We start from the raw sequence: 57,671 nt of genomic DNA, 5'->3' as shown, positions 1-57,671 counted from the left end.
CGGTGCATTGAATGCCAATGCCGGCCGGCGTCAGATCGAAGACGCTCCCCAGAGCGAGCGGTATGACGATCAGTTCATCGCCCCTCAGCCGATGAAGGCGCCCCCGCGTCAGGCGGGACCGGTTACCGGCGGGGATCACGACGAACAGCACGCGCCCTCCCCGCGCCGCCCTCAGCCCACGCCGCGCCCAACGGGAACACCAGCCGGTGCGACGACCGGAGCCGGATCGACGGCCGCCGGTTCGGTAGCGGGACGCAAGAACATCTTTCAGAAGATGACCGGCCTGTTGCGACGCGAGGACGAAGACCACGCTTATGGCGGTGAGCCGCGTCCGGCACCAAGGGCCCCCAGGGCGCCGCAGCCCGGTCGCAGCCACGGTGCCGGGCCATCGCAAGGCGAGACCGGATACGAAACCGCAGGTCCGTCCGGACGTGCTGCGCCAGGTCGTGACGAACGGCACGACCATCGTCAGCCGGACAGCCAACAGGGCGGTCACACTTCCAGCCCATCGGGCCGGACGACCGCCGAGCATGGCGATCAGGGTGCTCCGGCACCGAGGGCGTCGGGATCCGCCGGACAGCGCCAATCCGGTTTCGAAAGCGCGGGACGCGGACCGTTGCCGTCGGCGGAGGACGAACAGCTCGACATACCGGCCTTTCTGCGGCGTCAGGCCAACTGATCCGTCGATCTGACTTTCGGTCTTTCGCCCTCTCGACCGACCCGGCCGCAATGCATCCCACGGCATTGCGGCCCAGGGTCGGGCCTATCCGTTGCGACCCGACCCGGAGGTCTGTTTTTCGTCGCATTCCCAGCGACGGAACGACCCGAAAGAGGTTGACAGACGTCGCTGGGGATCAGCCCGGAAAGGCGGAATTCATATAAAATTGCTGACGTCCTGTCACACCCGTGATATAGGGCTGGCGCCCGGATACTTGATCCAACCGGCCCGGATATTCATCTTCGGGACGTGGTTATTTGCGGTCATGCTGCGGGTCCCGACTGACCGGCCCACGGTATCGGCAAGGTCCTTCCCACCGACTCGGCGGCGGGGTTCAAAAAAATTCGTTGCATTTTCGCCAAGTAAATACTACTTATAGATGAGGGTCGACCGAGTCCTTGATCCTTTTCACTATCGCGCTCGAACGCCCACCCTCATCTCCCTGGGGGTGGGCGATTTCGTTCGAGGTCAATGTAGTGCCAGGTCAGTTTGACTTTGAGGTCCGTCCCGTACCTCCCATCGGCACCGACCGCTCCTGCGAATGGACGCGGTAACAATGCGTAACAAAGAGTGATTTGGCCTTTTGCGCCGGCTTTGCTAGCCATAACGCCGTTCACGTGGTGATGCGGATATTCACCGGCACCGAATTATTTGTTACCGACATCGCGACGACAAGCAGGATCGTAACTTGGCATTCGACGGACCCCTTCCCGGCATGACCGGCCAGAAAACGCTACGCTCGCCGGTCCCGGTGTCGGGCATCGGTCTCCATTCGGGTCTGCCGATCCGCATGGTCGTCAAACCCGCCGACGGTCATACCGGCATTGTTTTCGTGCGTACCGATCTTGCCGCCGGCACCAGCCGGACGGGAATCGACGAACGGATTATTCACGCCCGCTGGGATGCCGTGACGGACACCCGGCTCTGCACCGTGATTTCAAATGAGTACGGCGCGTCGATCGCCACCGTCGAGCATCTGATGGCGGCGCTGCGCGGCTGCGGTATCGACAACGCCCTGATCGAGATCGAAGGCCCGGAAGTGCCGGTCATGGACGGATCGGCCGCCCCATTCGTCCGGCTGTTCGACGCCGTCGGAAGGCGCACGCTGCCGGCAAGCCGCAATGTCATCCGCGTCCTGAAAACGGTGTCCGTGGCTGACGGCAATCGCTCGGTAGCCATATCGCCTTCAGCAACCTGCCAGTTCACGATGGAAATCGACTTCCAGGCGATTTCGGTCGGGCGCCAACGCGGCAGCATCCATCTGACGACGGACCTTTTTGCCGAGTCCATCGCACCGGCCCGGACATTCGGTTTCCTCCGCGATGTCGCAGCGCTGCAGGCCAGTGGTCTCGCCAAGGGCGGCAGTCTGGAGAACGCGATCGTCGTCGATGATGACGCGGGTATCATGAACCCTGGCGGCCTGCGGTTCGCCGACGAATTCGTCCGCCACAAGATCCTCGACAGCATCGGCGATCTTTATCTGGCTGGCGCGCCAATTGTCGGACATTTCCACGGCGTCCGGTCGGGTCACGCGCTGAACAATCTGCTGCTTCGGACGCTGTTCGCGGACGACTCCGCCTGGTGCTACGACACGGCGGACGTGCCGTTCGAGGCACCGGTGACACACGAATACAGGAGCCTGGCCGCTATCGCATGAGCGGCTGCGCGTTCCGGACCGGTCCCCTTCCCTCACCACATCTGCGGCCCGATGATCGGTCCACACTCCGGACGGCGAGACGAACGGGGCTTGTGCGGGGATGCCTACTCCGTGCTATACAGGCGCCGTGTCCGGCGGGACTCACCTTCGAGTATGCAGGGTTTCGACGATGAATAGACCGGTTTCAAGGCGCTCGACATCAGCCACGGCACGCTTAGCGATCGCGATCGCCCTAAGCGTCGGCCTGGCGGCCTGCGCGTCATCCGACGAAGAAGCAGCCTATGTCGAAAGGCCGCCGGAAAACATCTATGCCGAGGCCCAGGATACGCTGGAATCGGGCTCGTATCGCACGGCCGCTCAGCTCTTCGACGAGGTCGAGCGCCAGCATCCCTATTCCGAATGGTCGACGCGCTCGCAGATCATGGCCGGCTTCGCGCGATACGAGAATCGCGATTACGACGAGGCGATCGAGACGCTCGACCGCTTCATTCAGCTTCATCCCGGTCATCCCAATGTCGATTATGCCTATTATCTCAAGGCCCTGAGCTACTATGAGCAAATCGTTGACGTGGACCGCGATCAGGCCATGACGCAACGGGCGATGGATGCCCTGGAAGACCTGATCAACAGGTTCCCGGAATCCGAATACGCGCGGGACGCGGAGCTCAAATACGATCTGACGCTTGATCAACTCGCCGGCAAGGAAATGACCGTCGGCCGATATTATCTTGAGCAAGGGCATTATAACGGCGCCATAGGCCGATTCCGCACCGTGATCGAGGATTACGATACCACGACCCACGTGCCCGAAGCGCTTCACCGACTGGTAGAGGCCTTCCTGGCTCTGGGGCTGCGCGAGCAGGCGCGTGTCTCCGCCTCTGTGCTGGGCTACAACTATCCCGGCAGCGACTGGTATATCGACAGCTATGCACTTCTGGTCGATGAAGGCGTGCGCCCACCGGACGAACGCGGATTCGTTGAGCGGACGCTGGACGCGATATTCTGATGATCCGTCTCCAATGATCCGCTGATTACAACCGGGACCGGCCGATGCTCACCGCCCTGACGATCCAGAACATCGTTCTGATCGAACGGTTGACGGTTTCCTTTTCCACCGGACTGACCGCCTTGACCGGAGAAACGGGTGCCGGAAAATCGATCCTGCTGGATGCCCTGGGTCTGGCGCTTGGCGGCCGGGCCGATAGCGGACTGGTTCGTCAGGGCGCCGAGCGGGCATCGGTGACGGCCGAATTCGATATTCACAACACCCATCGCGTTCACGACGTTCTGGCCGACCAGGGTCTGCGGACCGATGACGGCGATCGCCTTGTCCTGCGGCGCACCGTCGGACAGGACGGCCGCAGCCGGGCCCATATAAACGACCAGCCCGTCAGTATCGGCATGCTTCGAACCGTCGGCGATCTGCTGGTCGAAGTGCATGGGCAGTTCGAAACCCACGGCCTGTTGGATGCGCGCACCCATATCGATGTGCTCGATGCTTTTGCCGGACTGGATGCCGCGCTGCAGACCACGGCCGGCGCCTGGACCGCGTGGCGTTCGGCAGCAAAGGCCAGGGCCGACGCCGAACGCCAAGCCGAAGAAGCCCGACGGGAAGAAGAATATCTACGCCTGACGCTGGAAGAATTCGACGCCCTGACGCCGGAGGAAGGCGAAGAGGATCGGCTGGTCGAACAGCGCACCTTCCTGATGAATCGCGAGAAGATCGCAACCGCCATCAACGCGGCGCTCGAAGGCATCAGCGGCCACAAGGGTGCCGTATCGGGTGTCGTCACCGCCCAGAAGGCGCTTGATCGGGTCGGCGGACAGGCCGGCAACCGGTTCGATGCCGTCATCGAGGGGATCGACCGCGCACTGGCAGAGCTGGAAGAGGTGCGCACGGAACTGGAATCGGTCGGCGCGGACATGGATCTGGACAGCCGCGAACTCGAACGCATCGATGACCGGCTTCACGCATTACGGGATCTGGGCCGCAAGCACCGCGTTCCGGTTACCGAACTCGCCGCGTTGCACAAGGCCGTCGCTGATCGGCTGGCCCTGATCGATTCCCAGGACGACCGGCTTGGCGGCCTCGCCGCCACCGAAGCCGAAACCAGAAAGACTTACGAAGATGCCGCCGCCGTCGTGGCGGAATACCGCCGCCAGGCTGCCGAACGTCTGGACCGGGCGATGGCGGCTGAATTGCCGCCGCTGAAGCTCGACAAGGCCCGCTTCGAGACCTCCGTCGAAGCGGTGTCCGAACGTGAATGGGGGCCATCCGGCACCGATCGGGTCACCTTTCTGGTTGCAACCAATCCCGGAACGACACCCGGGCCGATTAACCGGATCGCCTCCGGCGGCGAACTGGCGCGGTTCATGCTGGCGCTCAAGGTCGTTCTGGCCGAGGGCCAGCGACAGGCCGGCGCCGCGCCCACACTGGTGTTCGACGAGGTCGATACCGGCATCGGCGGCGCCGTCGCCGACGCGGTGGGCGAGCGTCTCGGCCGGTTGGCCACCGGATCGCAGATACTGGTCGTCACCCATAGTCCACAGGTTGCCGCGCGGGCCGAAAGCCATGCCAAGGTCGAGAAGACGGCGCCAACCACGGGCGGTGTGGCCGAGGATTCACAGGAAAGTCTGGCGACGGTGGTGCGCCCGCTTGACCTGGTCGAGCGGCGGGAGGAAATTGCCCGTATGCTGTCCGGCGCAGCCGTGACCGATGCCGCCCGCGCCGCCGCCGACAGCCTCATGGCCCATCACCCCGCCCCGCCCGGCAAGAGAAAAGGCGGGCGCGGCACCACCGGAAAATCGGCATGACCGGCACACTCCCCGATACCTATGCCGACAAGGATGTCAGCGATCTGACCGCCGACGAGGCAGCGGCGGAGCATGCCGTTTTGGCGGCAGCGATCGCCCATCATGACCGGGCCTACTATCAGCAGGACGCGCCGGAAATCGACGACGCCGAGTACGACGCCCTTCGCCGCCGGATCGAGGCGGTGGAGGCGTGGTTTCCCGAGCTTCGAACGGCCGACAGCCCGACCCAGCGGGTCGGCGCCGCCCCGGCGGCCGGGTTCGCCAAGGTGCGCCACCGCGTGGCCATGCTGTCGCTCGGCAATGCGTTCGAAGAGAGTGACGTCGTCGATTTCATCGCCCGCATCCGGCGCTTTCTTTCGCTGGCGGATGACGCCGGGCTGGCCATGATCGCCGAACCCAAAGTGGACGGGCTTTCGTGCTCGCTGCGCTATGAAGACGGCGTTCTGGTACGGGCCGCAACGCGCGGCGACGGCCAGGAGGGCGAGGACATCACCCGCAATGTCCAGACCATCGACGACCACAATCTGCCCAAGACGTTGAAGGACGCCCCCGCCGTCGTCGAAATCCGCGGCGAGATCTACATGACGCGAAACGACTTCAGGGAATTGAACGAGCGTCAGGCGGCCGCCGGCCGGACCGTGTTCGCCAACCCCCGCAACGCCGCCGCCGGATCGGTGCGTCAGCTCGACGTCGCGATCACGCGCGACCGGCCGTTGCGGTTCTTTGCCTATACCTGGGGAGAGATCAGCGCGCCGCTGGGCGAAACGCAGTCGGGTGTGCGCGCGCGATTTGCCGACTGGGGTTTCGCGCTGAACGAGCCCGCCGCGCTCTGCCATTCGGCTGAGGAACTTCTGGCCCACTATCACCGCATCGCGGAGGAACGGGCAACCTATGCCTATGAAATCGACGGCGTCGTCTACAAGGTAGACCGGCTCGACTGGCAGGAGCGGCTGGGCTATGTCTCGCGCGCGCCGCGCTGGGCGATCGCGCATAAATTCCCCGCCGAGCAGGCCCACACCATCCTGAACAACATTTCCATTCAGGTCGGCCGCACCGGAGCGCTGACGCCGGTCGCCGAACTGGAACCGGTCACGGTCGGCGGCGTGGTGGTCAGCAGGGCGACCCTGCACAACGAAGACGAAATGGCCCGCAAGGACGTGCGCAAGGGCGATACCGTCATCGTCCAGCGTGCCGGCGACGTGATTCCGCAGATCGTCGGCGTCGTTCTGGAGCGCCGCCCCGTCGGCGCCGAACGGTTCGAAATGCCCGACCATTGCCCCGATTGCGGATCGGAAGCGGTTCGGCCCGTGGGCGAGGTCGTCCGCCGATGCACCGGTGGTCTGATCTGCCCCGCCCAGGCCAAGGAACGCCTGAAACACTTCGTCAGCCGCGATGCCTTCGATATCGAAGGGCTTGGCGGGCGGACCATGGAGCAGTTCCACAATCGCGGCATCGTCACAACGCCGGTCGATATCTTCACGCTGCAGGACCGCAACGAGCGGGGCTTCAAGGATCATCCGCCGCTGGGCAACTGGCAGGGCTGGGGTCCGAAATCGGTGAAGAAACTGTTCGCGGCCATAGACGAACGTCGCCGCATTCCACTGGACCGGTTCATCTATGCGCTGGGGATACGCCATGTCGGACAGGCGACCGCCCGGCTTCTGGCGCGCGTCTATGGCACCTGGCCCGCGTTCCGCGCCGCGATGGAAGCCGCCGCCGATCCCGACGGCGCCGCCTTTCGCGAATTGACGGATATCGACCAGATCGGCCGGGTCATGGCCGAGGAAATCGTGGCCTTCTTCCACGAACCCCATAACCGCGAGCTTCTCGACACGCTTGCCGGTGCGGCCGGTGACGGTGAGCCGACTGCCGGCATCGTCACGGTGGAACCGTTCGAAGCACCGGATTCCGGCGCTGGCGACACGCCGATCCGCGGCAAAACCATCGTCTTTACCGGTAGCATGGAAACCATGAGTCGCCCGGAGGCCAAGGCCCGCGCGGAAATGCTGGGCGCGAAGGTCGCCGGCTCGGTCTCGAAAAAAACCGACTTCGTCGTCGTCGGCGCCGATGCCGGGTCAAAAGAGGCCAAGGCGCGAGAACTGGGCGTTACCGTGCTGTCGGAAGAAGAGTGGCGCACCATGATCGACGAACAGGCCTGAAGCCGTCACGTGTCCGGTGCCAGCCACCATTGCCCCGCGGACCCGCCATCTGATGCCCAGTCAGCCCCCCTTCGCGCTACCGGCTTTCATCGCGGTCCTGCTGTTGACCGCCGTGATTATCGCCAGACGAGGACGGGGCAAACGCTGGTTCGGGCTTTTCACGCCGATTACGATCATGTTGGCGGTCTCGGCAATCCTGATCGTCATCGGCGGGTTGCGCTGGCGGTATGACGGGGCGCTGCTCGGCATCGCGCAGACCTTGCTGGCCGCCTCGATGCCGCCCCTGGTCTGGCGGGTCTTCACCCGCTTGACCGAGCCCGGAACACGCGCAGTCGCAAGGCCATGGCTGCATAGCCTGCCCCCACTTACCGTTGCGGCCATGCTGGTCATCCATCCCATCTGGCCGCTGCCAATCGATGCCGCCATCGGCATCATCTTTCTCGGCTACGGGGTTCAACTGGTGCGGCTCGTCGCGCCCGGGGCCGACACCCTCGTTTGTTCACGGCTCGAAGCGACGGCCACTTCGCGGCTGTCGTTCCTGATCGCCGGCCTCGCCATGGCTGGATCGGGGGTCGTCGACATCGCCATCGCCATTGATTTCGCCGTGGCAGAAGGCCGGCATGCCCGCCTCATTGTCGGATATGCACATTTTGTTGTGCTGGGGTGTCTGGCCGTCGCGGCCGCACTAATGGAAGAACCCGCGCCGCGGCCGGCGGAGACCCCGGACGACCGCCCACAATCCGGGGATGCCGGGGAAGACGACGCGGTAATCCTGGCGTTCGATACGCTGATGACCGATCTTCAACTGTACCGCGACCCCGATCTGACGCTCGACCGGATCGCGCGGCGCCTGAAGATACCTGCGCGTCGGATCTCGGGCGCCGTCAATCGCCGCGGCAACCGGAATGTTTCCCAACTGGTCAACGGCTTCCGGATTGACCGGGCGGCGCGGCAGCTCCGTGAAACCGACATGTCGGTTACAGAGATCATGTTCGATTGCGGGTTCCAGACGAAATCGAACTTCAACCGTGAATTCCGACGAACATTCGGCCAAAGCCCAACCGAATTCCGCAGCAAGGCGGCGCCGGAAACACAGCCCGGGCTGCCCTATTCCAAGCCTGGCGCATCGGAAAGAAAGTCCGCCAGCAATCCGCCGACCATGCGATGAATTTCCGCGCGATCGGTGTCGGCATCCGGCGCATCGCGGCAAACGACGCCATCGCCCGGCGCCTCGGCTTCCAGCATGTCGATCGCACCGGGCTTGCAACGGCGCCGAAAGGAAAAATGCGCAGCCCCCTCGGCACGATGATACAGGCCCATTCGAAGATGACGGGTCAGATATTCCGATTCCAGTTCGGCCGGTATGGCGGGCGTGTCCGCCGCCGCACTGACGACCAGAACCGGCACATCGACCACGGCCAGACTGTCTGGCGTCAGCCCCCGCGCCATGCCGATATCCAGCACGGCAGCAGCCCCGACGCGGTCGTCATGCCGGCTTTCGGCCAAAGCCGCGCGATCGGCATGTAATCGCCCGGCGCCGATGGCATCGAACAGGTCGCAGGCTTCCAGTTCCGGCCGGTCAACGCAATCGGTTTCGAAACGATCGACATCGAAACGAGCCCCGGCCACCTGCATCGCCGTCAACCCGCCCAGCGAATGCCCGATCACGGCGACCCGGTCGTCGGAAACACGCCCGTCAAATCCGTCGAAGGTCGAAACGGCGTCGATGGTTCGGCTGATGTCGGTTGCGCGCGCCCAAAGGCGGGCAGCCTGGCTGGAGTCCCGATCGCGGGTGGTGGTGCCGGGATGGTTCGGCGCCGCCACGACGAATCCCCGTTCGACCAGCAGGTCGGCCAGCCAGACCTGATTGGTCCAGTTACCGCCATAGCCGTGCGAGAGCACCGCCAACGGCCACGGACGATCCCGCGCGCCCGGACGTACAGGCGCGTCGGGAAGTACAGAGACCCCGAAGAATGCCGGGTTCTCACCCAGCTGTATCGGTTCCGGGCCCGCTTCTGCCGGATACCAGACAGCGACTTCAAGCGGCCGATCGCCATGCGGATCGGCAACCGCAATTTCAGTAAACCCGACAGCGGCAGCAGCCGGAAACGAGGCACCAAAAAGGCCCAGAACGACAAGGGCAGGCGAAAGGGATGGTTTCATGGCACGGACTCCGAAGCGGAAATGGTGACGCTGCCGGAATGAATGACGCGTCACGCTGACCGCTGGCGACCTGAATCACGATTCAGTACCTCCGGAGCCCGGCTTTCTACTTCTCAGTCGGCACATGCAGAAACGCCGGAAACTTCTCCACCCAGGCCATCATGTCGGCGAAGGCCAGCTCTGGTGTGTACGACGGCTGAAATCCAGTGTCCGCGACAAGGCGCGTCGTCGACATCGGCGCGCGGTCTGCCAGCTCGTGCAGATTTATGGTCGCAGCACCCGGTTCGTCGACCAGACCATGCACGAAACTCGGATACCGCCCGGCCAGCAGAACGCACCAGTCCTCGACCGACCATACGGCATCCGGACCCGGGCCCACGTGATAGATCGGGTGCTTCAGGGTTTCAGCCGACAACAGGCGTACAAGCGCATCGGCGACATCGCGGTTGTAAATCCAGTCCCGGCGGCAGGGCCGGGTAAAGCGGGCGGGCCGGTCCGAAAGCGCGGCAACGGTCGCCTGAAAGATCGGGTTCAGGGTGTCGCGGACACCGGTGGCATGCTCCCATGGGCCGAACACGGAGCTGAGCCGCGCGATCGTGACATTCATGCTCCACAGGTCGCCAAGCCGGCGGATAAGCCCCTCACCGGCGAGCTTCGTCACTCCATAAAGGGCCGCCGGCCGCGGTACGGTCTTGTCCTCGTCTATCAGATCGGTCTCGTAGACGACCGGGCCATAGACGGCATTGGAGGAAACGTGAACCAGCCGTTGGATGCCGTTGGCGCGCATGGCCCGCGCGACGGCAAGCGTACCACCGACATTGATATCGACGATGCTTTCCGGGTCGTGGCTCTCGCGTTCGGGCCCGGCCGTGACAGCAGCCATATGGATGACGCCGCCGACTTTCGTGTCGCCAAAGATCTGCGTCAGGGCGCTCGCGTCGCGTATGTCTGCCTCGATCGGCGTCACCAATGCGCCACCTTCGGACTGGACCTCCTGCCACCACGACGCCAGAGCTTGGGGCGGCGCGCGGTGATCGATCGCCGCCACGCGGTGACCGGCCCGCGACAGGTGTTCCACGAGGACCGATCCGACGACGCCCGCAGCACCGGTTACGGCAATGGTGTTCATTGTCGGCTCCTGCATCACCGATATACCAGCGTCGGCAGCCAAAGGCTGACGGCCGGAATGAATGTGACCAGTATCAGTACGATGCCCAACGGAATGAAGAATGGAAGAACCGCCCTCACGCAGTGTTCGAACGGCATGTCTCCGACTTTGGACAGCACGTGAAGGATAAGGCCGACCGGCGGCGTCAACAGGCCCAGCATCAGGTTCAGAACCACGATAATGCCGAACTGAACGGGATCGAGGCCGATGGCGGCAACGATCGGTAACAGGATCGGAACGATGATCGTCATCGCCGCGATCGGCTCCATGAACAGCCCCAGCACCAGCAGGATCAGATTGATGCCGATCAGTATCAGTATCCTGTTCTCGGTAATGCCCGTCACCCATTCCGTGACATGGACGGCAATCCGCTCGGTCGTCAGTATCCAGCCGAAGACAGACGCCGCGCCGACGATAAGCAATATGACCGCCGTGGTCTCCACCGTGTCCATCGTGATTTCGACCAGATCGCGGGCGCCGACGGTTCGATAGACCACGATCGACAGGAACAGCGCATACGCCACGGCGGCGGTCGCGGCTTCCGTCGGTGTAAAGACGCCGAACATGATGCCGCCGATGATGATCACGGGCGTCAACAGGGACAGGAAGGCCCGCCGGAACGACGACCACAGAACGGAGACCGAGAAGGCCTGATCGCGCGGATACCCGCGCCGTCTGGCGAACCACCAGACCATGACCATCAGCGATACCGCCATCAGCAGGCCCGGAACGACGCCGGCCAGAAACAGCTGGCCGATCGAGGTCGAGGCCAGCACCCCGAAGACGACCAGCGTCAGGCTGGGCGGAATGATGGGGCCGATCACGGACGAAGCGCCGGTTATCGCCGCCGCGAAATCCCGGTCATAGCCGGCGTCGCGCATCGCCTTGATTTCGATCGCCCCGAGACCCCCGACATCGGCAACCGCCGTGCCCGACATGCCGGAGAAAATGACGGAAACGCCGACATTCACATGGCCAAGTCCGCCCCGCATCCATCCGACAGAAGCGCGGGCGAATGCAAAGATCCGGTCGGTGATCCTGGCGGCATTCATGAGATAGCCGACAAAGACAAAAAGCGGAATTGCCACCAGCGGGAAACTGTTGAGGCCATTCACGAACCGGTGCATGGCCACCGGCGCCGGTATCGGATTCAGGGAAAAGACCAGGAACGACGACAGGCCGAGCGAAATGGCGACGGGAACGCCAACCAGGATCAGGCCGAACAGCGCGGCGAACAGGATGATGGCCATATCTAGCTCCCCGACCGCACGGTTGTTTTTCTGAAATCCGAAGCGACCTGAATCGCGGCCCGGGCAGTGAGCAATGCCAGAAACAGGGCAATGGTCCAGTAAACATATCTCAAGGGGAAATCGAGAGACGCCATCCGCTGCACGCCCTGTGTTACGCCGACCTGCCAGGCCAGCCAGGCAGCCAGACCATAGAACGCGACGTTGGCGAGTCCGATCAGGATTTCCACCTTGGCTCTGACGCCGGGCGGCAGCCATGAATGCATGAGCGTCATGGCCACATGGCTCCGCCGCCGGACCGCCAGGGCGCCCCCGGAAAACGCAAGCATGATCAGAAGATAGCGCGCGCCCTCCTCCGTCCACGACGCGGACCCAAGTCCCAGATAGCGTGAACTGAACTGCATGAAGACGACGAGGGTCAGCGCCCAGAAGACGCAGAAGGCGACCCAGTCTTCGATCGTATACCGGCGCAGAAGCCTGTCGCCGCCCGCATCGTTTTGCATCTGGCACCCGTCGTCGTTATCGGGCATGTCATCGATCCGGAAAATGCGGATGATGAGCCGCCGCGCAATTGACAGGGCCAGCCGGATGCACGGGGCATTCCGACTGGCCTTGGTGGGGGTTCAGGTTAGCGGAGTTCCTGAAGGCGCGCGTACTGATCTTCGGTCCAACCGACATCATTCTCGGCGAAATACTCTTCGACGGCTTCGACGAACAATTCACGCTGAACTTCCACCAGCGTGACGCCGAGGGCTTCGAATTCCTCAAGCAGTGCGGCCTCGTCCTCGTAGACAAGATTGCTGCACTCGGCCGCGGTTTCCTGTGCTGCTTCGATGAAGATTTCCTGGTCTTCTTCGCTGAGTCGATTCCACAAGGGTGCGCCGATCACTGTATGCGCGGCGATCGCCAAATGCCCGGTCATATTGATCACCGGCCGGACTTCGTGGAACTGCATGGTCATCGCACCGGCCAGCCCTTGGTCGATGATATCGACAACACCCTGCTGCAAGGCCAGATAGGCTTCGGCATAGGCGATGGGCGCTGCCTCCGCGCCGACGGCGCGAGGGAAGACCAGCCACGGCTCGGCATCGGGAACGCGCATGCGCAATCCGGCCATATCGTCAGGTGTCTCGATCGGCTCTTCACTCAGTACGTGCCACGCACCCTGATAATGGACCGAGGCGATCTTGTTGCCGACGGCTTCGAAATAGCCGTCAGCCAGTTCTTCGCGCAGATCGCTTTCGGCGTAGCGCATCCAGTGGTCGTAATCCTCGAACGCAAAGGCGGCGGATTCCAGCGAGATCGGGGCGTAAGCCGCCGCCATGAACGGCGCCGACACAATCGCCAGATCAACGGACCCCAGCGCCAGGCCCTCGTGAAGCTCGCCTTCGCCGCCCAACTGGCTGCTGGGATAGACGTCGATCTGGTAGCGCTCTTCGGTTCGATCGAAAATACGGGAGGCGAATGTCTCCGCACATTGATGATCGCGGCGATCGGTCGTGTAGACATGGCCGAACCGCAGTGTCTCCGTCGCGACCGCCGTGCCGGTGACGGCGAATGCCGCGACGCCGACACCGATTGCCAATCCAAGTTTCATCGAATCCGCCTCCTGAGAATGCCATTTTCGGTAAGATTGGATAGATGTATCCAATTTCCATTATGTTCGCCTGCAATCGTATTATCAAGGTGGATCAGGAGTGAAATCAGATCAGTTCGAACCGGTCGACGTCGAACAGGCCCATGTCGGTGATCTTCAGATGCGGGATAACCGGCAGTGGCAGGAACGCCAGTTGCAGGAACGGTTCCGACAACGCGCAGCCCATGTCGCGGACGGCATCACGCAGCCGTCGAAGCGCAGCCTCGACTTCCTCGAACGGCCGGTCCGACATCAGGCCGGCGATCGGCAATGGCAGGTCGGCCACCACCTGCCCGTCCCGGACGGCCGCAAAGCCGCCGCCCAGATCGATCAGTCGATTGACGGCAACCGCCATGTCGCCGTCGTCGGCGCCCACGACGCAAATATTGTGGCTGTCATGCCCGACCGACGACGCCAACGCCCCGCCCGACAATCCGAACCCGCGCACGAAGCCACGACCGACATTCCCGTTGCGGCCATGGCGCTCGAACACGCAGATCTTCAGCAGGTCCTGACCGGTATCGGCATGCCGGCATCCATCGCGGAAAGGCAGTGTTGCGGTCAGATGCTCGGTGATGATGCGGCCGGGAACGATGCCGATGACCGATCCCGTCGGGCCGTCGGCCGGCGTGGACATGGCCGGGGCATCGACCTTGTCCAGACGCACGGACTGCATGCCGACCGGCGCCGGTCCCGCGTCGCGCTGAAAGCTTTCCGGCATTACCGGCTGGCCGGCGGCGATGACGTGCCGGACGCTGCATGTTTCCAGATCCGACACCAGGACGATGTCCGCGCGTTTGCCCGGCGCAATCAGACCGCGATCGCGCAGGCCGAATGCCTGGGCCGCCGACCACGACGCCGTGCGATAGGCATCGCGCACCGGCGCGCCCAGTTCGATGGCGGTACGGATCAGATGATCGATATGGCCTTCTTCGGCAATGTCGAGCGGGTTGCGATCGTCGGTGCAAAAACCCAGAAGTGGCGACGTGTCGGCGGAAATCAGCGGCGCCAGCGCGTGGACGTCCTTGGAAACGCTGCCGTCGCGGATCAGGACATGCATGCCCTTGCGCAGTTTCTCCCGCGCCTCGTCGATACCGGTGGTTTCGTGACAGGTGCGCACACCGCACGCCAGATAGGCGTTCAGGTCCTTTCCGCGAAGAAGCGGACTGTGACCGTCGATATGGCCGTCCTGAAACGCCGCCAGCTTCTCCATCACCCCGTCGTCGCCGTTCAGCAGGCCGGGGAAGTTCATGAACTCCGCCAGGCCGAGGGCCTTGTCGTGTCCCCGACGCGACACCAGTGCGGCAGCATCCAGTTCGGCGCCGGCGGTTTCGAAGGCGGTCGCCGGAACGCAGGACGACAGTTGAACCCGAAGATCCATCAGTGTGTGACGGGCGGCTTCCAGGAAATAATCGATGCCCTCGATTCCCAGCACGTTGGCGATCTCGTGCGGATCGCAGATCGCCGTCGTCGTGCCCCGTTGCAGGATGCAGCGGTCGAACTCCATCGGCGTGACCAGCGAGCTTTCGCAATGGACGTGGGTATCGATGAAGCCGGGAACGGCGATCAGGTCGCGACCGTCCAGTTCGCGCCGTCCCTTGTACTGGTCGCAGGTGCCGACGATTCGATCTTCGACGACTGCAATATCACCCTCGACCAGATCGCCGGATATGACGTCAAGAAACCGGGTGTTGCGGATTACCAGATCGGCCGGTTCGTAGCCGCGAGCGACCCGCACGACCCGTTTCAGCGACTCTTTGTCCATAACGTCGGTCTCCTGCGCGCTCCGCCGGTCAGGGTCTGAATTGCCTGTCGGTAACGAAGGTAACGGGCCGGCGTTCCGCCAGGCAAGCTTCGTCGGTCGTCCCGCGTTCCAGAAAGGCCGCGGCGGTTCTGAGTGCACAGGGATTGCTGGTCATGACCGAATGACTGGCATCGGGAAATTCCAGCAACATCGACTGCGGCAGGCCGCGCGCGAGATCCCGCGCCCAGCGTACCGGCGTCACCGGGTCGAAGCGGCCGGTCAGAAGCAGCGTGGGAACATCCACGGAAACGGGCGCAGGGCGGGGCGCAGGCGCGGCATTCCACGCCCCGCAGACCGCACGCATCTGCTCCCAATGCGCCCGGGCCGCCCGTTCGTAGGGACCGTCGCCGGCAAGAGCCGCATTGACCCGTTCTTCGTCCGCCGCCAGGACCGATTCAGCACATTCGATCGCCAGATACTGACCTTCGGCCGACGAGCGGGAGCCGAGATGGGGATAGTCAATGTATTCTGCCAGGATCGCCGGTTCGCCCGCATTTTCGTCAACGGCATTTGCGTCTGCTGGCGCGACCCCGTCGAGCAACGACGGCAAACCCGCGATCACATCGCTGTCATACAATAGGAGGAACAGCCCCTCGACCGTGCCGACGTCGTCAAGCAGGACCGCCGCGCGCTCTTCGCCGCCCTCTTCATCCACGATGGTGACGGAAACCGGATCACGACGAACGGCCTCCAGCATTGCATGGAACCGGTCAGCGATATCGGGAAACACATCATCACAGGTTCGATCCGCCGCGCAGGCGTCGAATACGGCATCGAATGCGGCACGATAGAGATCGGCGCCCTGCTCGAACCAGTTCACGCTGGGCGGATAAACGGAATCGAGCACCGCCGCCTCGACCCGATCCGGCGCCTGCCGCATCACTTCCAACGCCAGCCGCGAACCATAGGACACGCCCATCAGCGCGAAACGGCCGGCATCCAGCGCATCGGCAACGGCCAGCACATCGGCCGCCGATTCCTGTGTCGTTATCGCCACCTCATCCAGGGTTTCTGCCAGCCGGACCCGGCACTCAGCGACCGCCGCCACTTCGGCCTCTATGATGGCACCGGTATCGATCACGCCGCCTTCGGCCACCGCCTCCAGTTCCGGGCAATCGAGGTCGGGACCGCTGAAGCCGACGCCGCGCTGTTCGAGCAGCACGAAATCACGGTCCGTCCCGACCGCGTCGGCGATATGCAGCCAGTCGTCCAACGGGTCATAGCCGTCCACCGCCTCGAAGAAGGCGATCTCACCCGGGCCACCGTCCAGAAAGATAACCGGCGGCCGGGCGCCAGTCCCGTCCACGGCAGGAAAGATTGTTACCGCCAGATCGATAAAGGCCGGATCGGCAACGTCCCGTCGGGCCGGCACGCTGACCAGCCCGCATCGAATATCCAGGTCGGCGGCGATCGCGAACCGGCAATCCGCCGGTTCGAACGTCGGAACGTGCCGGAGGGCCTGGCCATTTTCGGACAAGGCAACATCACCGGGCGCATCGCTGCCGCCGGACTCGCATCCAACCATCCCTATTGCCAGCGCCCCTATGGCCGCACCCGACAGCCTGCGCCAGCCTGCCGGACCAGGAAAGGCTCCTGTCATCCCCAGAGTATGGCCGATGGCGGATGAACCCCGGACTCATCATAGGTAAGTGCCGGATCGCGATCCTGAGCCAACAGCAGCGGTCCGTCCAGATCGACGACGTCAACGCCCTGCCCGACCAGAACCGCCGGCGCCATGGCCAGCGACGACCCCAGCATGCAGCCCACCATGATGCGGAAGCCCCGATCGCGGGCCGCCTGCTTGAGCGCCAGCGCCTCGGTCAGACCGCCGGTCTTGTCGAGCTTGATGTTGATCATCTGGTACTTGCCGACCAGGGCGTCCAGCGATGCGCTGTCATGGCAGCTTTCATCGGCGCAAAGCGGGACGACCGGATCGATGTCCGCAAGCGCCTCATCCTTGCCGGCCGGCAGCGGCTGCTCGATCATCTCCACGCCCAGCGCCTTCATCGGCGCCAGATAGTCCGCGAGGTGGCGCGGCGTCCAGGCCTCGTTCGCATCGACGATAATGCGGCTGTCGGGCGCATTGTCCCGCACCGCCGCCACACGATCGATATCGCCATCGCCCGTCAACTTCAGCTTGAGCAGCGGCCGGTGCGCCGCCGCCCTGGCCGCTTCGCCCATGGATTCGACGGTACCAAGGCTAAGCGTATAGGCTGTGATGACCGGTGCTGGCGTCGACAACCCGGCGAGTTCGTACGCCCGGCGGCCCGAGAGCTTGCATTCCAGATCCCAGAGCGCGCAATCGACAGCGTTGCGCGCCGCACCGGCCGGCAGGGCCGACAGCAGCGCGGCACGGTCCATACCACCGCCCACCGCATCGGCAACAGAGCCGATCTGTTCGGCGACAGAGTCCAGAGTTTCGCCATACCGTCCATAGGGCACGCATTCGCCGCGCCCGACGGTACCGGCCTCCGAGATGCTCACCTCGATGACTTCGGCCGTCGTCCGGCTCCCGCGGGAGATCGCAAACGAGCCCCGAATCGGCCACGATACCTGTCGGCAATCCATGCTGCGTCGGTTGTCCGCCGAGGCCGTCATGCGGTTTCTCCTGCATCGGCGAGCATCGCATCAACAATCGATGCCACGCCGGTGCGCACGGGATCGACCGCCGGCATGCCGAATTCCTTTGCCAGCGCCGCCAGCGTGCTCTCTGCCTCACTCTCGGACATTGCCGACGTATTGCAGGCGATGCCGACGACTTTCGCCCTTGGATTGGTCAGCCGGGCGCAGCGTTCGTTCAGCGCGATGGCCTCGGCGATGTCGGGCAGGCCGTAATGCGGAAGTCCGCGCATGTGCGGGCGGCCGGGTTCATGGCACATGACCAGATAGTCGGCCTGGGCCCCGTGGATAAGCCCCATCGAAACGCCGGCAAACGATGCGTGGAAGAGTGACCCCTGCCCCTCGATCAGATCCCAGTGATTGGGGTCGTTTTCCGGCGCGATGGCCTCGACCGCGCCGGAAATGAAGTCCGAGATCACGGCGTCGACGGAAACACCCGATCCGGCGATGAAAATACCCGTCTGGCCGGTAGCGCGGAAATCAGCGTTCGCGCCCCTTTTCTTCAGTTCGTCCTCAAGCGCCAGCGAGGCAAACATCTTGCCGACAGAACAATCGGTGCCGACGGTCAGGACCCGGCGCCCGGTGCGCGGGGCGCCGGTTCCAAGTTCGAAATCATTGGTCGGGTGACGGACATCGAACAGCGAGCGTCCCAGCTTCGCCGCCTTTTCCCGGACAGACGGGATATCGGCGACCTTCTTGTGGAGGCCGCTGGCGATATCCATGCCGAGATCGAGCGCCTTGAGCATGGTCTGTTCCCAGGTCGGCGCGATGCGGCCGCCCCGGTTGGCCACGCCGATGACGAGGGTCTTCACCCCCTTCTCGGCCGCTTCCTCGACGCTCATATCCGGCAGGCCGAGATCCGCCTTGCAGCCTTCGAGGCGGAGTTGCCCGATGCACGCATCAGGGCGCCAATATGCGACGCCCTTGGCCGTCTTGGCGGCGAGTTGGTCCGGCGCATCGCCGAGAAACATCAGATAAGGTTGCCGGATCTCCACCATCGAACTCCTTGGTTTTCTTCTTAACGGGACGGCCGGCCCAGGCGGAGCCCGAGCGCCTTCTTGCGCCGCAATACCATACAGCCGCGCAGTTTAGCGACAACGATGTCTGCTAAGCAAATGCATCGGCGCGGCCCCGTGACCGGCCCCCGTCACTGGCCCCCGTCACTGGCCCCCGTCACTGGCCCCCATCATTTGCCGGGTGCCGGGCCAGGATAGCAATGACCGCATTATCGGTCACCTGATCAAAGCTGTCATAATAATAGCCAATCGCGCCAAGATCCGGCGGCGTCGCCAGACATACGATCGTATCTGTCTCGTTGCGCAGATCTTCGATGACATCCGGGGCACCCACCGGCACCGCGAGCACGAGCTCCCTCGGCCCCTGCTTCCGGATCGCCCGCAAAGCAGCCCGGACGGTCGCGCCGGTTGCCACCCCGTCATCGACAACGATGGCTATGCGGCCCGCCACCGGCGCGCGCGGCCGATCGCCGATATACCGGTGCCGCCGGCTTTCGTTCTCGCGGCATTCACGGTCCCGGACCTGGGCAAACACCGCCTCGGTCGTGCCGGTCGCCCTGATCAGCGACTCGTTACGTACCGTCTGCGGATCATCGCCGTCGACGACCGCGCCGATGGCAAGTTCCGGCTGTGCCGGCAAGCCGATCTTGCGGACGAGAACCAGATCCAGTGGCGCTGCCAGCGCCTCGGCCACTCTCGCGGCTACGGGAACGCCGCCTCTCGGCAGCGCAAGGATCACCGCATCCTGTCCGGAATACCGGGCAAGCGCCTCTGCCAGCTGCCGGCCCGCATCATCTCGATCTCGAAACTGCGCCATGGAAACCCCTTTGGGAAATTCCCCCGCCGGATCAGTAGATTGGCGGTGTCGTAATCCACAACACGCGCACGGTTTCCTGCCCGGGATTGCGAAAACCGTGAGGCCGCATGCTTTCGAAGGCGAAGCTGTCACCCGGTTCAAGGTAATAGCATTTATCGTCCACGGTCAGTTCCATCGTGCCTTCGAGAATCAGGCCGCATTCTTCGCCGTCGTGATTGTAGAGCTGCTCGCCCGATCCGCCGCCGGGCCGCATGACGACTTCCAGAAACTGGAGCTTCCGATCGAGATCGGGCACCAGCATCGTCTTGCTCATGCCCTTTGTGCCGAAATCGAAAAATCTCCGGTCCCGGCGGCGCACGATCAGCCCGGTCTCGTCGGGATCCGCCGGGCCATCGCCATCGAACAATGTGGAAATCGGAATGCTCAGCGCGGCGCAAATCGCCCGAAGATCGCGGATCGAGGGCGATGACAGCCCCCGCTCGATCTGGCTCAGTCCGCCGACGGAAATTTTCGACGCTTCGGAAACCTGCTGCAGCGACATCGCCTGCGCCTTGCGCCGTGCGCGCAGCTTCTGCCCCAACGTCCAGTCACGCGGATCGATCTCATTTTCCCGAAAAACGCTCATCCGGCGCTCCACCCCAATCGAATCTTTCAAATCAGATCATGGCATTCATGATCGCTTGACGTAGAGACCATACCTTCATACCGTTAAAAAATTCATCGATAAATTCATGCAGGTGAAAGTTCGATCCGGGCTTTGCCGCATGCTCGCGGCTCGACCTATCCGCTGCACAGGGAGATACAATCAATGGCAAACCGCAAATTCTGGACGCCCGATCTATCGCGCCGTCAGGTACTGAAATCGACCGCCGGACTGGCGGCAGCGCCGGTCTTAATGGGTGGCTTCTCCGGCCTGGCCGCCGCCCAGCAGGGAAATCTGGTGTTCGGCTCGGCCAGCCTCGGTTCAACCGGCTACGTTATTGTCGAATCAATTTCGGCCGTCGTAAACCGGCATACTGACATGCGCACGTCGTCGATGTCGACGTCGGGTGGCGCGGAGAACCTTCAGCTTATCGGCGAAGGCATGATCGATATGGGCCAGAGCGCCTCGACCGACTGGCCGGCGGCGACCGCCGGTGAAGGCCGGTTCGGCAGCCCGATCGAAATGAGCCAGATGTTCGCCTATACCCTGTGGGCAACGATCCCGATCGTCCGCGCCGACAGCGACATCCAGACGGCCCGCGATCTGGCCGGTTATCGCGTCAGCCCCAGCACCGCCGGCGGTTCTACCCGGCGCACCTGGGAAATGATGACCGAATTCCTCGGCGTCAAAGACGACATCGACTGGACCTACGGCTCGTGGCGCGAAACCTATGACGCGTTCCTGTCAGGCGCCATCGACTGCTGTCCGGGTCTGCTGGCCGGTGGCAGTCCGTCGCCGCTGATGCAGGAACTGCAGGCATCGGTCGATGTCCGCGGTCTCGGCTGGCCACAGGATGCCATCACCCACGCGAACGAAGTCAATGCCGGCATCATGGCCTATGAAGTCGTGCCCGAGCGCTGGACAGGCGTGTCCGAACCGACCGCCTGCACGGCGTCGGTCGGCCTGCTGGCGGCCCATCCGCGCGTGACCGCCGAACAGGGCTACGAGATCACCAAGGCGGTGTTCGACAACGCTGAAGAGGTGCGCAACATCTCCATGGAGCTGGAGAATATCGATCTGGACTTCGCCGTCCGCTATCTCATGGACAGCATGCCGGTGCATCCCGGATCGGCGCAATACTTCAAGGAACAGGGCGTCTGGCGCGACGAACTGACCATCGCCGAGGGCTGATAAGCCCCGGACTCGAACCACGATCGATATCGGAGCGCGGCCGGCACCATCGCCGGCCGCGCCCGCCGCCAGTCAAGCGGCATAGCCATTGCGGGACAGCAGACCATCATGTCACCTCCGGGCGATTCCACGATCAGCCGCCTCGCCGGCATCTTTCATCCACCGGCGCACGCGTCTCCTGTTGTAACGCTGATCCTCGGCGTCGTCGCCGCGGCCACCGCGATCTTCCACATGATCCAGCTGGACGCCCGGATCGTGGCGGGCGGGCAGTTCACCAGTCTCCACTTGAATCTGGCGATCCTGATCTGCCTGCTGGGCCTGCTTGAGAGTATCCCGCCCGAGAGAAAACGCGACCGGCGCCTGCTATCGGGCCTGTCGCTTCTCGCGCTCGTCCCGCTGTTCTACATCCATTTCGCCTATCCCAGCCTGGTCAACGAGCGGACATTTCTGCCCAATACGCCGGATATGATCGTCGCCGTGCTGATGATGGCACTGGCGATCTTCGTTTCGATCCGGGAATGGGGCTGGATCATCCCGGCAATCGCCGTGCTCGGATTGCTCTACGGCTATTTCGGAAACATCTTCCCCGGCTACCTGTTCTACCACAACGGCATCAGCCTCGAACGGCTGATCGGCTATACCTCCATCCCCTATTTCCGCGGGTTGCTGGGGTCGCTGACCAGCGTCTCCGCGAATACGATCTTCATTTTCATGATATTCGCCGGCCTGCTGAAAGGCACCGGCGGGCTGGACCTGCTCATGAAGGTCGCCTTCACTCTGGCCGGACGATCGCGCGCCGGACCGGCGCAGGCTTCCGTCATTGGCAGCGGCTTCATGGGCATGCTGTCCGGCAGTACCATGGCCAATGTCGCGTCGACCGGGGCCTTCACGATCCCGCTGATGAAGCGGTTCGGCTTCAAATCGACTTTTGCCGGCGCAGTCGAGGCCGTCGCATCGGCCGGCGGCCAGATCACGCCGCCGAAAATGGGGCTGGCGGCCTTCCTGATCGTCGGCATTACCGGCATTCCCTATGTCGAGGTCATGGCGGCGGCGGTCTTCCCGGCCATCATCTATTTCGCCTATCTGATGGCGGCGGTCCATATCCAGGCCGTGCGCAGCAACATCAACGCCGCCGGCAACGCGGTCGACGATATGTCGGCCGACCTGCCGCTCGCGGATATTTCACTCGGCCGGGCCTTTCTCCTCTATGCGCACCCCGTCGTCGGACTGGTGCTGCTGATCTGGCTTCTGATGGCGGGCCTGCCGGCCAGTTCCGCCGCGCTGTATGCCGTGCTGGCCGTCATTGCACTGGAACTGATCAAGCGGCTGGTCCTGAACCTGAGCAATCCTGTCGCCGGCCTCGGCACTTTCGCAGCGAACATTCTGAACGGCCTTGCATCAGGGGCACGAAGCGGCGCGCAAGTGGCAGTGGTCGTTGCGGTCATCTCGATCATGGTGGAAATGCTGGTGGCCACCGGCTTCGCCCAGAAGCTGTCGTACATGATGCTTGAGATCGCCGGCGGCAATCTGGTTCCGCTGATGCTGATCGCCGGTCTGTCCTGTCTGGTGTTCGGCGTCGGCATGCCGACATCGGCGGCTTATATCCTGGTCGCGCTGCTGGGCGCTCCGGCGCTGGTCGAACTGGGCGTACCGCTGCTGGCGGCGCATCTCTTCGTCTTCTATCTCGCCAACATGTCGGCGATCACGCCGCCGGTTGCGGTCGGCTGCCTGATCGCGGCGAATATCGCGCAGGCGCCGTTCTTCCGGACGGCGTTCATCGCCATGCGGCTGGCGGTTCCGGGCTTCGTGCTGCCGTTCATGTTCGTGCTGCGCCCGGAAATCCTGGGCATCGACGCCACGCTGGTAACGCAGATCCTGACGACCGTTCTGGTGCTGCTGGGTCTGGTCGCGATCAACATGGCGGTCGAGGGCTATATGCTGACCCGCCTGTCGATCCCGGAACGCATTCTGCTGGTGCCCGTCACCGTCGGGCTGCTGGCGCCCTCGAACTGGACGACCATAGCGGCGGTCGCGATATTCGCCGGCGTGCTGGTCCTTCAGGTCCTGCGCACCCGCAATGAACGCGCGGGTCCGGGCCTGGGGCGGCCAAGCGAGCAATTGCATTAAGGGGTATCGTGCCGTGGAAACCATGAAGCCGCCCGTAGTCGGGTACAGCCATATGGCCGTTGCGGGTCACTATCTGGCATCGACCGCCGCACACGATGTCCTGGCCGGCGGGGGCAATGCCGCAGATGCCGGGGTCGCCGCCGGTCTGGTGCTGGGCGTCGTCCAAAGCGACTACGTCAATATCGCCGGCGTGGCGCCGATCATGTTTCGAGAGGCGGCAACGGGCAAGATCACGACGATCGACGGTGTCGGCCGCTGGCCGCGCGGGCTGGACCCGCAACTGTTCATGCGCGAACACGGCGGCCATGTGCCCAGCGGCATATTGCGGACTGTCATTCCCGCCGCCCCCGCCGCCTGGATCGAGGCGCTGATCCGGTTCGGCACGATGACCTTCGCCGACGTCGCGGCGGCGGCAATCCGCCACGCCCGCGACGGCTTCGCCATGCATCCGTTCATGCACCGCATCATCACCGAACACCAGGACGAGTACGCCCGTTGGGAGGCCAATCGGTCCATCTATCTTCCCGACGGCGCACCGCCCCCGGTCGGGTCGCGCTTCGTCCAGAGCGATCTGGCCCGCACGCTGCAGTATATGGCCGACGAAGAGCGATCCGCCGCGAACAAGGGGCGCGATGCCGGACTTTCCGCAGCGTGGCGCGCGTTCTACCAGGGCGACATTGCCGCTGCCATCGTCCGCTATCACGCCGAGAACGGTGGGCTGCTGACAGCCGCCGATCTCGCGGAACACAGCGTTGCCGTCGAGACCGGCGTCCAGACCGCCTTTGCTGGCGGCACGCTGTCGGTCTGCGGCGCCTGGTGTCAGGGACCCAGCCTGGCCCAGACCATGGCGCTGATCGACACCGCCGCCCTACAAGGAACGCGCCACAACGGCGTTGAGCACCTGCATATCGTTGCCGAGGCGATCAAGCTCGCCTTCGCCGATCGCGATCGCTATTTCGGCGACCCGGATTTCGTTGACGTGCCGCTCGACCGATTACTCAGCGTGGACTATGCCGCCGAACGCCGCCGCCAGATCGGTGATCGCGCCGCCCCGGACATGCCCGCGCCCGGCGATTTTGGCGACGATGGGTTCGGCACCCGGCGCACATCCACAACCGATCCGTCGGCGGGGGCGGAAAGGTGGAGCCATCACGGCGACACATCCTATTGCTGCGCGGTTGATGCCTGGGGCAACGCCTTTTCCGCCACGCCCAGCGACGTGTCCTATAACAGTCCGGTCATTCCGGGTACGGGACTGTGCCCCTCGGCCCGCGGATCGGCAAGCTGGGCGGACCCGCAGCATCCCTCCGGCGTATGGCCGGGGAAACGGCCGCGACTGACCCCCAATCCCGCGATATTCGTCGACGACGCCGGACGTGCCATGCCGTTCGGCACACCCGGCGGCGATGTCCAGGTGCAGGCGATGGCGCAGTTCCTGCTGAATTTGAAGGTGTTCGGTATGGCGCCGCAGGAGGCCGCCGAAGCACCGCGCATCGCCAGCTACAGTTTCCCCGGCACGTTCGAACCGCACAACAGCTTCCCCGGCCGTCTTTGCGTCGAAGGCCGCATCGACGTCGCGGTGCGCGATGCCCTTGCCGCGCGCGGCCACGACGTCAAGGCATGGCCCGATCACACGCATCTGGCCGGGGCGATCTGCGCGATTGTCCCGACGGCGGATGGCGGTCTGCATGCCGCCGCGGATCATCGCCGCCCCTCCGGCGCGGTCGGGTGGTAGTTCGCCCAATGCCAGAAACACAGCGCAGCCTGTTCATCGACTGTTCACCGGATATGCGGGCGCTGATCGATGATGGCGCGGCTTCTGCGGTTCCGAACCTGGAAATCCACGACGGCGACCCGAAGACCGACGACCTGCCCCGGCTGCTCGACGGTGTAGCCGTCGCCCTGAACGGGCATACGCCGATGCCGGCCGGCGTCCTGGAACGATGCGCCGATCTGCGCCGGATCATCTTTCTCGGCACCGGCGCGTCCAGCTATATCGACATGGCCGCGGCCGAGCGTTTGGGCATCGATGTCGACACCATCCGCGACTATGGCAGCCGCAGCGTCGCTGAACACGCCATTGCGCTGGCATTCGCGGGCGCGCGCCGGATCACCGAAATGGATGCCGGAATTCGCGCGGGCCGCTGGCAGCCGATGCGCGGCATGGCGCTGTCCGGGCGGGTCCTCGGCGTGCTCGGCGCCGGTGCGATCGGACGCGAGGCAATCACACTGGGGGCCGCGCTGGGCATGGATGTCCGGGCCTGGTCGCGAAGCGCGGTTCCCGGCTCGCTTCCCTGCCGCGCCGTGTCGCTGGACGAGGCCATCGGTAGCGCCGACGTGCTGTCGCTGCATCTGGCGCTGACAGCGCAGACGCGTCACATGTTGGGCGCGGCGGAATTCTCGCGGATGAAGGCGGGGTCAATTCTGGTCAACACTGCCCGCGGCGGACTGATCGACGAGCAGGCCCTGATCGCTGCCCTGCAGCAGGGACGTCCCGGCCATGCCGCGCTCGATGTGTTCGAGACCGAACCCCTTCCCGCCGGGCACCCGCTGACGGCACTGCCCAACGTGACGCTCACCGCCCATGCCGGGTTCAACACCGCCGATGCGGCACGCAATCTTCTGCAATTGGCCGTCGACCGCCTGGCCGAGCACTTGCGAGCGTGAAGTCAAGGGCGGACAGACGGCGGGCAGGATGTTTGACCCCGGGCCGAGGTCTCAGTATGATAATGTCATACTTTACGAAAGGTGCCGAATGCCCGGAATATCGAAACGCACTGTCAGTCTACCCGACGATTACGCCGCCTATATAGACCGCATGGTCGCCTCGGGTGCATTCGCTTCGGCAAGCGAGGTTGTGCGGGCAGGTCTGCGTGCGCTTCAGGAGCGCGAGGCGGCCGTGGATCGCTGGCTGCGAGAGGAAGTCGCCCCCACCTACGATGCAATGTACGAGGATCCTGATCGCGGGATTCCGGCGTCACGGGTCTTTGACGAACTCCGCGCGCATCACACCGGATCGCGTTCTCAGCGCTCTTGAAATCGCGCCAGGTCACCTTTGCGCCCGAAGCCAGGGACGACATCTTCTCGCTCTACGAATGGATCGCCACCGCCGCGACGCCCTCGACTGCCCTGTCTTACATTGAGCGGATTGAAACTTTCTGCCAAGGCTTTGCACATGCTGCCGAGCGAGGTAGTCGCCGCGACGACGTGAGGCCGGGCCTTCGTGTTGTGGGGTTCGAGCGCCGGGTGACGATCGCGTTCTCCGTGGATGCCGACCGCGTCACGATTCTCCGGGTATTCTATGGTGGGCGCAACTGGAGAGCGCAAGACCGGGATGGTACCATCGAATAAGTTTCGGCTGTACCTGCATCAGGTTTCGCGCAAGCCAAACGCTGCCCTTGTCGGCTATCGCCCCATACCGTCGCGCAGGCGGTACCAGGCGGCCAGGGCGCTGACCAGCGGCTTGCGAAAGCCGTAGAACGGGATCGGCGAGACACCTGTCACCGGAAAATCGAGGTCGCGGTCCTCGACGCCCAATGCCCGGTCGGCCAGTACGCGCCCCATCGCTGTCGCCATGGCAACACCCCGTCCGTTATAGCCGAGTGCCGCCGTCACGCCGGGCCTGATTTCGTGCAGATGCGGCAGGTGATCGCGTGTCATGGCGACGAAACCGCCCCAGAAATAATCCCATTCCACATCGCCGATCTGCGGGAACATCGCTTTCGTCGCCCGGCGAAGGTTTTCCTGTTGCTTGCGCGTCCCATTCTCGGAATAGGCGCCGCGCCCGCCCATCAACAGCCGGCCGTCGCGGTCGAGGCGGAAATACATCAGAAGCCGGCGCGTGTCCGACGCGACATGTCCCTCGGGCAGGATTGAAGCCCGGACATTCTCTGAAAGCGGTCTGGTCGCAACCTGCACCGAGCGCACCGGTACGACACTGCGCGCCAGCGGTCCCGCCAAACCATCTGTATAGGCGTTGGTGCAGACGAGCACATGGCCGGCGGCGATCTGGCCGCCCGGCGTTCTGACGATCATGCCCTCCGACGACTTTTCGATCGAGGTGGCTTTGCTGCGGCCATAGATCGACACTCCGGCCCGCCGGGCCGCTGCCGCCATACCCAGCGCAAAGTTGAGCGGATGAATTCCGCCGCCGCGCCGGTCGATCAGGCCGCCGACATAAGCGTCGGTGCCGACCAGGGACGCCACATCCGCCGCTGACAGCACATCGACGTCGGCATCCCACTGCCGCCATTCCTCGGCCCGGCGCTTGGCTGTTTCCAGGCCACTGGCCGAATGAGCCGGCTGAATCCAGCCGGCGCGGCTGGCATCGCAGTCGATTGCGTATCGGTGGACCAGATCGAAGACAACATCGGGCGCCCCGCCAACGAAGCGGACCAGACGCGGGCCGAGTTCGGGGCCCCAGCGCTTGACGATCGTTTCGGGATCGTCCTTCAGGCCGGGTATCACCTGCCCGCCATTCCGCCCCGATGCGCCCCAGCCGGGGTGTTCCGCCTCGACCAGTGCAACCTTGACGCCGCGCTCGACCAGATGAAGCGCCGCCGACAACCCGGTAAAGCCGCCGCCGATGATCGCGACATCGGCACGGGCACGTTCTTCCAGGCGCAGGAATTCCAGCGACGCATTGGCTGTTGCGTGCCAGAGGGAATTGGCCGAAGCCGCAAGCTCGTTTCGAATCATAACGGGACCTTAGGGACTAGCACGGACGCGGGCAACACAGCAGCGCGCAAAGCGGAACGAATTTCGTGGCGACAGGCTTTCGGCAGCCCGCTACCTTCTTCGCGTATCCTAGCACGGCATCGCCAGCGGGGGCCGGGTTCGTTTTCAGGATCGGCGCACCGACGGCAACGGGAAGGCCATCATGACGAATGCCAGCGTGTCGAATGCCAGCGTCACGGATAACGCTGTGGCGGTTCTGCCCCATTATCAGCGGATAAAACAGTCGATTCTCCAGCGCATACACAGTGGCGAATTGAAGGCCAACGACCGGCTGCCGTCGGAACACGAATTCGTGGCCGAATGGGGTGTCTCACGCATGACGGTCAACCGCGCTCTGCGAGAGCTGACCGCCGAGGGCGTTCTGACAAGGGTTCAGGGCGCCGGCACCTATGTGGCGCCGGAACGCCCCGAATCCACCGTTCTGGAAATCCGCGACATCAGGGACGACATCGCCGCCGCCGGACAGTCGCATTCCGCTCGCGTCGTCACCCTGGAGACGGCAGAGGCAGGCGCAGATATCGCCGCAGATCTCGGACTGTCGACGGCTTCGCCCGTCTATCACTCGGTCATCGTGCACTCTGCCGACGGCCGCCCGGTCCAACTCGAAGACCGCTTCGTGAACCCCGTCGCGGCGCCGGGCTATATGGAACAGGATTTTACGCGGATCACACCGACGGAATACCTGATGCGTTCCTGTCCGGTGACCGCCTTCGACCATGTGATCCAGGCGGTCGTGCCGACCACGGCTGAGCGGCGTCTGCTGAAGATGTCAAAGGGCGAGCCGTGCCTCGCACTTCTGCGCACGACCTGGTCAGGCGGCACATGCGCCACGAGAACGCGGATGCTTCACCCCGGATCCCGGCACGTTCTGCGGTCCGGCCAGGGGCCGATCCACGGCATCTAGCGACCCCTGCATTGCGTCCATTGCGCCGACAACCGGCGCGCCTCACATGTGTTGAAGCCTGTCACTTTTTAACGACACCCCGGGATACCTCATGATACCCCTCTCCGTACTGGATCTTTGCCCCGTTCCCGAAGGCGCGACCCCGCGCGAGGCGTTGGCCAACACGCTGGACCTGGCCCGTCACGCCGAAGACTGGGGCTATGGCCGCTATTGGCTGGCCGAACACCACAACATGGTCGGGATCGCCAGCGCCGCGACATCAGTGGTGATCGGCCATGTCGCAGCCGGCACATCGCGCATCCGCGTCGGGGCCGGCGGCGTCATGCTGCCCAATCACTCCCCGCTGGTCATTGCCGAACAATTCGGAACGCTGGCATCGCTGTTTCCCGGCCGCATCGATCTCGGCCTCGGCCGGGCACCCGGCGGCGACCGGGCAACGGCGCGTGCGCTGCGCCGCGATCTTGAAAGCAGCGCCGATCAGTTCCCCCAGGATGTGGTCGAACTTCAGGGTTATCTGGCCGACCCGGAACCCGGCCAACGGATTCTTGCGGTACCCGGCGCCGGCACCAACGTCCCGCTGTGGATCCTGGGGTCGAGCCTGTTCGGTGCCCAACTGGCGGCGATGCTGGGCCTGCCCTATGCCTTTGCGTCGCATTTCGCCCCGGACGCCCTGATGCCCGCCATCGAAACCTATCGCGCCCGCTTCCGGCCGTCGGCACAACTGGATCGGCCCCATGTCATGCTCGGCGTCAACGTCATCGCCGCCGACACCGACGAAGAGGCGCGGCGGCAGTTCACCACGCTGCAGCAGGCATTCGTCAGACTGCGGCGGGGCGACCGCGGCAAGCTGCAGCCGCCGATCGACCGGATCGAGGATTTCTGCTCGCCGGACGAACTGGCCGGCACCGCTCACGCCTTGAAGTATTCATTCGTCGGCGGACCGGAAACCGTGCACGCCGGGATGGCGGCATTTGTCAAGCAAACGGGCGCCGACGAGTTGATGGTCACCGGCCAGATCTACGATCATCAGGCCCGGCTCAACTCCTACCGGATCACCGCCGGCAAGCATTGAACCCCGCAGAATCGGGCCGAATCGGCGCACCTCGGTCGCAAAGGAGGATTCATCCGATGTTAAGGTCGAGCAGGTACGACCGAAATCAATGTCGTCATTCGAATCCCCTTTGCCGAGGCCGATCCCGCGATGCACCTTGCCGCTACGCTCACTAATATTATCCAATCCCTTCGCGGACGGATTGTCCTGTCGGCCTTCGCCATTTTCCTCGTGGCCCTGACAGTATTGGTTGCCGTCGCCACGATCCGTCAAACACAGTTGGCCGAGACACAGGCTGACGATCGGCTCCAGGCGGCGGCTCGAACAGAGGTCGCCAACATCCGGGCCGATCTCGATCGCGCCATCGGCATGGCCGAAACCCTTGGGCAAAGCCTGTCTTCGACCCTTGCCGCCGGTGAGACGGATCACGCTATCCTGACCGCAATGGTGCAGGATTTCATGGACGGACGGCCGCAGTTTCTGGGCTCGGGACTTGCATTCATCGACGAGGAGAGCGGCGCCCCGGCCGAACTGATCGCCGAGGGCCCCTTCGCCGATGCCTCCGGCCGGTTGTCGACCTATGTCTATCGCGGATCCGACGGCACCCTGTCGACCGCGCTGCTCGATTTCGGTCCGGAATCGGGGGCCGAAGCGTGGTTCGACAATCCGGTGAACGAGAACCGTACCGTGTTGACCACTCCGTTTACCTATTCGGTCGACGGGGAAGACGTCCTGATGACCACGATCGCCACGCCCATCCGGGATACCGGAGGCGATGCGATCGGCATCGTCGCGGTGGATATTGCGCTGGAGACGCTTCACGAGCAAATCAGCGCTACCCGTCCCATGGGCACCGGCTATTCGATCCTGGCGAGTGATACGTACGAATGGGTTTCGCACCCCGACCCCGGCATGATCGGCACATTGAGTGAAGACCCCATCATCCGGACGATCATCGATCAGGCGCTGGAAAGCGGCGGCTGGACCGGACATCGGCAGTTCAGCGGCAGCGACATGCTGGTGGCGGCACAGCCGGTGGATTTCGACGGCGTGGAAGCGCGCTGGGTCGCCGCCGTCATGGTCCCGCACGCCACGGTCGTCGGCTCGGCGCTGGATATCCGCAATACCCTGATCGGGCTGGCCATCATCCTGATCCTGATCGGGCTGGGGCTGTTCTGGTTCCTCGGCTGGACGATCGGCAAGCCGATCAGCCGGCTGACCTCGACCATGACCGCCCTGGCCGACGGCGATCTGTCCGTGACGGTGCCCGAGATCGGCCGCAAGGACGAGATCGGATCCATGGCCCGCGCCGTCGGCGTCTTCAAATCCCACGCCGAAGACCGGCTGGCCCTGACCCAACGCGAAGAGCAGGCGCGCGAAGATGCCAAACGCGTCCAGTCAGAGACCATCGAGCGGCTGGCCGACGACATCGACGCGTCGGTGCGCGGCGCCATCACTCATGTGAACGACGCCTCCAGGCATCTGTCGGGCTCGGCCTCGTCCCTCGGCAGCCTCAGCCAGGCCGTTGCCGGCGAAGCCCAGACGGCCGTTCAGGCGTCGGATGCGGCGTCATCGGCCATCGCGACGGTCTCCGGCGCCGTAACCGAGTTGGAAGCCTCGATCCGCGATATCGGCGGTCAGATGGGTGAGTCCGTCACTATAGCGCAAGATGCAGTCAAGCAGGCCGATGAAGCTGTCGGCCGGGTGCGCGGCCTTCAGGAAGCTTCCGAGCGGATTGGCAACGTCGTCGGCCTGATTCAGGACATCGCCGAACAGACCAATCTCCTCGCCCTCAATGCCACGATCGAGGCGGCCCGCGCGGGCGACGCCGGCAAGGGCTTCGCCATCGTCGCCGCAGAGGTCAAGAATCTCGCGTCCCAGACCGCCAAGGCAACCGAAGAGATTTCAGGCGAGATCGAGGCCATTCGGTCGGCCACCGGCCGCACGGTTTCCGATGTCGGCGAGATCGCGGAAGTGATCCGTCGCATCGACACGATCGCATCGGCCGTTTCCGCCGCCGTCACCCAGCAGGGCAGCGCCACCGGCGAAATCGGCCGCAGCATGGACGAGGCCAACACGAGCGCGGATCGGGGCTCGACCGCCACCCGCAGCGTCGCGGAACAATCGGAGACAATGAACGGCGTCGCCGGCGAGCTTTCGACCCTGGCCAACACATTGGAAACCGAAGCGTCGACACTTTCCCAGACCGTCGACTCCGTCGTACAGCGCCTGAAATCCTCCGCCGGCGCTGCAGCCTGAAGCGATCACGCTGTCGGCGTGTCGGAACAAAGCCACGCCGCGACGGCATCCGCAGGCATCGGCCGGGCAAAGTAATACCCCTGGCCGGTGCGGCAGCCCACTTCCGCGAGGCGCTGTGATGTAACAGCGTCCTCGATGCCCTCGGCCACAGTGGCAAAGCCGAAACTGCCGGACAGATCCATCACGGCCTTAACCAGCGCATACGACCGGCTGTCACCATTGAGATGTCTGATCAGCGAACGATCCAGTTTGACGACGTCAACGGCCATATCCTTCAGGTAGGCCAGTGAGCTCTGCCCGGTTCCGAAATCGTCAAGCGCCATCTTGATACCCATGCAACGCAAGTCGGCCAGAGTGCGTAGCGCCCCGTCCGGATTCCACATCACCGCGCTTTCCGTCACTTCGACTTCAAGCCCATCCGGGGTGACGCCAAATTTCAGAAGCTGACTTTCCAGCCACTCGGCAAAATCCGACCGTTCGAGATCGTGGACAGAGATGTTGACGGCAATCGGCAGGTCGGTCCCCTCGCGCCTCAATCGGACCGACTGTTCCAGCGCCGCCCTGACGACCCATTGGGTCAGTTGTCGCATCAAGCCTGTTCTTTCGACGACGGGGATGAAAACGTCGGGCGGAACATTGCCTCGGTCGGGGTGGTGCCAGCGCAGCAAAGCTTCGAAACCGCTGCATTTCTGCTTCTCCAGATCGATTTTCGGCTGAAGAAGAAGCCGAAGCTGGTTGTCCGATGTCAGCGCATCCTGAAAATCGGCCAGCAGGCTCACCGTCTGGCGTCGGCGGTCGTCCCGGTCGGCATCGTAGACCGCGACGAGCGACCGCTGTTCGCGCGCATCTTCCAAAGCGGCCAGCGCGGCCCGGATGGCCGTTACCGGATTGCCGGCACCGGCCACAAGCCCGGCGACGCCGAAACGGCACTCTGCCAGGATGGGAATGCCTTTTGCGATCAACGGCTCGCCGAGACACTCCGCAAGGCGATGGGCATAATCCACCGTTTCGTTGGTCGATTGGCTTCGAACCAGGACGGCGAGAATGCCCTCTCTCAGATCATAGAATTTCGCATCGCGCGTAGCGTCGGATTTCAAGCGGGCAACGGCCGCCCGCATCATTGCATCAGCGTAGTCGTGGCCCAGGGTAGCGAGCACTCTGCTGTAAGGCTCGATGCTGACGATCACGATCCTCAGCGGCCGACGACCGGCACCGTCAAGTTCGAGCACCGCCGGACGCCCCTTCGCACGCGAAATATCATCCAGCAATTGCGTTCGGTTGGGCAGGGCCGTGATCGGGTCTTCGAATGCCTGACTGCGCATGATCTTGAGGTAACGTCCGAGGGCGAGGAACATGATCCCCGCAATCGCCCCGATCGTGGCGAATGCCGCCGCTCGGCTGAAGTAGCTCAAGGGATCCTGCGGCGTCCCGAGCGTTGCATCCAGCGGCATGACCGGCCCCATGACCAGACCCGAAAGCAGCCCCGCCGAAATGCCGCCGATGGCGCCAAAGAAAAATGCACCAACAAGAATCGGAACGTAGACGATATGGATGTAACTGTACTGGGTGCCGCCCGTCACATAAACAAGGATCGCGCTGCACAGAAGCATAGACCCGATTATGCCGGCGACAGCGACCTGTATCTTGCGATCTGATGTATGCCAGTTTGAAAAAACCTTTTCGATGATCCAATCCGATTTCGTCGACATGCTCCCCCCTGCGGGACAGTTTCCGAATGCGTACCGGATACGCGAGCGCATAACGCTCACCTATGAATTAGAGATGAAAAATTCTCACGTTAAAGTTTCTCTTCTTATAGAGAAACCACGCGATCTCCACCACAGGATTGAGCAGGAACGCCTACTCGGATACCCAGAACACCTTCTATGTCTTCATCTGATGAGATTTTTCAACGGCGGATCGAATTTTAACGATAAACTACTTACCAGTCTCGACCTATGCTGAGAACTGCCGGATAAAATATTAACATTTGTTGAACTTCGTTAAGACTGCGCTGAGGTCGGGTCGAAGATTGCGGGTTGCGCGCTTCCTCGTTTTCCCGGGCTCGTTTTCCCGGGCTCGTTTTCCCGGGCTCGTTTTCCCGGGCGGGCGCCGCTGTCCGTGGGCTATCGGAACCGGGTCGCTGATTTCGGCCTGCGGCGCACGGATGCGCGCATCACAGCATGCGCTTGCGCAGGCTCGACGATAGCTGCTCGAACAGGATCACCGACACCAGGATGACCAGGATGATGGCGCAGGCGCGATCGTACTGGAAAAGCCGCATTGCGGTCGACAATTCGACGCCTATTCCGCCCGCGCCGACGAGGCCGAGCGTCACGGCCGATCGAATGGATTTTTCAACACTGAACAGAGACGTCCCGGTCATCGAGGCCAGGCTTTCCGGAATGATCGCACCGAAAATGACCGAAAGGCGCCCTGCGCCGGTCGCTGTGAGGGCGTCGGACGGGCCGCTTCGCACCTCCTCGAACCGTTCCGAATAGAATCGCGCGGCAAACCCGATCGTGTCCATGATGATGGCGAGGATTCCGGCAAGGGGGCCAAGGCCGACGGCGACGACGAAAATCAGCGCCCAGATCAGATCCGGGATTGTGCGGGCGGTCGAGATGAACAGCCGGGCAACCGTTCGCACGACTGCATTCGGCGCCGTATTGCGGGCGGCCAGAAGGGCCAGCGGCGCCGAAAGGATACAGCCCAGCGTGACGCCGACAATGGCGATATTCAACGTCTCCCACATTGCGCTGGCGATCATGGGCCAGCGCTCGAAATCCGGCGGGAAAGCCATGGCGATGAACCGGCTGAAATTGACGGCCCCGCGCAGGATTCGGTCGATCGACAGCTCGGCGCTGTAGACCCCCTGAATGAAGAACGCGGCGAATGTGACAATAACGACCCAACCCAGGATCGACGGCAGGCGGAAGCGGTCGGGCATGTCGGGGGTAGCGGAGGTCATCTTGCGGCCCCTTCCATCGTCCCGACAAGATTGGGCGGTTGGTCCGCCGGTTGCGCCGGGACGGCGGCCGGGCTCTCATCGACGCGGGCGACACCTCGGTACAGGTCCGTCAGCTCATCCTCGTGCAGCGTGTCGACATGGCGATCCAGGACGATGCGGCCCGCCTTCATGCCCACGACCCGCTTGCCGTACTCCCGCGCCAGTTCCAACTGGTGAAGCGTGCACAGAAGCCCGATTTTCTCTTCGTCGGCAACACACCAGAGCAGATCCAGCACTTCGCGGCCGGCTCTGGGGTCCAGGCTGGCAATCGGTTCATCGGCGATGACGACCCGTGGCGCCTGCATGAGCATGCGCGCGATCGCCACGCGTTGTTGCTGCCCCCCGGAGAGTTCTGTCGGCCGAGAGTTGGCCTTGCCGGCCATTCCAACGCGATCGAGGCAGTTCATGGCGCGCTCCCGATCAGCGCGGCTTGCCGTCAGGTTGAAACAGTTCACGATACCCATCGGCCGCTGCCCCATGACGCCGAACAGGACGTTCTGAAAGGCGCTGAGCTGGGCGACGAGGTTGAAGTGCTGGAACACATAGCCGATCCGTCTTCGGGCCGATCGCACCGTCGACGGGCGGCTGCCGACGATGTCGGTGCCGTCGACCCTAATCGTGCCCGCCGTCACTCTCTCCAGACCGGCGATACACCGCATGAAAGTGGATTTTCCGCAGCCATTGGCGCCGAGCAGGACAACTCCCTCGGCCCGGCCGACGGTCAGGTCGATCCCTCTCAGAACATGAAGATCGCCATAGCCGCAATGGACGTTCGCCGCCGAAATGGCGGGCTCGTCCAGAGCCGCGTGGTTGATTGAACTTTCCAACTGCAAGATTGCTCCATAGCAGGCCCGGAATTGCCGATGCACGCCCGTTCCGGAACGGGCGTGCATGGCACTGGCGCAATGGCGGCCGAAGCGAGCTCAGTCGTCCAGCGGAATGCCGGCGACTTCATAGGCCTCGCGGACGATGTCGTAGATTGCCGGATCCGTCTCGAACGACATATAGGCGTCACGCTCGATGAACTTGTCGGCATTGCGCTCGGTGTCGGTCAGTGCGGACCACAACAGGTCCGAATGGTCCGCAAGCGTCGACCGCAGGGCAACCCGGCAGTCGTCCGGCAGAGAGGCCCGCATCACGACCGGATCGCCGGGAAGCTGGTCGGTCTGACCCAGCAGCCGGTATTCGGTATCGGGATCCTGTTCCCGCACGGCGTCCCAATCCTTGTTGCCGCCGCCCATGGCGTCGACATCGCCGTTGATCAGAACCTGGATTCGCGCATCGCCGGCCATGATGATCTCGACATCGGAATCGACGTCCAGACCGGCCTCGGCCATCATCATCATCGGGAAGATGTGACCCGACGTCGACCCGGCGTCCTTCAGAGCGACACGATGCCCGGACAGATCCGCCATGGTCTCGATCGGGCTGTCGGCGGGGACGACGAAACTGGAGCCATAGTGCGGACGGACGATCGAGAACAGGATGTCCATCTCGGCCAGTTGCTGAAAAAGGACAAATTCCGACGGGCCCGCAAAGACCAGATCGACCTCGTCGAATTGCAGAGCCGTGCCGGCCGCCGTGCGGTTCGAGAGCGAATAGAGCTCAAGCTCGATATTCGTCACCTCTTCGAAGGTTTCGGCGAAGGGCGCGAAGGCTTCTTCAAGGCTTCCCATTCCTTCGATGCCGGTATCGGCCATGCGCAGAGTATCGGGGCAAAGCTCCGCAGCATCCTGCGCCGCCGCGGGCGCGGAAGCAAGAAGCGCTCCAAGAATGGAAATACCACAAGTCGCGAACATGATGCTTTTCATATCAGCTAAATCCTTTCACACAAATTAACCTTTAAGGTGGCGAAAGGATTAGCACACGGACATGACGCTTTTTTTCATATCATATTAAAGTTATGTGACGCTCGCGACGGCATCGGCTTCGATAACTTGCTGCGAGCTACGTTTCCTCCATGCGAATCTTCAGCACCAGATCGCCGTTGGCCAAACCGGCCGCCGACAGAGGAAACCGGATATCGTCGGGGTCGGGGTACCGGGTGGCGCGGTCGGGCATTTCCTCATCCAGCGACGTCCATCGCGATTTGATAAGCCACCCGCCGCGTTCGTCGGGGTCGCCGATGCCGACCGTCAGGACCCGGTCGAACACGCGTTCGCCGAAATAGTGCCGGTCGCGCAGAACCATCCTGTCCTTGACGAAATGCGGCAGTATTTTTACCCGGATCTGGAAGTTGGAATAGCGGCGATCGCCCGGGGGCCGTTTCGAGCGCATCAGAAACGTGCGGAACAGCGTCTCGCCGCCGGTTTCCAGGTCGTGGGCGCCGACGGTCAGCGGCGAGCCGTGTTCCTCGCGCTGGTCGGTCATGACCGTCGTTTCGCCGCGGATCACGACCGTGGTTTCGATCATCAGATAGCGCAGGGTCTCGTCGTCCCGGAACCGGTCGGCCAGCCGCAGGTTTTCCAGCCGGATTTCGACGCTGGTATCGCCGAACAGGAACCGTTGCAGGTTCTGATAGCCCTCCTCGGAGTTCACGATTCCCAGCGGACCGCTGTGACTGCGATAGATGAAGGCCCGGCTACTCCCTTTCACATAGGCATGGTCGATCTGCACCAGACCGTCGCTGCCGGGCCCGACGGCATAGCGCGCCAGCCCGTAATCGTTGTGATTGGTCCCGATCAGCGAAAAGACGTCTGTCGGAGAAAAATGCGGGCCGATCTCGTGCAGCCGATCCTCTGCCCAGTCGTCAGGAAACCCGAGCAGTTCCTTCAGGCGCCGCGGCCCGAACGTATCGGATTCGTTGATGCCCAGCAGATCGCGGATCTCCGTCAGCGCACCCAGCCCCGAGCGGAAATGGATGCCCCGATGGGGCGTGGCATAGGTGAACAGGCGGTCGACCCGTTTCGGTGCCTCAGCCTTGTAGATTCGCTGGATCAGCGAGCGGCAGACCAATCCACCCATCGAATGCGCGATCAGATGAACCCGTGGCGCCCCGGTGCTGGCCAGCACGAACGCCACCAGCGTGGCCAGTCCCTCGGCGATCGTTTCGACGCGGTCGCGGGTGCCGCTTCCGATGATGCGCGATGTCCTGTCGTAGTAGCGGTATATCCACAGCGTGCGTTCGGGAAAGGTCTGACCGTCGGTGGAGGCCGCACGGTTGCTGAGGACTTCCACCTCACCATCATCATCGATCCGGGCGAAGACGTCGCTGTAGCCGTGATCCTTCATCAGCCGGACCAGCGGGCTTTCGAAAATCGCGAAATCGGGATGGCCGTCCGGCCCGGTCCGGACCTTCGTGCTGCCCAGATTGAAACCGTAATACGGCAGGTCGACCGTGCTTTCGACGAAATCCTGCGTACCGGCATAGCCCCGGACATAGATGATCGGCAGGAATCGTGACATGAGCGCGCCTCCCCGGGCATTCCGCGATTCAGTCCCGGCGGAAACGTCTTCTTCATGCAGACCGAAACGCTTAACAGCGGTGCTTCGATTTTGCCACAGACCGCGATTCCTGACCGGAAACTACGTTCTCCCAAATTCCTCGTGTCATCCCGTTTCGTCGGCTTCAAGCAGTCCCAGGCCGAAAATTGGGCCGAAGCGCTCAAGCACGTCTTCGAGCAGATTGGCTGGAATTCTCTCGCCCGGTGTGGAACGTGCGCCGTTGCGAATGCGCCAATCCATCGCCTTTACCTGGTCAATCTGGATTACGCCAGTTGTTTGCGTACCCGTCCCTTGCAGGGTGACAGCAAATCCGTTCCCGCGCGAGGCGTTTCCGACCGTGGTTATCGGCGCGAAAAAGGTAAAACCTGTACGTTTGTTGAACTGGAAGGCCGACAGGCACAATGCGGGGTGTTTTCCCTTCTGTTCCTTGCCCGCTGACGGCGACATATCAAGCCACCAGATTTCGCCGGGAGCAGGAATATTCGGCCTTACCAAGCCTCACGCCCCATGGCCGGAGCATCATCCCATGCCTTTTCTTCATCGGTCATCGGCACATCCGGGTTTGATCCGTCCAGCAATTCATCGAGCGTATAGCGCGGCCGGCGCACGCGCACCGGCTTTTCCTTTTCGACCGGCTCCATGATGATTCTCCGGCCTTCGACGGAAAACGCCCATTCCTGCCCATCCTCGACATGAGCGAGGTTACGGGCAGCGATCGGGATTGTGGTTATCAAGGAACCGCCCGACTTCTTGACGCGTGACTTTCCGACAACCCGCTTATCCGTAGCTGAACCCGCGCCAATGGATTGCTCTGCTTTCGAGGAACGGCCAGTTGAAACCGCCCGTGGCTTCCGCTTTGCGGGGGTCGCCTGATCGGTGTTGTCCATCATTTCCCATCCTTCAAAAGTCCTACTTTTGTTTAACATAGTCGATCAGTACCGGGCAAGCGAGATCAATACCATCGCGGGTGCCCGATATCGCAATGATGGCCCACAAGTTTACACCACGCGGCCAAGGCTCTCGAACGGCGCGGCGACAAACGCGTCCACGATTGACTCAGGATACCCACAAGCCATACTGGCAAAATCTGTCTATACAAATAGGAGGGTTGGTTATGGGGGATGAGGCAAACGCAGGTCCCGCGAGCCCGAATCGGCGCGTCGTGCGTGCGCCCCATGGCCCGGACCTCAGCGCGAAAAGCTGGCAGACCGAAGCCGCACTGCGCATGCTGATGAACAACCTTGACCCGGATGTCGCGGAAAATCCCGACGAGCTGGTCGTCTATGGCGGCATCGGCCGGGCCGCGCGCAACTGGGCGTGCTTCGACCGAATCGTCGACAGCCTGCGCTCGCTTGAGGACGACGAGACGCTGCTGGTTCAGTCGGGCAAACCGGTCGGCATATTCCGGACCCATGCTGATGCCCCGCGCGTCCTGATCGCCAATTCGAACCTGGTGCCGAAATGGGCGACCTGGGAGCATTTTCGGGACCTGGACGCCAAAGGCCTGATGATGTACGGCCAGATGACCGCCGGAAGCTGGATCTATATCGGCAGCCAGGGCATCGTTCAGGGCACCTACGAGACATTCGCCGAGATCGGCCGCCAGCATTTCGGCGGCCAGTTGGCGGGCAAATGGATCCTGACCGGCGGACTGGGCGGCATGGGCGGCGCGCAGCCGCTGGCGGCGACCATGGCAGGGGTCTCGATGATCGCGGTGGAATGCCGGGCGTCGAGGATCGACCGCCGCATCGCCACGCGCTATCTCGACCGCCGGACCGACGACCTGGATCAGGCGCTGGCCTGGATGGACGAGGCACGAGACACCGGCAAACCGGTGTCGGTTGGCCTGCTTGGCAACGCGGCCGAGGTGTTCCCGGAACTCGTCCGCCGGGGCGTCAGGCCCGATATCGTCACCGACCAGACCAGCGCCCACGACCCGGTGAACGGCTATCTTCCCGCCGGCTGGACCTGGGACGAAGCCGAAGCCGCGCGCAGCAGCGACCCCGACCGCATCGCGAAAGCGGCCAAAGAGTCCATGGCCGAGCATGTTCGCGCCATGCTCGCCTTCCACGGCATGGGGGTTCCGACGCTGGACTATGGCAACAACATCCGCGCCATGGCCGAGGAAATGGGCGTCACCGACGCGTTCGATTTTCCCGGCTTCGTGCCGGCCTATATCAGGCCGATGTTCTGCCGGGGCATCGGCCCGTTCCGCTGGGCGGCGTTGTCGGGCGATCCGGACGATATTCACCGCACCGACGAACGGGTCAAGGAACTGATTCCGGATGATCCGCATCTGCACAACTGGCTGGATATGGCGCGCGAGCGGATCGCCTTTCAGGGCTTGCCGGCCCGGATCTGCTGGGTCGGCCTGGGTCAGCGGGCCCGTCTCGGCCTCGCCTTCAATGAAATGGTGCGAAGCGGTGAACTGAAGGCCCCTGTCGTGATCGGCCGCGACCACCTCGACAGCGGATCGGTCGCCAGCCCCAATCGCGAAACCGAAGGCATGCTCGACGGCTCGGACGCCGTCTCGGACTGGCCGCTGCTGAACGCGATGCTGAACACCGCCAGCGGAGCAACCTGGGTTTCGCTGCATCACGGCGGCGGTGTGGGTATGGGCTATTCCCAGCATGCCGGCATGGTCATCGTGGCCGACGGCACCGACGCGGCGGCGGCACGGCTTGAGCGCGTCCTGACCAACGACCCCGCCAGCGGGGTGATGCGCCACGCCGACGCCGGATACGATACCGCCCGCGCCTCGGCCCGCGAGAACGGCCTCAACCTGCCCATGCTGGAGAGCGGCTCATGACCGACGCTACGCCGATCGACCTCGACCCCGGCCGGCTGACGCTGGCGCAGTGCCGCAGCGCCATTGCCGGACCCGTGCGGCTGACCCTGACCGGTTCGGCATGGCGGGCTGTCGCCGCCTCCGCCGCAACCGTCGAACGCATCGCGGTCGAGGGCAGGACGGTTTATGGCGTCAACACGGGCTTTGGCCGGTTGGCCCAGACCCGGATCGACAGGGCCGATCTCGGGCGGCTGCAGCGCAATCTTGTCCTGTCGCACGCTGCCGGTATCGGCCCCGACCTGACCGACGCTACCGTCCGGCTGATGCTGCTGTTGAAGATCAACGCTTTGGCGCGCGGCCATTCCGGCATACGGCCGGAAACGCTGGAATCCCTGATCGCGCTGCTGAACGCCGATATCCTGCCATGCGTTCCGGCGCAGGGTTCCGTCGGCGCGTCGGGCGATCTGGCGCCGCTGGCCCATATGGCCGCCGTCCTGCTGGGGGTCGGACGATGCCGCCAGCACGGTGAAGAATTAGACGCCGCCAACGCCCTGGAACGGGTCGGCAGGCATCCGGCCGACCTTGCGGCAAAAGAGGGGCTGGCGCTGCTCAATGGTACCCAAACCGCCACGGCACTGGCGCTCCACGGCATGGTGGCGATCGAGAACACCTTCGCCGCCGCCCTGGTCGCGGGCGCGATGTCGGTGGATGCCGTCAAGGGCAGCGACGCGCCCTTCGACGATCGCCTTCATGCCTTGCGCGGCCATTCCGGCCAGCGCGACGTCGCGGCCATCCTCCGGCATTTGCTGGAGGGCAGCGCCATCCGGCAGAGTCATCTCGACTGCGGCCGCGTTCAGGACCCCTATTCGCTGCGCTGTCAGCCCCAGGTCATGGGCGCCTGCCTCGACGCGATCCGGCACGCCGCCGGCCTGCTGGCCATCGAGGCCAACGCCGTATCCGACAATCCGATCGTATTCCCCGATACCGATGAGGTCATTTCCGGCGGCAACTTCCACGCCGAGCCGGTCGGCTTCGCCGCCGACCATCTGGCCCTGGCGGCAGCCGAAATCGGCGCCCTGTCGGAACGGCGCATCGCGCTGCTGACCGATACCGCCCAGTCCGGCCTCCCGGCCTTTCTGACCGACGATCCGGGGCTGAATTCCGGATTCATGATCGCCCATGTCACGGCAGCAGCGCTGGCGTCGGAGAACAAGCAGGCGGCCCATCCGTCGGTCACCGACAGCTTGCCGACATCTGCCAATCAGGAAGATCACGTTTCCATGGCGACCCATGGCGCCCGCCGTTTGCTCACCCTGGCGGACAATACGGCCGGCATCGTCGGCATCGAATTGCTGGCAGCCGCGCAAGGCATCGACTTCCACCGGCCAATGAAATCGTCGGTGTTGCTTGAGCAGCATCACGGGCGAATCCGCGCCAGCGTGCCGCGTCTGGAAGAGGATCGGACCATGGCGCCAGACATCGAGGCGGCGCAGCAACTGGTGGAGCGCGGTGCATTCAGTTCGCCGGCCGTGGACCTGCTGCCATCGGCGGCCATATGAAACAGGACGGGATTTGCCCCCGCAGCACCATCATTCCGGGAAAAATATCGTTAACGGTATTTCAACAGCGGCGACATTCAACTGACAGTTTATTCTGATCAATTTCGCTGTTACAAGAGTAATGCGGCTCGGATATGGTATCCGGGATCCAATGCATCCTCGATGGGCGTTGGGCAGACACCTTCAGCGAGATCATCACCGAATGGCAGCGAAGCGATCGCACGAACCGGATGACTCCGCCGAAAGCTACCGGGTCGAAGAACTGCGCACTCTGGGTGTCCTCGATACGCCGCCGGACCCGAGGTTCGAACGAATCGTCGATCTGATCCGCGACACGATGGATGTCCCGACGGCCCTGGTGACCATGATCGATGCCGACCGGCAATGGTTCAAGGCGCGGCGTGGCTTCGCAGAGACCGAAACGCCGAGGGCCTGGGCCTTCTGCGACCAGACCATCCGCGGCGATTTTCCGGTTGTCGTGACAGACGCGCAGGAGGACGATCGCTTCAGGGACAATCCGCTTGTCACGTCCTCGCCCTGGATTCGCGCCTATGCCGGCGCACCGATCATCATGCCGTCGGGCCGCCGGCTCGGTACCGTCGCCGCCGTCGACACCCGGCCGCGGGCGTTCACGACCCGCGATATCCGATTCCTTTCATCGCTTTCGGCAATCGTCGCAGACGAGTTGACGCTGATCCGGACGGCACAGGAACTGCGCGACCAGGAAGTCAAGCTGACGGCAATCATCAATGCCTCCCACGACGCGATCGTCGTGCTTGACGAACACTATCTGGTGACGGGATTCACACCAGCGGCCGAAGCGATGTTCGGTTGGAATCGGGAACAAATGATCGGCGGCTCGCTGCTGCCGCTGATCCCGCCCGATGCACAACACCGCACCTTCGCGACCACAAGCGGCGGCCGCAACCATGCCGCCGCCGCCGCTCATGCGCTGACATCCGGCGACTGGCGCCGGACCCACGCGATGCGGCGCAACGGCGAAACATTCCCTGTACTTGCCACGATCGGCAAGGCGGAACCGGGCAAGTTCACGCGATACGTCATGATCGTCCGGGACATGTCGGAAATCCTGTCATACGAGAACCGGCTGCTGGCGAAATCGCATGAAGCCCAGGAAGCAAGCCGGGCCAAGACCCTGTTTCTCGCCCATATGAGCCACGAGTTGCGCACACCGCTCAACGCGATCATCGGTATGAGCGACGTATTGAAGGATCATATGTTCGGCCCTCTGGGCGATGACCGCTATGTCGGTTATGCCGACAGCATTAACGAGGCGGGACATCACCTGCTCAGCCTGATCGAGGGCATTCTCGACCTCAGCACCCTGGAGGCCCGGCCGATCAAACCGGTCGAAGAGCAGTTCGACTTGCGCGACCGCATTGCCGAAGCCGTGCGTATGGTCGCGCCGCAAGCTCAGGCACGATCGATTTCGATCGACCAGCACTGTCCGGAACGGGCGCCGGTGACCGGTGACAGCCGGTATTGCCGCCAGATACTGATCAATCTGCTCGGCAATGCGGTAAAGTTCTCTCCGCCTGACTCCACGATCGAGGTGACGACACGGCTTTCCGACGACGGGCGGCAGTGGATCGCCGAAGTGGCCGATCAGGGGATCGGGATGCCCAAAAAGGTACTGCTCAGACTGGGGGAACCTTTCCTGCAGGGGTCGGACCGTGAGCATGCTGCCGGCAGCGGCGTCGGACTCGGCCTCGCCATTTCAACGCGGCTCGCCCAGGCCATGAACGCCACGATCGATTTCATCAGCCGCGAGAATGCCGGCACCCGGGCGATGCTATCGATGCCAGCGACCTTCCGCGAATAGCACCGGCATTGCGCCGCAGCCTTGCCTTGGCGTTGCCCCAACTGCAATAAGGGGTGGCACAAGGCCGTTTCAGCGCGATTTGTCGGCCAATCTCCAACTGGCGCGGGACTCATCGATGAAAATCTATCGCTTCGACCACGCCTTTCTCCCGACAGGTTGGGCCGCTGATGTTACCGTGTCTGTCGATGATTCCGGCATCATAAACAACGTTTCGTCCGGCAGCTCCTCGCAGTCGACACCACCGCTTGACGACGCCCGGGTCGAATCGATATCCGCACCGGTCATTCCGGGTCTGGCCAATCTTCATTCGCACGCGTTCCAACGCGCCATGGCCGGCCGTGCCGAAAGGCACAGCGCCGGCAAGCAGGATTTCTGGAGCTGGCGAACGCTGATGTATGAGGTTGCCAACGCGGTCGATCCCGACTGCCTGCAGGCCATCGCGGCCCAAGCCTATCTGGAGATGCTGAAGGCCGGATATACGTCAGTCGGCGAATTCCATTACCTGCACAACGATCGCGACGGCGGAAGCTATGACGATCCGACCGAGATGTCGGGCAGGATCGTCGCCGCCGCGCAGACGGCCGGGATCGCGGTCACTCACCTCCCCGTCTTCTATGCGCAGGGCGGCTTCGGCGGCCAGCCGCCACTGGTCGAGCAAAAGCGCTTTACCCAGACGATCGACGGATATCTGGATATGGTTGACCGCCTGCGCCGGCTTGAGCGGCATTCCCGCGACATCCGGATCGGAGCGGCGCCGCACAGCCTGCGCGCCGTCACGCCGGAGTCACTATCGGCCATCATTGCCGGCGTTCAGGCCGACGATACGATGACACCCATTCACATGCACGTCGCCGAGCAAACGAAAGAAGTCGACGACTGTCTCGAATGGTGCGGACAGCGGCCGGTCGAATGGCTTTTGAACCATGCTCCGGTGGATGGGCGCTGGTGCCTTATCCATGCCACGCACATGGACGCCTCCGAAACCCGCCAACTGGCCGCAAGCGACGCCGTCGCCGGACTATGCCCGACAACCGAGGCCAATCTCGGTGACGGCGTGTTCCCGTTGACCGACTACGTCAATGCCGGCGGGAAGTTCGGCGTCGGCTCAGACAGCAACGTCGAAATCAATGCCGCCGGAGAACTCCGGCTGCTCGATTATGGGCAGCGGCTGACCCGACAGCGTCGCATTCCAATCGCGACCGCGACCGGATCCGCCGGCGCCCGCATGCTGACGGCGGCTCTGGATGGCGGTGCGCAGGCTCTCGGCCGCGAAACCGGCCGCATCGCCGAAGGGTATCGGGCTGATCTGGTCACGCTCTCGCCGGCTTCGGCCCATATCGACCCCACCGACCCCACGGACATGATCGACGGCGCGCTGTACGCAGCACCGACGCTGCCGGTCAGGGATGTCATGGTCGGTGGCCATTGGCGCATCAGGGATGGACAGCACCCCGGCGAGGAGGCGATTCTGACCCGCTTTCGTGAAGCGGTGCGGTCGACCGTCGACCGCAGTTAGGCCGCGCACCACAGTTTCGGATTATCGATCGTTTCCGGCGCTATGACCGACCACTATCAATAAGATAACAATAATAAATTTATAGCCAAATAGCTGATTTTTTCTTCCCCTGCGGCTCGCCATTTAGTAGAAAAAGAGAGCACGTCAGCTCCTATTGCGGACAGAGCGTGCCGAAACCCTGGAACGACCGGTGACTACCGAACCGGTCTTGTACGGGAGATAATTCTTGGAAGTCCTTCTCTTCATCGTCGATCAGTTTGACCTGATCTTCGCACGATTGGTCGAACACAGCGTTCTGGTGGGAATAGCCGTCGGTATCGCGACGCTGACCGGTGTTCCGATCGGCATCGCCATCACGCGGAACGAACGCGCGGCGAAAGCCGTCCTGTACGTCGCTTCCATCATGATCACCATTCCGTCGATCGCATTGTTCGGCCTCATGATCCCGATACTGTCGACCATCGGCCATGGTATCGGACAAGTACCGGCAATCATCGCCGTATTGTTGTACTCGCAACTGCCGATCATCCGGAACACTTATACCGCCATCCGGACTGTCGATCCCGCCCTGCGCGAAGCGGCCCGCGGCCTCGGCATGGGCGCCGCACAGCGGCTCAGAATGGTCGAAATTCCGATCGCCATCCCGGTCATCATGGCAGGTGTCCGTACGGCCGTCGTCCTGAACATCGGCGTGATGGCCATTGCCGCCTATATCGGCGCGGGCGGCCTTGGCACGTTGATCAGCCGCGGGATTTCGCAGTCCGACCCGCGCCAGCTCATTGCCGGGGCTCTGGCGGTCAGCCTGCTGGCGGTCATCGCGGACTATGCGCTGCACTATCTGCAGAAGCGATTGACGCCAATGGGCATGAAGGTGACGGCCGGCGGCCCCTGAAATCGATAATCACATCACACCGCAACGCAAACGCGATCGACAGTTCAACGCCGCTCCGGCGTCCCGACCAGCAGGAAGGACCGGCCCATGATCCGGCTCGACAATCTGACCAAGATCTTCGAGACACCCAACGGACCCGTGACCGCGGCCGACCATATCACTCTGGACGTGCCGGGCGGCGACACTTGCGTCCTTCTGGGGCCGTCGGGCTGCGGCAAGACGACGACGCTGAAAATGATCAACCGGATCGTGCCGCCGACCTCGGGCAGCGTCTTCATCAACGGTGAGGACACGACCGGCCTCGATACCGAAACGCTGCGCCGCAATATCGGCTATGTGATTCAGCAGATCGGGCTGTTTCCGAACATGACGATCGCGGAAAACATCACGGTCGTTCCGCGCCTGCTGGGCTGGGACAAGGCCCGCTATACACGCCGGGCACGCGAACTGATGGACATCGTCGCGCTCGATGCCGAAACCTTCCTGAAGAGATACCCATATGAACTCTCCGGCGGTCAGCAGCAGCGGGTGGGCGTGGCGCGGGCGCTTGCTGCCGATCCCCCGGTCATGCTGATGGACGAACCTTTCGGTGCCATCGACCCGATTAATCGGGCAACGATTCAGGATGAATTCCTGAAGATGCAGCGAGCATTGAAGAAGACCATCCTGTTCGTGAGCCACGATATCGACGAGGCCATAAAAATGGGGTCGAGCGTGGCGATTTTCCGGACCGGAAAGCTCGTCCAGCACGACGCCCCGGACGACCTGCTGTCTGCCCCCGCCAATGCCTTCGTCGAATCCTTCCTTGGTGAGGACCGGGCTCTGAAGCGTCTCAACCTGACGCGCGTGCGGGACATCGTCAGCGACGATCTGGCGACGGTGGCGCCCGGTGACAGCCTGCAGACCGCCATGGAAAAGATGGATGCCCATGGATATTCCCACGCCATCCTGATGGTCGACGAGGACCGTCGTCCTGTCGGACTCGTATCCAGGGCAATCGCGCAGACCATGCGCGGGCAATGCCGCGATCACTATCAGGGTCTGCTGGCCGTCATCGGCCTGGATGACGATCTGCGAAAGGTGGCGTCGGAGATGTTCGCGAATGACGTGACGTGGCTGCCCTGCGTCGATGACAGCGGACGGGCTTGCGGACAGATCACGCAGCGGGCGATGACCCACCACCTGGCCAGCCGCGTGAAACGCTCCAGGCGGGCTGCGTGATCCGATGACCTTACCCGTTTCGGCAGCCAGCATGCGTCCCGCGCTCTTCATCGGCGCCTGCTCGGCCTTTTTCGCCGCCGGCATCTGGATCCAGTCATCCGGCTTCCTCGACGAGATGATCTTCTACCTTCCCGATATCCGCTATCTGGCTATTCAACATATGCAGCTGACCGCGGTTTCCGGGGGGCTGGCGATCCTCATCGCCGTGCCGCTGGGCGTCGTCCTGTCGCGCCAGTCCGCGCGCCGGCTCGCCGAACCGGCGATGCAGCTTCTGAACATCGGAACGACGATCCCGACGCTGGCGGTTCTGGCGCTGTCGATGAGCTTCCTTGGCATCGGCACGGTACCGGCCGTCTTCGCGCTGACGATCGCGACCATGCTGCCCATCACCCGCAACACCTATACGGGGCTCCAGGGCGTTGCGCCGGCGCTGCTCGAAGCCGCGAACGGCCTGGGCCTGTCACCGTTTCAGCGGCTGCTCAAGGTGGAAATCCCCAATGCCCTGACGGTGATCTTCGCCGGCATTCGAACGGCGCTCGCCATCAATGTCGGAACAGTTCCGCTGGCCTTCCTCATCGGCGGCGGCGGGTTGGGCGAACTGATATTCACCGGCATCGACCTCTACGACACACCCATGATGCTGGCCGGCGCGATCCCGACCGCCATGCTGGCCATTGCCGTCGACGCTCTCGTTGCCGCCATTGCGGTTCTGGCAGTCCCGCGCGGGGTCGCACCCCGCGAATGACGATGACGACCTACGCACCAATCAAAAGGAGATTTCATATGATGATGCAAAATGCCCGGCCAGGTTCCGCAATTGCCGGTATGGCAGCGGGCTCGTTGCTGGCATTGGCCGCAACGACCGCTTCGGCGGAGGAAATCGTCGTCGGCGGCAAGAACTTCACCGAACAACAGATTCTCACTGCCATGACGGCTCAGTATCTGGATCATCTCGGCTATGACGTCGACAGCAATGCGGGCATGGGATCGGCCGTGCTGCGTCAGGCGCAGGAAAACGGCCAGATCGACCTCTACTGGGAATATACCGGAACATCGCTGATCAACTATAACGATATCACCGAAACGCTGACGCCGGAAGAGACCTACGAGCGCGTCCGCGATCTCGACAGTGAAATCGGTCTCGTCTGGCTCGATCCATCGGAGGCCAACAACACCTATGCATTCGCGATGCGCGCCGACGATGCTGCTGAACGCGGCATTGCGACGATCAGTGATCTCGCCGACGCGATCAATGGCGGAGAAACCCTGACATTGGCCTCGAATGCGGAATTCTACGCACGCGACGACGGCCTGCGCCCGCTGCAGGCCGCATACGACTTCGAATTCGGTCGCCCGAATGTCAGCCGCATGGATTCCGGCCTGACCTATCCGGCTGTGCGCGACGCGCAGGTCGATGTGGCTCTGGTGTTCGCCACCGATGGCCGAATTCCGGCGTTCGACCTTACCGTGCTGGAAGACGACCGGTCCTATTTTCCGGCTTACGCGCTGACGCCCGTCATCCGCGCCGAGACCCTCGAAGCGCATCCTGACCTTGCCGACCAGCTCAATGCCCTATCGGCGCTACTGGACGACGCCACGATGGCCGCCCTGAACGCCACGGTCGACGTCGAGCGCGTCTCGATCGAGCAGGTGGCAGAAGACTTTCTGACCGGGAACGACCTGATCTGACAACCAACAGGCGGGCGGTTCGGGTCGGCATCGAAGCCGGATCCCGACCGCCCGGCCGGAATCCGACAGGAGCGGCTATGGCGCGCGATACCCTGACCGTGGCCGTTGCTCAGATGAACAGCGTTCTGGCCGCCATCGACGCCAATGCGCGCAACCACGAATCAATGATCGCCGACAGCCGGGACCGCGGCGTCGACGTGCTTGTGTTCCCTGAATTATCGTTGACCGGGTACGCATTGGGCAGGCGCACACTGGAAACGGCCATGCCGGCCTCGGCACCGCCTCTGGTCCGGCTCGCCGCCGCGTCGGGCGACATGACGACGGTGGTCGGGTTCGTTGAAAACGCGGGCCCGGGTGCCTGCTACAATGCCGCCGCCATTCTCCGCCACGGACGGGTCGTCGCGGTCCACCGCAAGATCAATCTGCCGACATACGGTGGATTGGAAGAAGGCAAGTGGTTCCACAAAGGGACCCAACCAATGGTTTTCGACGTCGATCAGCAATGGAGCGCCGCTGCACTGGTCTGCGCGGATCTGTGGAATCCGGCTCTCGTCCATCAGACGATGGCACAGCGCCCGGATCTCGTGCTGGCGCCTGCCAACTCTGCGACCGCTATCGTTTCGTCCGCATTCTCGAACGAACGCAACTGGGGGGTGGCGCTGGGTTTCTACGCCATGATGTATTCGACGCCGATTGCTTTTGCCAATCGCTATGGCCCTGAAGGCGATGTTCACTTCTGGGGCGGCAGCGCCGTCTATGGTCCACGCGGCAATATACTGGCCTCAGCGGGCGACCGGGAAGAGGTCGTTGCGGCGACGATCGAGCGCGATACGATCGCTCAGGCCCGGTTCGACCTTCCGACGCACCGCGACAGCGCCGGCTTCTAGTATCGACGGCTGGCCAGCCTCCGCCGACGCGACAACGACAGCGCCCTCCTGAATGCCCGCCCGTCGATGGCGGCGAGCCCAAATCCGATCAGCGCCAGACCGGTCCAGGCAGGATCGAGTGTCTATCCTCCCTCGGCTTCGGCTGATGCGTCCAGGCTCGCCTCGCTTTCGATCTCTATGACCTGCAGGGGGGATTGCGCCAGCAGCCGATGCTCATTGTTGGAGTAGTACCGAATTTCGTACTCACCCGTTTCATTAGGCGCTGTGCGGGTTATCTCCCCCGCGCCGTCGACCGAATTGCTGATTCGCTGATAGCGCGAGACAGTATCGCCAACCGGCCGGCCGGCTTCGACGATCACCACATAGCCGGATACGCCGCCACCCAGATTGATGATGAGGTCCTGGCCGGCCTCGGCCTCGGCAGGAGCATCCAACGTCACATCGGCATCGACGACTTCGATCAGGGCCGAAGCAATAAGCAAGGCCTCATCACCCCAATGCAGACGCGCTTCCACCATACCCGCCTCCTCCGGGGCACGTCTGGATATGATGGTATCGTCACTGATCGAATTGCGCATCCTCTGATAGCGGGAAACGATATCGTCCTCGGCACGGTCGGGAGAAACCAGCACAAGATAACCGGACACAGCATCACTCAACTCGATCTCGAAGCTCTCACCGATCGACACCGATTCCGGGGCGGACAGGGTGACCTCGGGAATCGCGTCCGCGCCGATGGGGACGTTAACGTCGAGATCCTCGTCCAGATCGGCCGAGACAACGACACCGCCTTCGCGATCTCCGGAGACGGCTTCAATGCGATAATCGCCGGGATCAGTATGGAGGGGATAAACCTGGGCTTCAGTGTCAAAGGTCTCGGCCTCTTCCGACGCCAGATTCATCACCGTCCATTCGACGCCCTCGACCGTATCGCCGGTTTCGGCATCTTCGGCACGCAACTGGAGCGTGGCGAGAACCTTGATCAATTCGACATCGACCGGCCCTTCGAAATCCGCCGCAAGGTCGAACCGGGCCTCACCTTCGGAACTCGGGGTCGAGGCCGTCACGGTGTATGCGCCTGATGGCAGTTCCAGATCGATGATACCGCGTTCACGGCCGAAGAAAGCCTCCTCGCCCGTCTCGTTATCGACCACGCGCCACTCTGCTCCGCCTACCGGTCTCATGTCGCGGGCATCCAGAGCACGCAGTTCGACGGGAATTTCTGCCGGCAGCGCGGGCTGAGCTTCGCTGATCTGAGTCAGCGCGGCCGACAACTCGGAGCCGGAGTTCGTCGTGAACAACTGCCCACCCGTCTCTTCCGGTACGCAATTGAGCGTCGCCGTCTCATCATGGCTCAGGGCGAAGCCGACGATGTGGGCCCGAATATCGATGCCTTCGGCGGCGATATCCCGCGCCAGCGCACAGGGATCGCCATCGCAGTTCTCAAGACCGTCGGTAACCAGGACAAGGTCCGCCGCTTCGGCGGTTGGCGGGATCATGTCGCGCGCCATGGCCAGCGAATCCGTCAAGGGCGTCATGCCACGCGGGTTGAGCGCATTCAGCGTATCGGAGAATTCTCCGCCACCATATTCGCCAATCGGCAAGAGCGTCTGGATATCGCCACAGTCGCCACGGCGATTATGACCGTATGCAACAACACCGATTGGAACTGATGCGTCCCGTGTCTCGGCAAATTCCGCAATCACCTCGCGCGCGATCTCGATCCGCGACCGGCCGTCCTCCATTTGAGCCCACATCGAACCGGAGGCGTCGAACACCATGATATTTACACGGTCCGACGCCACAGCTGACACCGCAGTTGAACAACCGAGCAAACCAGCTACCAGGATTCCGCTACCATATCGAGACATCGCGCCCACCCGTATTCGTTCCAGTTCTTGATGCTTATAGAGTGGACACAATAACAATCAGGTCGCACAGGGCAATGCTATATTGCACGGACGCGCGAATGCCGACCGATCTTTGCGCGGTTACACTCTTCTATTGAGTTCCAGCATCAGGATGTCGAGCAGGTCATTCCGGTCTGCACAATCCTTCGAACACTGGCCACACGATCCGGCCACGTTCGATCCGGGCTGGTCCGATCACACCTCGCGCCCGAGCAGCGCTTCATCGTACGGGTAGCGAGATATTTTCTCGATCCCGGTTTCCGTGATCAGCACCTCTTCTTCCAGTTTGACGCCGTCGGAGCCACCGACCTCGCCGATATAGCTTTCCACGGAAACGACCATGCCGGGCTCCAGCATGTCATCGCGGGAGAACCGATCGAAATCCATGGCATGGGCAACGAGCGGTGTCTCTCCATGCATGCCGACACCGTGAATGATCGAGGGATACCGACGGTCGACGAAGCGCTCGGGTATTGGCCAGGCATTCTCGGCAATTTCGCGGAAGTTCATTCCCGGCTTCAGGATCGACATATTATGGTGCACCTGATCCCAGGCCATCTGATAGAGCATTCGCTGGTACGCTGTCGGTTTGCCGGGACCGACATGGAATGTGCGGCTGAAATCGGAATAGTATCCGTGACAGCCGATGGTATCGGTGTCCAATGCCACCAGTTCGCCCGGCCGGATTACCCGATCACTGGCTTCGTTGAACCAGGGATTGGTGCGGGGGCCCGACGATATCAGGCGCGTCTCGATGAATTCGCCGCCCTGCCGGATGACTTCCCCATACATCTCGGCGAACAGGTCGTTTTCGGTCAGGCCAGGACGCAGCATCGCCTCGACCCGGGCCACGGCGGCTTCACTGCTCGCCATTGATTGGGCAAGGCACGCGACCTCTTCAGCCGTCTTGATCCGGCGGCAATGCAACGTGTCCTGCATGCAATCCCGCACGTCCAGACCATGGGCCTCCAGAGATCTGGCAAGCCCCAAGGTGCATCGGTCCAGCCCGATCGAGCGGCCGCTGCAATGGGTTTGCATGAGATCGGCGATCTCCTGCCCGAACGGATCGGCGCTGACATCATCTCGCTGATTGACCGCAGACCAGACGATCTTCGATGTCCGCGATTCGTCGATCGTTTCCAGCCATGTCGACACATGCGCACTGCCGGGATATTCGAACAGGATGACCGGACCATCCCGCATGACCAGGAAATAACGGGTCGAATTCCGGAGAAAATATCCGAACATATTGCGCGAGCCCGTTGCGTAACGCTGGTTATAGGGGTCGAGCAGCACCAGCGCGTCATAGCCGCGTTCGCCCATCATCGCGCGAAGCCGTTCCAGCCGGCCCCTCCTGAGAGCGACGGGGTCGAAGGCCGTGGGAATGGAATCGCCATTCGCCATCGGTGCCGACGGGACGATGGGAATTGTCGACGGCTCGCGATCCGTCAGCTGGTCGAATTCGATGGTTCTGAGCGGGCCGTCGTCGGCCTGGTCGTGATCTGTGACGAGTTCCCGGCCAGTGCCTGAATTGGTATCGGTCATGTAATCTCCCGGCGGTGTGCTGGATCGGCCGTCCCAGGTCAGTCGGCGAGGGAATCGGTGCGCGTCACGCCTTCCTGCAGCATACGTTCGTGGACAGGCGCCATTCGCCCGAAGATCTTCATTGCGCGTTCCGGGCGCCCGATGAAGCCCGGTTCACGCGCATAGCCGAAAATGACCGTATGGCGCTCCTTGGCACCTTCGACGGGCGTGACGCGATGCAGCGCATGGCGTCCAAAAAATATCTGAAGGTCCCCCGGCCCCAGGGGCAACGACTTCAGGACCGTTTTGTCGCCGTCCAGGACCCGCTCTACGGCCTCGAAATTCTCCGATTTCGCGCTGCGCAGGGCGGGGGCGTATTCGAAGAGGCCACCACCCTCCGGCTCTTTCGTCAGCATCGTGACGATGAAGTCATTGGTGTCGAAGTGCCACGGATGCTGGCAGCCTTCGCGGAGTACATTCACCACGAGGCCAGCCAGCGGATCGGCATATTCATGGATTTCGTCCATGCCGACAACGGCGGCAATGAACCGCTTGAAGCTGGTGTCGTGGTAGAGCGCCCGGATGATCGTTTCCTGGCCGATGCGGTCCCCGGCAACAAATCCGTTCGTCCGGTCGTCAAACCGGTTCATCGGGTGCGACGCCGGAAGACTGTCGTCGCCCTCGGCATTGTAGGGGTTGGTCTCGGTCTGGTTGTAGTGCGCGTCGGGCGCCAACCGCTCGGTGTCGGCTTCCAGCCGGCCCAACTGGTCGCGCGGGACGAAATTCTTCAGGATAACGCATCCGTCTTCGGCAAGTTGCGCCCGGCAGGAATCGATCAGAGCTTGCCCGTCTTCGCTTTCCAGCGCTGAAATCGGGTAGCGACCCAGGTCGATCAACCCGGCCAGTGGGTGGGCGTCGGTCGGTTTCATCTCAGGCTCCCCTCACTAGTTCCATTCATTCCCAAATCCCGAAGGTAGCGTACCGATCGATTGACGATAACGAAAATGAATAGTAGATATGGTTTTTATAACGATTATTAATTTATGCAGAGCGGCGGAGGAAGGCGGATGGACACGGACCTGTTCCGGGCGTTCGTGACGGTTGCGGATAGTGGCGGCTTCAGCCTGGCCGGGAAAATCCTCAACAGAACGCAATCAGCTGTCAGCCTCCAGATCAAACGGCTGGAAGACCGAATGGAGGTGCAACTGTTTCTGCGCACCAGTCGCAGTGTTGCGCTGACCGAGCACGGCCGACGTCTTTTGCCCTATGCGCGCAACATCCTGAAAATGACCGACGAAGCCTCACGCGCCATGGCAACCGCGCCACGCGGCGAGACGATCCGGCTGGGCATATCCGAGGAGCAGGCCTCTGCCTATCTTCCGGAATTGCTGCCCCGATACGCCAGCGATTTTCCCGACACCCGACTGGAGATCATCTGCGCCACCAGCCTGACCTTGATGGCTCAACTGGAGGACGGATCCCTGGATGTCGTTCTGGCGGTGCGCCACCTGCCATCCAGCACGGGGCGGCTGATCGGGCGTGAGCAGCTTGTCTGGGTGGCCGCGGATTCCATCGTGGCATCGAATGCAGCAGTGCCTGCCACTTCTGCTTCAGGGGCTCCGGACTCACCTCTGGCCCCACCTCTGCCACTCGCCTTGAACCCGGAGGGCTGCGTCTTTCGGGCGCATGCCGTCGCTGCCCTGGGTCAGGAGCGCATACCCTGGATTGCCCACTATACGAGCCAGTCGCCGACAGGAATCAACCTGCCAGTACAAGCCGGGCTGGCACTGACGGTAAAGACGCCGCGCAGCATACCGGACGGCTGCAATGTGGTACCCGATGCCATGGGATTGCCCGCACTCGGCACAGTGGAGATCGAACTGCACCGGACACCGGGCAGAAGCGGCCCGGCGATCGACGCGTTGTGTCGCCGGCTGGAGCAAACAGTGGTGGAAAGCGATACTGTCAGCGGTTTTCAAACCTTTATTCCGCAATCAGCAACACCAATCTGAAGCCTCTCGACACGGCGCCACGCCCGCGATAGGAGATTGCACCCCAACGGCGTTCGGACAGGCTGGCGCAACACGAATACGAAGGAAATGATATGGGTCTCGAACTCGGATTTTTTGGAATTATTCTTCTAATCCTGAATATATGGGCAATTATCAGCACATTTCAGAGCACAGCATCGATCGGGCGGAAAGTTCTGTGGGTCGTCCTTATCCTTATTTTTCCGCTCCTCGGATTCATCCTTTGGCTCTTACTTGGGCCGAAAAGCGGAAGCTCATAATTTCAACGGGAAAGACGAACTCCGGGCTTGCGGCGCCGATCTCGACGGCGACTGTTCAGTCCGCCGGGTCGATCTGCGGCTCGACCCATTTCGGCAGGCGGATAGTGACTGTCGTCCCGACGTTGCGTTTACTGGCCAGCTTGACGGTCCCGTTCTGCAGTTCGACGAAATGCTTCACGATCGGGAGTCCCAACCCAGCCCCATCATGTTTCCGGCTCGTCGTCATGTCGGCGCAATAAAAGGGGTCGAAGGCATTTTCCATTTCATCTTCGGTCATGCCAATACCCTGATCGGCAAAACTAAGTTCGACGAAGTGGCCATCGGATTTACCAAATACGCTGACTGTCGATCGTTCATATGAAAATTTT

Annotated in this window: 49 protein-coding genes (2 of these 49 cut by a window edge); 26 read left to right on the top strand and 23 right to left on the bottom strand. The window is 63.0% G+C overall.

The window, feature by feature from the left end; genetic code table 11:
• From ftsZ to ABZ728_RS14495, 6 genes are all read left to right on the top strand, one after another.
• On the top strand, window positions 1-679 hold the end of the coding sequence (gene ftsZ, locus ABZ728_RS14520) for a cell division protein FtsZ (protein WP_366656931.1). The gene continues 1,364 nt to the left of window position 1, outside the view; 679 of the gene's 2,043 nt are visible here — the last part of the coding sequence; its start codon lies off the left edge, out of view; its stop codon occupies window positions 677-679.
• Window positions 680-1,433: 754 nt separating this feature from the next.
• The gene (gene lpxC / locus ABZ728_RS14515) at window positions 1,434-2,375 is read left to right on the top strand and encodes a UDP-3-O-acyl-N-acetylglucosamine deacetylase (protein WP_366656929.1); all 942 of its coding nucleotides are present in this window, start codon (window positions 1,434-1,436) and stop codon (window positions 2,373-2,375) included.
• Between the two features lie 169 nt (window positions 2,376-2,544).
• A complete protein-coding gene (gene bamD, locus ABZ728_RS14510; RefSeq protein WP_366656928.1) occupies window positions 2,545-3,381 on the top strand; it encodes an outer membrane protein assembly factor BamD in 837 nt (278 codons plus the stop codon).
• 44 nt (window positions 3,382-3,425) lie between these two features.
• Window positions 3,426-5,189, top strand: a complete 1,764-nt coding sequence (gene recN / locus ABZ728_RS14505; RefSeq protein WP_366656927.1) for a DNA repair protein RecN — start codon at window positions 3,426-3,428, stop codon at window positions 5,187-5,189.
• Complete coding sequence (gene ligA, locus ABZ728_RS14500) at window positions 5,186-7,348, top strand: NAD-dependent DNA ligase LigA (protein WP_366656926.1); 2,163 nt, start codon at window positions 5,186-5,188, stop codon at window positions 7,346-7,348. The genes recN and ligA overlap by 4 nt, the downstream gene beginning before the upstream one ends.
• A gap of 52 nt (window positions 7,349-7,400) precedes the next feature.
• Window positions 7,401-8,516, top strand: a complete 1,116-nt coding sequence (locus tag ABZ728_RS14495; RefSeq protein WP_366656925.1) for a helix-turn-helix transcriptional regulator — start codon at window positions 7,401-7,403, stop codon at window positions 8,514-8,516.
• Here ABZ728_RS14495 and ABZ728_RS14490 read toward each other — a convergent pair.
• The 11 genes from ABZ728_RS14490 to ABZ728_RS14440 all read right to left on the bottom strand — a co-directional run bounded on the left by ABZ728_RS14490 (window position 8,456) and on the right by ABZ728_RS14440 (window position 20,443).
• Window positions 8,456-9,511 (bottom strand): alpha/beta fold hydrolase, encoded by a 1,056-nt coding sequence (locus ABZ728_RS14490; protein ID WP_366656924.1) that lies wholly within the window; start codon window positions 9,509-9,511, stop codon window positions 8,456-8,458. The two genes, ABZ728_RS14495 and ABZ728_RS14490, sit on opposite strands and share 61 nt — an antisense overlap.
• A gap of 106 nt (window positions 9,512-9,617) precedes the next feature.
• Window positions 9,618-10,640, bottom strand: coding sequence for an NAD(P)-dependent oxidoreductase (locus tag ABZ728_RS14485; protein WP_366656923.1), 1,023 nt, complete (start codon window positions 10,638-10,640; stop codon window positions 9,618-9,620).
• Window positions 10,641-10,654: 14 nt separating this feature from the next.
• Window positions 10,655-11,929: a TRAP transporter large permease gene (locus ABZ728_RS14480; protein ID WP_366656922.1), complete on the bottom strand. Its 1,275-nt coding sequence runs from the start codon at window positions 11,927-11,929 to the stop codon at window positions 10,655-10,657.
• A gap of 2 nt (window positions 11,930-11,931) precedes the next feature.
• Window positions 11,932-12,456 (bottom strand): TRAP transporter small permease, encoded by a 525-nt coding sequence (locus ABZ728_RS14475; RefSeq protein WP_366656920.1) that lies wholly within the window; start codon window positions 12,454-12,456, stop codon window positions 11,932-11,934.
• 98 nt (window positions 12,457-12,554) lie between these two features.
• A complete protein-coding gene (gene dctP, locus ABZ728_RS14470) occupies window positions 12,555-13,523 on the bottom strand; it encodes a TRAP transporter substrate-binding protein DctP (RefSeq protein ID WP_366656919.1) in 969 nt (322 codons plus the stop codon).
• A gap of 106 nt (window positions 13,524-13,629) precedes the next feature.
• Window positions 13,630-15,327 (bottom strand): adenine deaminase, encoded by a 1,698-nt coding sequence (gene ade / locus ABZ728_RS14465; RefSeq protein WP_366656918.1) that lies wholly within the window; start codon window positions 15,325-15,327, stop codon window positions 13,630-13,632.
• A 28-nt stretch (window positions 15,328-15,355) separates the two neighbouring features.
• Window positions 15,356-16,843, bottom strand: coding sequence for an alpha/beta hydrolase (locus ABZ728_RS14460; protein ID WP_366656917.1), 1,488 nt, complete (start codon window positions 16,841-16,843; stop codon window positions 15,356-15,358).
• Between the two features lie 119 nt (window positions 16,844-16,962).
• On the bottom strand, window positions 16,963-17,964 hold the full coding sequence (dgcA, locus tag ABZ728_RS14455) for an N-acetyl-D-Glu racemase DgcA (RefSeq protein WP_366656916.1): 1,002 nt from the start codon (window positions 17,962-17,964) through the stop codon (window positions 16,963-16,965).
• Window positions 17,961-18,980, bottom strand: a complete 1,020-nt coding sequence (dgcN, locus tag ABZ728_RS14450) for an N-acetyltransferase DgcN (RefSeq protein ID WP_366657199.1) — start codon at window positions 18,978-18,980, stop codon at window positions 17,961-17,963. The genes dgcA and dgcN overlap by 4 nt, the downstream gene beginning before the upstream one ends.
• Window positions 18,981-19,158: 178 nt before the next feature.
• On the bottom strand, window positions 19,159-19,818 hold the full coding sequence (locus tag ABZ728_RS14445; protein ID WP_366656915.1) for a phosphoribosyltransferase family protein: 660 nt from the start codon (window positions 19,816-19,818) through the stop codon (window positions 19,159-19,161).
• A gap of 31 nt (window positions 19,819-19,849) precedes the next feature.
• Entirely contained in the window at window positions 19,850-20,443 is a 594-nt protein-coding gene (locus ABZ728_RS14440) for an XRE family transcriptional regulator (protein WP_366656914.1), read from the bottom strand.
• 183 nt (window positions 20,444-20,626) lie between these two features.
• Between ABZ728_RS14440 and ABZ728_RS14435 the strand changes: the two genes are divergently transcribed.
• The 6 genes from ABZ728_RS14435 (at window position 20,627) to ABZ728_RS14410 (ending at window position 27,130) form a co-directional block, all read left to right on the top strand.
• Complete coding sequence (locus tag ABZ728_RS14435) at window positions 20,627-21,652, top strand: TAXI family TRAP transporter solute-binding subunit (protein WP_366656913.1); 1,026 nt, start codon at window positions 20,627-20,629, stop codon at window positions 21,650-21,652.
• Between the two features lie 108 nt (window positions 21,653-21,760).
• Entirely contained in the window at window positions 21,761-23,779 is a 2,019-nt protein-coding gene (locus ABZ728_RS14430; protein WP_366656912.1) for a TRAP transporter fused permease subunit, read from the top strand.
• A 22-nt stretch (window positions 23,780-23,801) separates the two neighbouring features.
• Entirely contained in the window at window positions 23,802-25,514 is a 1,713-nt protein-coding gene (locus ABZ728_RS14425) for a gamma-glutamyltransferase (protein ID WP_366656911.1), read from the top strand.
• Window positions 25,515-25,522: 8 nt separating this feature from the next.
• Entirely contained in the window at window positions 25,523-26,446 is a 924-nt protein-coding gene (locus ABZ728_RS14420) for an NAD(P)-dependent oxidoreductase (RefSeq protein WP_366656910.1), read from the top strand.
• 88 nt (window positions 26,447-26,534) lie between these two features.
• Window positions 26,535-26,816 (top strand): type II toxin-antitoxin system ParD family antitoxin, encoded by a 282-nt coding sequence (locus ABZ728_RS14415; RefSeq protein WP_366656909.1) that lies wholly within the window; start codon window positions 26,535-26,537, stop codon window positions 26,814-26,816.
• Window positions 26,813-27,130, top strand: coding sequence for a type II toxin-antitoxin system RelE/ParE family toxin (locus ABZ728_RS14410; protein WP_366656908.1), 318 nt, complete (start codon window positions 26,813-26,815; stop codon window positions 27,128-27,130). The genes ABZ728_RS14415 and ABZ728_RS14410 overlap by 4 nt, the downstream gene beginning before the upstream one ends.
• Before the next feature lie 54 nt (window positions 27,131-27,184).
• Here the strand turns inward: ABZ728_RS14410 and ABZ728_RS14405 are convergent, their stop codons facing one another.
• The gene (locus ABZ728_RS14405; protein ID WP_366656907.1) at window positions 27,185-28,477 is read right to left on the bottom strand and encodes an FAD-binding oxidoreductase; all 1,293 of its coding nucleotides are present in this window, start codon (window positions 28,475-28,477) and stop codon (window positions 27,185-27,187) included.
• A gap of 181 nt (window positions 28,478-28,658) precedes the next feature.
• Between ABZ728_RS14405 and hutC the strand changes: the two genes are divergently transcribed.
• The 3 genes from hutC (at window position 28,659) to ABZ728_RS14390 (ending at window position 32,730) form a co-directional block, all read left to right on the top strand.
• A complete protein-coding gene (gene hutC, locus ABZ728_RS14400; protein ID WP_366656905.1) occupies window positions 28,659-29,420 on the top strand; it encodes a histidine utilization repressor in 762 nt (253 codons plus the stop codon).
• Between the two features lie 91 nt (window positions 29,421-29,511).
• Window positions 29,512-30,492, top strand: coding sequence for an LLM class flavin-dependent oxidoreductase (locus ABZ728_RS14395; RefSeq protein ID WP_366656903.1), 981 nt, complete (start codon window positions 29,512-29,514; stop codon window positions 30,490-30,492).
• A 129-nt stretch (window positions 30,493-30,621) separates the two neighbouring features.
• Entirely contained in the window at window positions 30,622-32,730 is a 2,109-nt protein-coding gene (locus ABZ728_RS14390) for a methyl-accepting chemotaxis protein (RefSeq protein WP_366656902.1), read from the top strand.
• Window positions 32,731-32,735: 5 nt separating this feature from the next.
• Here the strand turns inward: ABZ728_RS14390 and ABZ728_RS14385 are convergent, their stop codons facing one another.
• From ABZ728_RS14385 to ABZ728_RS14355, 7 genes are all read right to left on the bottom strand, one after another.
• Window positions 32,736-34,439 carry an EAL domain-containing protein gene (locus ABZ728_RS14385; RefSeq protein ID WP_366656901.1) on the bottom strand — a complete coding sequence of 568 codons (1,704 nt, stop codon included), beginning with the start codon at window positions 34,437-34,439 and terminating at the stop codon, window positions 32,736-32,738.
• A 467-nt stretch (window positions 34,440-34,906) separates the two neighbouring features.
• Window positions 34,907-35,701: a phosphonate ABC transporter, permease protein PhnE gene (gene phnE, locus ABZ728_RS14380; protein ID WP_366656900.1), complete on the bottom strand. Its 795-nt coding sequence runs from the start codon at window positions 35,699-35,701 to the stop codon at window positions 34,907-34,909.
• Window positions 35,698-36,567: an ATP-binding cassette domain-containing protein gene (locus tag ABZ728_RS14375; RefSeq protein ID WP_366656899.1), complete on the bottom strand. Its 870-nt coding sequence runs from the start codon at window positions 36,565-36,567 to the stop codon at window positions 35,698-35,700. Before ABZ728_RS14375 ends, phnE begins: the two co-directional genes overlap by 4 nt.
• 96 nt (window positions 36,568-36,663) lie before the next feature.
• Window positions 36,664-37,551 (bottom strand): phosphate/phosphite/phosphonate ABC transporter substrate-binding protein, encoded by an 888-nt coding sequence (gene phnD, locus ABZ728_RS14370; protein WP_366656898.1) that lies wholly within the window; start codon window positions 37,549-37,551, stop codon window positions 36,664-36,666.
• Window positions 37,552-37,687: 136 nt separating this feature from the next.
• On the bottom strand, window positions 37,688-39,145 hold the full coding sequence (locus ABZ728_RS14365; protein ID WP_366656897.1) for a hypothetical protein: 1,458 nt from the start codon (window positions 39,143-39,145) through the stop codon (window positions 37,688-37,690).
• A 144-nt stretch (window positions 39,146-39,289) separates the two neighbouring features.
• A complete protein-coding gene (locus ABZ728_RS14360; protein ID WP_366657198.1) occupies window positions 39,290-39,631 on the bottom strand; it encodes a type II toxin-antitoxin system PemK/MazF family toxin in 342 nt (113 codons plus the stop codon).
• A 41-nt stretch (window positions 39,632-39,672) separates the two neighbouring features.
• Window positions 39,673-40,071, bottom strand: a complete 399-nt coding sequence (locus tag ABZ728_RS14355; protein WP_366656896.1) for a hypothetical protein — start codon at window positions 40,069-40,071, stop codon at window positions 39,673-39,675.
• Between the two features lie 227 nt (window positions 40,072-40,298).
• Here ABZ728_RS14355 and hutU point away from each other — a divergent pair, with 227 nt between their 5' ends.
• The 9 genes from hutU (at window position 40,299) to ABZ728_RS14310 (ending at window position 51,579) form a co-directional block, all read left to right on the top strand.
• On the top strand, window positions 40,299-41,993 hold the full coding sequence (gene hutU, locus ABZ728_RS14350; RefSeq protein WP_366656895.1) for a urocanate hydratase: 1,695 nt from the start codon (window positions 40,299-40,301) through the stop codon (window positions 41,991-41,993).
• Window positions 41,990-43,531, top strand: coding sequence for a histidine ammonia-lyase (hutH, locus tag ABZ728_RS14345; protein ID WP_366656894.1), 1,542 nt, complete (start codon window positions 41,990-41,992; stop codon window positions 43,529-43,531). Before hutU ends, hutH begins: the two co-directional genes overlap by 4 nt.
• A 202-nt stretch (window positions 43,532-43,733) precedes the next feature.
• On the top strand, window positions 43,734-45,374 hold the full coding sequence (locus tag ABZ728_RS14340) for an ATP-binding protein (protein WP_366656893.1): 1,641 nt from the start codon (window positions 43,734-43,736) through the stop codon (window positions 45,372-45,374).
• 115 nt (window positions 45,375-45,489) lie between these two features.
• Window positions 45,490-46,890, top strand: a complete 1,401-nt coding sequence (locus ABZ728_RS14335; protein WP_366656892.1) for a formimidoylglutamate deiminase — start codon at window positions 45,490-45,492, stop codon at window positions 46,888-46,890.
• A gap of 226 nt (window positions 46,891-47,116) precedes the next feature.
• The gene (locus ABZ728_RS14330; RefSeq protein ID WP_366656891.1) at window positions 47,117-47,782 is read left to right on the top strand and encodes an ABC transporter permease; all 666 of its coding nucleotides are present in this window, start codon (window positions 47,117-47,119) and stop codon (window positions 47,780-47,782) included.
• Window positions 47,783-47,869: 87 nt separating this feature from the next.
• Entirely contained in the window at window positions 47,870-49,003 is a 1,134-nt protein-coding gene (locus ABZ728_RS14325) for an ABC transporter ATP-binding protein (RefSeq protein ID WP_366656890.1), read from the top strand.
• Between the two features lie 4 nt (window positions 49,004-49,007).
• Complete coding sequence (locus ABZ728_RS14320; protein WP_366656889.1) at window positions 49,008-49,748, top strand: ABC transporter permease; 741 nt, start codon at window positions 49,008-49,010, stop codon at window positions 49,746-49,748.
• 38 nt (window positions 49,749-49,786) lie between these two features.
• A complete protein-coding gene (locus tag ABZ728_RS14315; RefSeq protein WP_366656888.1) occupies window positions 49,787-50,692 on the top strand; it encodes a glycine betaine ABC transporter substrate-binding protein in 906 nt (301 codons plus the stop codon).
• Between the two features lie 77 nt (window positions 50,693-50,769).
• Entirely contained in the window at window positions 50,770-51,579 is an 810-nt protein-coding gene (locus tag ABZ728_RS14310) for a nitrilase-related carbon-nitrogen hydrolase (protein WP_366656887.1), read from the top strand.
• Between the two features lie 122 nt (window positions 51,580-51,701).
• On the opposite strand, the gene ABZ728_RS14305 is transcribed toward ABZ728_RS14310, so the two are convergent.
• The 3 genes from ABZ728_RS14305 to ABZ728_RS14295 form a co-directional block, all read right to left on the bottom strand.
• A complete protein-coding gene (locus tag ABZ728_RS14305; protein WP_366656886.1) occupies window positions 51,702-53,360 on the bottom strand; it encodes a hypothetical protein in 1,659 nt (552 codons plus the stop codon).
• Window positions 53,361-53,684: 324 nt separating this feature from the next.
• Complete coding sequence (locus tag ABZ728_RS14300; protein WP_366656885.1) at window positions 53,685-55,034, bottom strand: Xaa-Pro peptidase family protein; 1,350 nt, start codon at window positions 55,032-55,034, stop codon at window positions 53,685-53,687.
• Between the two features lie 38 nt (window positions 55,035-55,072).
• Window positions 55,073-55,942 carry a hypothetical protein gene (locus ABZ728_RS14295; protein ID WP_366656884.1) on the bottom strand — a complete coding sequence of 290 codons (870 nt, stop codon included), beginning with the start codon at window positions 55,940-55,942 and terminating at the stop codon, window positions 55,073-55,075.
• A gap of 138 nt (window positions 55,943-56,080) precedes the next feature.
• On the opposite strand from ABZ728_RS14295, the gene ABZ728_RS14290 reads away from it, so the two are divergent.
• Both ABZ728_RS14290 and ABZ728_RS14285 read left to right on the top strand, forming a co-directional pair.
• Window positions 56,081-57,025 (top strand): LysR family transcriptional regulator, encoded by a 945-nt coding sequence (locus ABZ728_RS14290; protein WP_366656883.1) that lies wholly within the window; start codon window positions 56,081-56,083, stop codon window positions 57,023-57,025.
• A 92-nt stretch (window positions 57,026-57,117) separates the two neighbouring features.
• Window positions 57,118-57,303 carry a PLDc N-terminal domain-containing protein gene (locus ABZ728_RS14285; RefSeq protein ID WP_366656882.1) on the top strand — a complete coding sequence of 62 codons (186 nt, stop codon included), beginning with the start codon at window positions 57,118-57,120 and terminating at the stop codon, window positions 57,301-57,303.
• A 55-nt stretch (window positions 57,304-57,358) separates the two neighbouring features.
• Here ABZ728_RS14285 and ABZ728_RS14280 read toward each other — a convergent pair whose 3' ends face one another.
• Window positions 57,359-57,671, bottom strand: partial view of a PAS-domain containing protein gene (locus ABZ728_RS14280; protein ID WP_366656881.1) — the end only. The gene runs 1,628 nt beyond the window's last position; only the last 313 of its 1,941 coding nucleotides appear in the window; its start codon lies off the right edge, out of view; the stop codon is at window positions 57,359-57,361.

The sequence above is a fragment of the Fodinicurvata sp. EGI_FJ10296 genome, from assembly GCF_040712075.1.
GTDB lineage: Bacteria > Pseudomonadota > Alphaproteobacteria > DSM-16000 > Inquilinaceae > JBFCVL01.
This window is presented reverse-complemented; position numbering and strand designations above follow the sequence as displayed.

Excerpts from the sequence above, each read along its gene's own strand:
- recN (WP_366656927.1), top strand. The coding sequence starts at position 3,426 with ATGCTCACCGCCCTGACGATCCAGAACATCGTTCTGATCGAACGGTTG.
- ABZ728_RS14365 (WP_366656897.1), bottom strand. The coding sequence starts at position 39,145 with ATGTCACGATTCCTGCCGATCATCTATGTCCGGGGCTATGCCGGTACG.
- dctP (WP_366656919.1), bottom strand. The coding sequence starts at position 13,523 with ATGAAACTTGGATTGGCAATCGGTGTCGGCGTCGCGGCATTCGCCGTC.
- ABZ728_RS14435 (WP_366656913.1), top strand. The coding sequence starts at position 20,627 with ATGGCAAACCGCAAATTCTGGACGCCCGATCTATCGCGCCGTCAGGTA.
- ABZ728_RS14495 (WP_366656925.1), top strand. The coding sequence starts at position 7,401 with ATGCCCAGTCAGCCCCCCTTCGCGCTACCGGCTTTCATCGCGGTCCTG.
- hutC (WP_366656905.1), top strand. The coding sequence starts at position 28,659 with ATGACGAATGCCAGCGTGTCGAATGCCAGCGTCACGGATAACGCTGTG.
- phnD (WP_366656898.1), bottom strand. The coding sequence starts at position 37,551 with ATGAAAAGCATCATGTTCGCGACTTGTGGTATTTCCATTCTTGGAGCG.
- ABZ728_RS14320 (WP_366656889.1), top strand. The coding sequence starts at position 49,008 with ATGACCTTACCCGTTTCGGCAGCCAGCATGCGTCCCGCGCTCTTCATC.
- ABZ728_RS14295 (WP_366656884.1), bottom strand. The coding sequence starts at position 55,942 with ATGAAACCGACCGACGCCCACCCACTGGCCGGGTTGATCGACCTGGGT.
- ABZ728_RS14385 (WP_366656901.1), bottom strand. The coding sequence starts at position 34,439 with ATGTCGACGAAATCGGATTGGATCATCGAAAAGGTTTTTTCAAACTGG.
- ade (WP_366656918.1), bottom strand. The coding sequence starts at position 15,327 with ATGGACAAAGAGTCGCTGAAACGGGTCGTGCGGGTCGCTCGCGGCTAC.
- ABZ728_RS14415 (WP_366656909.1), top strand. The coding sequence starts at position 26,535 with ATGCCCGGAATATCGAAACGCACTGTCAGTCTACCCGACGATTACGCC.
- ABZ728_RS14475 (WP_366656920.1), bottom strand. The coding sequence starts at position 12,456 with ATGCCCGATAACGACGACGGGTGCCAGATGCAAAACGATGCGGGCGGC.
- hutU (WP_366656895.1), top strand. The coding sequence starts at position 40,299 with ATGGGGGATGAGGCAAACGCAGGTCCCGCGAGCCCGAATCGGCGCGTC.
- ABZ728_RS14430 (WP_366656912.1), top strand. The coding sequence starts at position 21,761 with ATGTCACCTCCGGGCGATTCCACGATCAGCCGCCTCGCCGGCATCTTT.
- ABZ728_RS14445 (WP_366656915.1), bottom strand. The coding sequence starts at position 19,818 with ATGGCGCAGTTTCGAGATCGAGATGATGCGGGCCGGCAGCTGGCAGAG.
- dgcA (WP_366656916.1), bottom strand. The coding sequence starts at position 17,964 with ATGACGGCCTCGGCGGACAACCGACGCAGCATGGATTGCCGACAGGTA.
- ABZ728_RS14425 (WP_366656911.1), top strand. The coding sequence starts at position 23,802 with ATGAAGCCGCCCGTAGTCGGGTACAGCCATATGGCCGTTGCGGGTCAC.
- ABZ728_RS14300 (WP_366656885.1), bottom strand. The coding sequence starts at position 55,034 with ATGACCGATACCAATTCAGGCACTGGCCGGGAACTCGTCACAGATCAC.
- ABZ728_RS14315 (WP_366656888.1), top strand. The coding sequence starts at position 49,787 with ATGATGATGCAAAATGCCCGGCCAGGTTCCGCAATTGCCGGTATGGCA.
- ABZ728_RS14390 (WP_366656902.1), top strand. The coding sequence starts at position 30,622 with ATGCACCTTGCCGCTACGCTCACTAATATTATCCAATCCCTTCGCGGA.
- ABZ728_RS14480 (WP_366656922.1), bottom strand. The coding sequence starts at position 11,929 with ATGGCCATCATCCTGTTCGCCGCGCTGTTCGGCCTGATCCTGGTTGGC.
- ABZ728_RS14340 (WP_366656893.1), top strand. The coding sequence starts at position 43,734 with ATGGCAGCGAAGCGATCGCACGAACCGGATGACTCCGCCGAAAGCTAC.
- ABZ728_RS14310 (WP_366656887.1), top strand. The coding sequence starts at position 50,770 with ATGGCGCGCGATACCCTGACCGTGGCCGTTGCTCAGATGAACAGCGTT.
- ABZ728_RS14440 (WP_366656914.1), bottom strand. The coding sequence starts at position 20,443 with ATGAGCGTTTTTCGGGAAAATGAGATCGATCCGCGTGACTGGACGTTG.
- ABZ728_RS14395 (WP_366656903.1), top strand. The coding sequence starts at position 29,512 with ATGATACCCCTCTCCGTACTGGATCTTTGCCCCGTTCCCGAAGGCGCG.
- hutH (WP_366656894.1), top strand. The coding sequence starts at position 41,990 with ATGACCGACGCTACGCCGATCGACCTCGACCCCGGCCGGCTGACGCTG.
- ABZ728_RS14485 (WP_366656923.1), bottom strand. The coding sequence starts at position 10,640 with ATGAACACCATTGCCGTAACCGGTGCTGCGGGCGTCGTCGGATCGGTC.
- lpxC (WP_366656929.1), top strand. The coding sequence starts at position 1,434 with ATGACCGGCCAGAAAACGCTACGCTCGCCGGTCCCGGTGTCGGGCATC.
- ABZ728_RS14360 (WP_366657198.1), bottom strand. The coding sequence starts at position 39,631 with ATGTCGCCGTCAGCGGGCAAGGAACAGAAGGGAAAACACCCCGCATTG.
- phnE (WP_366656900.1), bottom strand. The coding sequence starts at position 35,701 with ATGACCTCCGCTACCCCCGACATGCCCGACCGCTTCCGCCTGCCGTCG.
- ABZ728_RS14420 (WP_366656910.1), top strand. The coding sequence starts at position 25,523 with ATGCCAGAAACACAGCGCAGCCTGTTCATCGACTGTTCACCGGATATG.
- ABZ728_RS14335 (WP_366656892.1), top strand. The coding sequence starts at position 45,490 with ATGAAAATCTATCGCTTCGACCACGCCTTTCTCCCGACAGGTTGGGCC.
- ABZ728_RS14355 (WP_366656896.1), bottom strand. The coding sequence starts at position 40,071 with ATGGACAACACCGATCAGGCGACCCCCGCAAAGCGGAAGCCACGGGCG.
- ABZ728_RS14285 (WP_366656882.1), top strand. The coding sequence starts at position 57,118 with ATGGGTCTCGAACTCGGATTTTTTGGAATTATTCTTCTAATCCTGAAT.
- ABZ728_RS14290 (WP_366656883.1), top strand. The coding sequence starts at position 56,081 with ATGGACACGGACCTGTTCCGGGCGTTCGTGACGGTTGCGGATAGTGGC.
- ABZ728_RS14490 (WP_366656924.1), bottom strand. The coding sequence starts at position 9,511 with ATGAAACCATCCCTTTCGCCTGCCCTTGTCGTTCTGGGCCTTTTTGGT.
- ABZ728_RS14325 (WP_366656890.1), top strand. The coding sequence starts at position 47,870 with ATGATCCGGCTCGACAATCTGACCAAGATCTTCGAGACACCCAACGGA.
- ligA (WP_366656926.1), top strand. The coding sequence starts at position 5,186 with ATGACCGGCACACTCCCCGATACCTATGCCGACAAGGATGTCAGCGAT.
- ABZ728_RS14305 (WP_366656886.1), bottom strand. The coding sequence starts at position 53,360 with ATGGTGTTCGACGCCTCCGGTTCGATGTGGGCTCAAATGGAGGACGGC.
- ABZ728_RS14405 (WP_366656907.1), bottom strand. The coding sequence starts at position 28,477 with ATGATTCGAAACGAGCTTGCGGCTTCGGCCAATTCCCTCTGGCACGCA.
- bamD (WP_366656928.1), top strand. The coding sequence starts at position 2,545 with ATGAATAGACCGGTTTCAAGGCGCTCGACATCAGCCACGGCACGCTTA.